Genomic DNA, 57671 nt, shown 5'->3' with positions numbered 1-57671 from the left:
CGGGCGGTACAGGGACGGCGGCCCTCTTCGCGCTGATCCGGCGGCTTCGCGAAAAGGGGGGACCGTGCGCCGCCGTACCGCTCCCCGCACCCTTGAACCATCCCCCTGAGCCGCTGCCCGGCCGGGCTGCGTTCTCGCGCCGTCCGGCCGTGCAGCGCGCAGCCGGGTCAGGCCGCGGCGATCTTCAGGTCGCGGAGCAGCTTGGCGACGTGGCCGGTGGCCTTGACGTTGTACAGGGCGTGCTCGACCTTGCCCTGCTCGTCGACGATGACGGTGGAGCGGATCACGCCGACCACGGTCCTGCCGTACATCTGCTTCTCGCCGAACGCGCCGTAGGCCTCCAGCGCCGACTTGTCCGGGTCGGAGAGCAGGGTGACCTTGAGGTCCTCGGTCTCGCGGAACTTGCCGAGCTTCTCCGGCTTGTCGGGCGAGATGCCGATGACGTCGTACCCGGCGCCGGCGAAGACCTCCAGGTTGTCGGTGAAGTCGCAGGCCTGCTTGGTGCAGCCGGGGGTGAGAGCGGCGGGGTAGAAGTAGACGATCACCTTGCGGCCGAGGTGGTCGGCGAGGGATACCTGCTTGCCGTCGGCGTCGGGCAGGGTGAAGGCGGGGGCGGTGTCGCCGGCCTTGAGGCGCTCGCTCACGATGGGGATCTCCTCGTGGATGGACTGGTGGTCGTACCACGGTCAACTTACCTCTCGATGGTGGGTGGGCCGCGCGGATGGCTGGGGCAGCTGACAGACTGGCCTTGACGGACAGGACGAGTGATCAGATAAGGGGTGGCCCGAGTGGGCAAGGCCGGCACTGAGGGCAAGGCGGCGCGGACGACCGCCCAGATCGAGGCCGACATCGAGCGGACCCGCAAGCAGCTCGCGGTGAACCTCGATGAGCTCGCGATGCGTGTTCACCCGAGCACGGTGGCCGCGCAGACCAAGGCGAAGATGCTGGCCTCGGTCGAGCAGAAGGCCGGGCGCGCGTACGTGGCGGCGAACGGTGCCGTGGAGCAGTTGAAGGGGCACTTCACGGACGCGAACGGCCGTCCGCGGCAGGAGCGGATCGTGCCGGCCGCACTGGTGGGTGTCGGGGTGCTGCTGCTGATCGCCTCCGCCCGCAGCAGGCGTAAGCAGGGCTGAGGCCCGTATTCGGGGTCGGCGTGACAGAGGGGGCCGGAGGTTCCGGCCCTTCCCCTCTGCCCGCCTGCTTACCGGGTCAGCGTCACGGTCGCGGCACGCGCCGGGTACCGTCGGGGGCGTGAGCACGAATGCAGAGCAGAGCCAGCGGCACGAGGAGCCCCGTCACGACCGGCTGGGCGAGAAGCTGCCGATCAAGATGTTGCACGACCGGGTGCTGGTGAAGACCGAGGCGGGCGAGGGCGAACGCCGTTCGACCGGCGGAATCCTCATCCCGGCGACCGCCGAGCTGAGCAAGCGGTGCGCATGGGCGGAGGCCGTCGCCGTCGGCCAGAGCGTACGCTCCGTGGAGCCCGGTGACCGGGTGCTCTACGACCCGGAGGACAAGCTGGAGGTCGAGGTGCGCGGCGCCACCTACGTGCTGCTGCGCGAGCGCGACCTGCACGCGGTCGCGGCCACCCGTTTCGGCGACACGGAGGGCTCGACCGGTCTCTACCTGTGATCGGGCGGCAGTTCGCTCGGGCCCTTCCCCGCTGATCGGGGGAGGGCCCGATCTCGTGCTGCCGACGACCGCGGCCCGACCGGGGCGCGGGAAGGCTTGCCGTGGACGGCTGTTCCGGGGCCCGCGTTGTACGGTCGACCGGTGCCGTGCGGCCGGTGTGCGGCCTTGGGCTGCGAGGAGGGAACGATCGTGATCGTCGCGTTCAGTGTCACGCCGTTGGGCATCGGCGAGGACGTCGGGGAGGCGGTTGCCGCGGCCGTCAGGGTGGTGCGGGAGAGCGGTCTGCCGAATCGGACCGACGCGATGTTCACCAGCATCGAAGGGGAGTGGGACGAGGTGATGGACGTGGTCAAGCGGGCGGTGGACGCCGTACGCGAGAGGTCGAACCGGGTCAGCGTGGTGCTCAAGGCGGACATCCGCGACGGGGTGACCGACGGCCTGACCTCCAAGGTCGACAGTCTGGAGCGGTATCTGAGTGGTGATCAGACGCCGGGCGGACGAGCGGGAGGCTGACCCGCCGGGCGGGCTGCGGCGACGGCGGGCGGGATTTCCCCGGCTCGATCGTCGGTGGGTTCGTGCTGCTGCAACCGGGTGAAACCAGGACGATTGCGTAACTTCGCGGTGGTCGGGGGGCGATGCTGGGGCGGACAGGTAAACCTCTCACGAACGAGGTGGCTTCGTGCGTTCTTCTTCGAAGGCATGGCGTGCTCTGACCGTCCTGGGCATGGCGGTCGCCGCTCTGGCGCCTTTCACCGCGGCTCAGGCCGCACCGGCCGTGGACGTCCGGCAGGGCGGTGAGTTCGAGATCCGGACGTTCGCCGACAAGTGCTTCGACGTGAAGGGGCGCAGCCCGGCGGATGCCACGCCGATCATCCAGTACGCCTGCGATGGCCAGTTCAACCAGCGGTTCAGGATCCTGCCGGTCGGGGGCGGTGAGTACGAGATCCGGACGTTCGCCAACAAGTGCTTCGACGTGAAGGGGCGCAGCCCGGCGGATGCCACGCCGATCATCCAGTACGCCTGCGATGGCCAGTTCAACCAGCGGTTCAGGATCCTGCCGGTCGGGGGCGGTGAGTACGAGATCCGGACGTTCGCCGACAAGTGCTTCGACGTGAAGGGGCGCAGCCCGGCGGATGCCACGCCGATCATCCAGTACGCCTGCGATGGCCAGTTCAACCAGCGGTTCAGGATCGTGGCGTAGCAGCCGCTCCGTGGCCGGGGACCCGCACTGCCCGCCCGGGCGGTGCGGGTCTCGGCTTGCTGTCCGGCGTTTTCCAGGACATCTCTCCGCCCGACAGCGGGTCCTGCATCCAGATCGCGCGCACCGATTCCCGGCCCGCACGCTCGTAGGCGAGCCGGCCTCCCGGGCGCGGCACGGCGGACGCGCCCGGGAGGCCGGGACTCGGGTTACCGCGCGGCGGGTGCCGGGCGGGGGCGGACGGCGAGCCGGGCCTCGGTGAGGGCGAGGCCGGTGACGGAGGCCAGCAGGACGGCGGTGCCGGCCACGGTCGCGGCGGTGAGGTGCTCGCCGAGCAGGGCGACCGCGATCACGGTGGCGCTGACCGGTTCGATCAGGGCGATCACCGAGGCGGTGGTGGCCCGGACGATCGCGGCGCCGGCGAAGTACAGCGCGTACCCGAGTGCCGTGGGTACGGCGGCGATGTACAGCAGCAGGGCGAGGGTGCGGCCGAGGCCCGCCGAGTGCGGCCACAGCCCCTCGGCGGCGGCCGGCGGGAACAGGCAGAGGGCGCAGACCGCGAAGGAGCGGACGGTGGTGGCGAAGGCGTCACGGGGCCGGCCGGCCCGGCCCTGTGCGCGGGTGTAGAGGGTGATGCAGGCGTAGCCGGCGGCGGAGAGCAGTGCCCAGGCGATCCCGTCGGGGCGGACCTGGCCGCTGCCGCCACCGAGGGCCAGGACGGCGAGGCCGGTCAGCGCACCGGTCACGGCGACGCTGCCGGTACCGCCGATCCGCTCGCCCATGGTGATCCGGGCGCCGATGGCGATCATGACGGGTGCCGCGCCGAGGGTGACCACGGTGGCCACCGCCAGGCCGGTGCCCTGGACGGCCTCGAAGTAGCCGGCCTGGAAGAGGGTCAGGCCGAGGCCGTTGACCAGGGTGTCGGTGATCCGGTGGCGGCGCGGCTGTGGGGTCGTGGCCGACAGGCGGCGGCCCGTGGTCTTGGCGGCGGCCAGCAGCAGCGCCAGGCCGCCGAGGGCCCGCCAGAAGGTGAGGGCCATCGGGCCCAGGCCGCTGCCGTCGAAGCAGAGGGCGGCGGCTGCGCCGGCCGTGCCCCAGGAGGTGGCGGCGACGGTGATGTAGAGCATGCCCCGTCCGGTGGACAGGGCGGGTACGGCAGAAGACACGGGGGTTCTCCCACGGAAGACTTGGCTGTCGGTCGTGTGCTTCCGGCTGCGGGCAGCAACGACCGTCCCGGGGGCTGTGGCGCCCGGGACGGGTCAGGTCCTCAGTGGCCTGCCGCCCGCTCAGGCGGCAGGAGGTGGCAGAACTCCGCGATGCATGGCGACCACCCTACTCCTCGGTGGATCACCGGTGTTCCCCACCGGATCACCGGCAGGCAAGCCGGCTCCGGGGACGGCCGACGGGCCGGCTCACAGGCCGGGGAGGAGCGGAACGGCGGTGGCGGTCGGCGGGCGGGACGGCCGGCCGGTCGGGAGGCGGGCCGGCGGCGCGGTGGGGCTGGGCGTGGGGGAGGACGCGGGCGCGGGCATGCGGGGGGCGGAGGGCGCGGGTACCGGGGAGCGCGGCCTGCCGGGTGCCGTCCGGGGCGGCGGGGCTTCGGCGGGCTGGTTGTCGCGGTCCAGCTGGAGGTCGAAGTGCTTGACCGGGGTGCCGCGCAGCGCGCCGCCCATGTAGGCGGTCCAGATCGCGGTGGGGAAGGCTCCGCCGTTGATCCGGGCGTAGCCGGCCGTTCCGGCCAGCGGCAGCTTGGCGTGGGTCTTCGGATCCTCGCGGAACAGGCCGACGGCGGCGGCGAGTTCGGGGGTGTAGCCGGCGAACCAGGCGGAGCGGTTGTTGTCGGTGGTGCCGGTCTTCCCGGCGGCCGGGCGGTCGAGGCCCAGGGCGAGGGCGCCGGTGCCGCTGGGGCTGACCACGTCCTCCAGGACGTCGGTGACGGCGTCGGCGGTGCCCCGGGCCACGGCGGCGCGGGCGGGGTGGCCCGGCAGCTTGGGGACCTCGCTGTCGCCGGGCCGCTCCAGCTTGAGGACCGGCCAGGGGGTGATCGCCTGGCCGTGGTTGGCGAACGTCGCGTACGCGGCGGCGAGGTCGATCGCGCTGGGGGTGGCGGTGCCCAGCGTCATCGAGGTGTTGGCCGGGTCCATGCCGGGGACGGTCTCGGGAATGCCCAGTTTCACGGCGGTCCGCCGGACTTCGGCCAGCCCGATGTCCACGCCCAACTGGGCGTAGACCGAGTTGACGGACTTCATCATGGCGTAGCGGAGGGTGACGTCACCGTAGTTGATGTCGTCCTCGTTGGACGGCGCGTAGGCGGTCGGGCCGCCGGTGATCGAGAGGCGGCTGTCGCCGTCGTACAGGGTCTCGGTGGTGATCCGGTGGCCGTACTGGGTGCTGTGGTTGCCCTCCAGTCCGGCGGCCAGGTCGATCGGCTTGAAGGTGGAGCCGACCTGGTTGTCCTGGCGGGTGGCGTCGTTGAAGGGTTGGCCGGCGTAGTCGGGGCCGCCGTAGACGGCGACGATCCGGCCGGTCGCCGGGTCGATCGAGGCTCCGGCGACCCGGACGTGGGTGTCGGCGTCGGGGCGGGCCTTCGGGTCGAGCTGGGCGGTGAGTTCGCTGCGGACGGCGGCCGCGAAGGCGTCCTGCTTGGCCTTGTCGAAGGTGGTGGTGATCTTCCAGCCGCCGGCCTTGAGGCTGGCCGCGCTCAGTACGCCGGTGTTGGTCAGGTAGTCGTCGACGACGCCGACCAGGTAACCGGCCTGGCCGCTCAGGCTCTTGGTGGGCTTCGGGTCGAGTGGCTCGGGGAAGGTGAGCGAGGCGCGTTCGGCGGGGCGCAGGAAGCCCATCGAGACCATGCCGTCCAGGACGTAGTTCCAGCGGGCGACGGCCTTCACGCGGTTGGCGGGGGTGCTGGTCTTGACGTCGTAGGAGCTCGGGGCCTGCAGCAGGGTGGCCAGGTAGGCGCCCTGGGCGAGGGTCAGTTTCGCGGCGTCCACGCCGTAGTAGGCGTGGGCGGCGGTCTGGATGCCGTAGGCGTTGCGACCGAAGTAGCTGGTGTTGAGGTAGCCGGCCAGGATGTCGTCCTTGCTCTGCTGCCGGTCGACCTTGAGCGAGATGAACAGTTCCTTCACCTTGCGGGTGATGGTCTGGTCCTGGGTCAGGTAGAAGTTCTTGACGTACTGCTGGGTGATGGTGGAGCCGCCCTGGGTGCCCTTGCCGCTGGCAGCCATGCTCTGGAGGTTGCGCCAGGCGGCGCGGAGCATGCCTTTGAGGTCGACGCCCTTGTTCCGGTAGAACGAGCGGTCCTCGGCGCAGACCACGGCGTGCTGGATGGCCGGCGGGATCTGGCCGATCGCCACGTCCTGGCGGTTCACCTTGCCGGTGCGGGCCAGCTCGGTGGTGCCGTCGGCGTAGTAGTAGACGGTGCTCTGGGCCACCGCGCGGGCGTTCGGGTCCGGTACGGGGACCAGCAGGTAGAGCGCCACGAAGGCGGCGGTGCCCAGCAGGAGCAGGGAGAGCAGGCCGCCGACGGCGATCCGCCAGGTGGGCAGCAGGCGCCGCAGACGGGGGAGCGCCCGGCGGCGGGCACTGCGGATGGCGCGCCTGGCGCGGCGGCGGTCGCGACGCGAGCCCTCGGCGCGGTCCTCGCCCTCCAGCGAGTCGTGCGGGCTCGGGGGATGTGATGGCGTGCTCCCGGCGACGGGGTGGTCCGGCGGCTCCTTGCTCATGGGTGGATTATGGGCGATTTGGCGCGTAATCAGCTGGTTTTCGGGGCGAATTGGAGTAAGGCATGGCCCTTCGCGCCCCAAAGGGCTTGCGGACGCGGAAAAGCTGCTGCACCGCCTGCGCCGCGGCGCTACGGTGAAAGGTGACAACCGCATAGCGCACCTGAAGAGCCGCCAGCTCCGCCCGCACCCCGCCACCCCCGGGGTCTGCCGGTCGGAGTCGTTCGGCGCTGCGCGCACGCCTGCGCGAGCGCGTGCGGGCAGTCGCAGAGTGCCGTGCCCAGAAAAGTCGACAAGGAGACAATATGGATACCCCGGTGGACATCTACGTACGGCCCAGAGCCGAGAGCGCGGTGCGGGGGCCGGGCCCCGGCCACCCCGAGGAGACCGGGCGGCGCGGTACCGCACGGCTCTACCTGGCCATCGCCAAGGGCGCGTTCCGCCGCTACTCCACCTACCGTGCGGCCACCGTCGCGGGCGCCGTCACCAACACCGTCTTCGGCTTCATCCTCGCCTACACCTTCCTCGCCCTCTGGCAGGCCAGGCCCGGACTCGGCGGCTACGACACCGCCCAGGCCGTCAGCTACATCTGGATCAGCCAGTCCCTGCTGGTCACCGTCGCGGTCTGGGGCGGCGGCTTCCAGGACGAGGTCCAGGAGCGCTTCCGCAGCGGGGACATCGCCGTCGACCTCTACCGCCCGGTGGACTTCCAGGGCTGGTGGCTGGCCACCGACCTCGGCCGGGCCGCCTTCCACCTGTTCGCCCGGGGCGTGCTGCCCACCCTGGCGGGCTCGCTCGCCTTCGACCTCGCGCTGCCCGCCGACCCGCTGGTCTGGGCGGTCTTCCTGCTGGCCGTCCTGCTCGCCGTGGTGGTCAGCTTCGGACTGCGCTTCCTGGTCTCGATCACCGGCTTCTGGCTGCACGACTCGGAGGGCATCCGGGCGGTGATGCTGGTGGTCGCGATGTTCTTCTCGGGCATGCTGCTGCCGATCGGCCTCTTCCCCGGCCGGCTCGGCGAACTCGCCCATGTGCTGCCCTGGGCGGCACTGATCCAGATCCCCACCGACATCCTGCTGGAACGGCGCACCGGCACCGCCCAGCTCACCGGACTCGGCTTCCAGCTGCTGTGGGCCGTCCTGCTGCTCGCCGCCGGCCGCGGAGCCCAGCTGCTGGCGACCCGCAAGGTGGTGGTCCAGGGTGGCTGAACTCCTGCCGACCGAGAGCAGGCCGGCCCGGCTGCGGTGGGCGCTGCGCTCCTGGCGGCTGGTCGCCGCCATGTGGATCCGCGCCACCATGGCCTACCGGGTCTCGTTCTGCCTGATGCTCGTCGCCAACCTCGCGACCACCTCGCTGGACTTCGTCGTCCTGCTGCTGATGTTCCGGCACACCGACCGCCTCGGCGGCTGGTCGCTGCCCGAACTCGGCTTCCTGTACGGGACTTCGGGCCTCGCGCTGGGGCTGGCCAACATGTTCGTCGGCAGTGTGGACGCCCTCGGCGAGCGGATCCGCACCGGCACCCTCGACGTCATGCTGATCCGGCCCGCCCCCGCGCTCGCCCAGCTCTGCGCCGAACGCTTCTCGCTGCGCCGCCTCGGCCGGCCCCTCCAGGCCGCCGCCGTACTCGGCTGGTCGCTCGGCGCCCTGTCGGTGCACTGGACCGCCGACCGGCTGCTGCTGGTGCCGGTACTGCTGCTCTGCGGAACGGTGATCTTCGGTGCCGTCTTCGTCGGCGGCGCCACCCTGCAGTTCTGGTGGGGCGAGGCCAGGGAACTCCAGAACTCGCTGACCTACGGCGGCGCCACCCTGATCCACTACCCGCCGACCATCTTCGCCAAGGAACTCGTCGCCGGCGTCGTCTTCGGCGTACCCCTGGCCTTCGTCAACTGGCTGCCGGCACTGCGCATCCTCGACAAGCCCGACCCGCTCGGCCTGCCCACCGCCTTCCAGTACGCCTCCCCCCTCGCCGCCGCGCTCTGCGTCCTCGCCGCCGCGCTGCTCTGGCGGGCCGGACTGCGCGCATACCGCGGCACCGGCAACTGACCCAGAACCGAAAGGAATCCAGACCATGAGCCTGATCGAACTGCGGGACGTCCGGCGCAGCTTCACCATCCGGGCCAAGGCCGGCCGGCTGCGCCGCGAGAAGCGCGAGGTGCACGCCGTGGACGGGCTCACCTTCGGCATCGGCGCCGGCGAGTGCGTCGGCTACATCGGCCCGAACGGGGCCGGCAAGTCCACCACCATCAAGATGCTCACCGGCATCCTGGTCCCCAGCAGCGGACACCTGCGGGTCGCCGGGGTCGACCCCGCCCGGGAACGCGCCAGGCTGGCCAGGCGGATCGGCGTGGTCTTCGGTCAACGCACCACGCTCTGGTGGGACCTACCGCTGCGCGACAGTTACGAACTGGCGCGCCGGATCTACCGGATCCCCGACGCCCGGTACCGGGCCAACCTCGACCGCTGCGTCGAACTGCTGGACCTGGGAAGCCTGTTGGACACGCCGGTGCGCCAGCTCTCGCTCGGGCAGCGGATGCGCGGAGACCTGGCCGCAGCGCTGCTGCACGACCCGCAGGTGCTCTACCTGGACGAGCCGACCATCGGCCTCGACGTGATCAGCAAGGCCCGGGTGCGGGAGTTCCTGCGCGAGGTCAACGCGGAGCGGGGGACCACCGTGCTGCTCACCACCCACGACCTGGTCGACATCGAGCAGCTGTGCGGCCGGGTGATGGTGATCGACCACGGACGGGTGGTCTACGACGGCGGCCTGGACGGGCTGCACGCCGCCGGACAGAGCGAGCGGACCCTGGTGGTCGACCTCGCCGAGGCCGGGCCCGTGATCGAGGTCCCCGGGGTGCGGGTGGTCAGGGTCGAGGGGCCGCGCCAGTGGCTCGCCTTCCCCGCCCAGGCCAGTGCCGCCCCGATCGTCGCCGCGGTCGCCGACCGCTACCCGCTCGTCGACCTGTCGGTGCGGGAGCCCGCGATCGAGGACGTCATCGCCCGGATGTACGCGGAGTCGGCGATCGGCTGATCCCCGCGCGGCACGGCGCGCCGGCCGTGGCGCGGGAGACCGCGCCCGGAAGGCGCCCGTGCCGCGCGGTCCCGCGCGTCCTTGAGCCGTGATGGCGGGCCGTCCGGACTGGCACGCGCGCTCCTGATGCGCCTACGCGCTCTCCTCGCGCCCGGTGAGGCGCCGGGCCGCCGTACGGATGGACTCGCGCAGGCGCATGTCGTCGGCCTCGGTCTCGCCGACCAGCATGCGGCGCAGCTGGGGCGCCGCCGACGACCAGCCGGCGAGCGCGCTGATGATGAACACCAGATCCTGCGGCGGCAACACCGGCTTGAGCGTGCCCTCGCGCTGGGCGGTCTCGAACCGGGCGGCCTTCGCCCGGTAGTGCTCCTTGCGCTGCTCCTCGAAGGGGATCTCGCCCTGGCCGTACTCCAGGCCCTCCCAGAGCAGCAGCCTGAGCAGCTCGGGGTGGGCGGCGTGGTACTCGATCAGCCGGTCGACGTAGGCGTCCGGGTCCTCGGGGTCGACGGGGACGGCGGCGGCGAGGCTGACCAGTGCCTGCTGCAGGACCTGGCCGAAGAGCTGCGCCTTGTCGCCGAAGTAGGCGTAGATGAGTTGCTTGTTGGCCTTGGCCTCGCGGGCGATGCGGTCGATCCGGGCGCCCGCGATGCCGTGGGCGGCGAATTCGGCGGTGGCCGCCGCGAAGATGCGCGCCTTGGTGGCCTCGGGGTCCCTGGTTCCTGCCATGGGAACAGGATAGTCGCCAACCAACTGGTTGGTTGACAGTTGTCGAGCGCCCCTGCCAGGGTTGTAACCAACCAGTTGGTTACAACTTCGCCGCACCTGGAGTCCCCGTGTCCGCGCCCACCGCCTCCCCCTCCCCTTCTCCTTCTCCTTCTCCTTTTCCTTTTCCTTCTGCCTCTGCCCTCGCCCCCGCCGTTGCCGCGTTCTTCGAGGGCTCCCGCTCCGGCGACCCGGACGCCTGGGCGGCGTCCTTCGCCCCGGATGCCGAGTACCACGACCCGGTCGGGACCCCCGTGCTCGCAGGCCGCGCCGCGATCCGGGACCAGTTCGCCGCCGTCCTGCCGCTGTTCGGCCGGTTCGACGGCATCCGTCCCGACCGCGTCCACGGGGGCGGGGACGAGATGGCCGTCACCTGGCGGGGGGCCGGCGAGACGCCCGACGGGCGGCCGGTCGCCTGGGAGGGCGTCAACGTCTTCGCGCTCGGTGCCGACGGCCTCATCGCGCACTGTCGCGCGTACTTCGACCTGGCGTCGGTGCTCGCGCAGCTCGCGCCGGAGGTGTCCGAATGACCACCGCCACCGGGCAGGACGTCCCCCCGCTGCGGACCGCAGGCTCCGAACCCGCCGCAGCTGATCGAGGCCCCGCCGCCGGGCGCGGGTGTCACGGGACGCCGCCCGCCGTTCTGCTGGCGGTCGTGACGCTCTGCACCACGATCACCGTCGCCAACGTCTACCTCGCCCAGCCCCTGCTCGGCCTGATCGCCCGGAGCTTCGGGGCGCCCGCCTCGGCTGCGGGATGGGTCGCCTCGGTGGCCCAACTCGGCTACGCCGCAGGCCTGTTGCTCTTCGCTCCGCTTGGTGACACGGTCCCCAGGCGCAGACTGGTCGGCGGACTGTCCGTCGTCGCCGCCGCCGCCCTGGTCGGCGCCGGAACCTCGACGGGCCTGCCGGTCCTCGCCGCCGCGGTCTTCGCGGTGTGCGCGGCGACCGTGATCCCGCAGCTGCTGGTACCGCTGATCGCCGAGCGGGCCCCGGCGGCGGACCGGGCCCGCCAGGTGGGGATCGTGGTCTCGGGCCTGTTCACCGGCGTGGTGGCCGCCCGGGTGCTCGGAGGGCTGGCTGGACAGGCGTACGGCTGGCGATCGGTCTACTTCGGCGCGGCGGTGCTGACCCTCATCGTCGGGCTGACCACCGCCGCGCTGCTGCCCCCGGAGGCCAGGGCCCCTCGGCGGAGCTCGCCGCTGCGGGCGATCGCCTCGCTGCCGCGGCTGCTCGCCGGTTCGGCCGAGCTGCGCACCGCCTGCCTGCGGCAGGCCGGGCTCTACGGCGGCTGGAGCGCGGTGTGGACGACACTGGCCCTGCTGCTGACCGGGCCGCGGTACGGGCTCTCCACCGCCGCGGCAGGCATGTTCGGCCTGTTCGGGCTGGCCTCTTCGGTGGTGGCGCCGCTGGCCGGCCGATGGACCGGACGGCTCGGGGCGGCCCGGGTGGTCGCGCTGTCGTACGGGGCCGTGGCGCTCTCCCTGCTGCTGTTCTGGTGGGGCGGGCAGCGGATCGCGGCGCTGTGCGCGGGAGCGGTCCTGGTGCACGCGGGACTGGTGGCCGGCCAGGTCGCCAACCAGACCAGGGCACTCGCGGCGACCGACACCCCGTCCACGGCCAACACCGCCTATGTGGTCGCCGCCTTCGCGGCCGGCGCCACCGCCTCCGCGCTGGCGGGTGCGGCGTTCGGGCGCTGGGGCTGGCCGGGAGTGTGTGCGGTGGCCGTCCTCTGGGTCGTCATGGGTGCGCTGGCACCGCTGGCGGGGGGCCGTCGGGCCCGCTGAGCGGCCGGGTTCGGCGGAACGATCCCGCCAAGGCCGGTCCGGCGGTTCCCGCCAGGGACGAATTGCCGGACCGCCATCGGGTTGTCAGGTGGTGGGCGGCGACCGGGCCGCCCCAAGGCCGTTGGATCCCTTGTGACTTCACGAGAGGCGACGGCCTCCCGAGGGGCGGTGCGGCCGAGCGCACCACCCGACGTCAGCGTGGTGATCGCGGTCTACAACACCATGCCGTACCTCAGCGCCTGCCTGGACCCGTCGGGCGGCCATCGCCCGTATCCCGCCCGAGCTGCCACGGGGGTCATCCCCCTGAGGGCGTCCCCGGTTTGACCCGGATATCGGCGGGGTGGACGGATCCCCTTCGGGGCCTGCGGGGCAGACTGGACGGGTGAGTGTGGATCAGAGGGTCAGGGCGGCCGCCGGGATCAGCTTCACCGCGGCCGACGAGGAGAAACGCCGGGGCGTCCGGCGGATGAAGACCATCGCGACCGGCCTGCTGGCCTTCGCGACAGCGGTGTTCGGCCTGGCGACCTGGGCCCGGGGCGTGGGCGCGGGCGCCTGGTCCGGGTACGTCGCGGCGGCCGCCGAGGCCGGCATGGTCGGCGCCCTGGCTGACTGGTTCGCGGTAACCGCGCTGTTCCGCCGCCCGTTCGGCCTGCCCATCCCGCACACCGCGATCATCCCCACCAAGAAGGACGCCTTCGGCAAGTCCCTGGGCGACTTCGTCGGCGAGAACTTCCTGTCCGGCCATGTGGTGCGCGAGCGGCTCGCCGTGATCGGGATCGCCCGGCGGCTGGGTGAGTGGCTGGCCGCCCCGGGCAGCGCCGAGCGGGTCACCAAGGAGAGCGCGGCCGCCCTGCGCGGCGTACTCGCGGTGCTGCGCGACGAGGACGTCCAGGCGGTGGTGGCCGAGGCCGTGACCAGACGGGCCGCCGCCACCTCGATCGCGGAACCGGCCGGGCGGCTGCTCGGCAAGGTGGTCTCGGACGGCGGCCACCGGGGGATGGTCGACCTGATCGCCGTCCGCGCGCACGACTGGCTGACCGTGCACCACGAGGAGGTGGTGCAGCGGGTCACCCAGCGGACGCCGCTCTGGACGCCCAAGTTCATCGACCACCAGGTCGGCGAACGGGTCTACAAGGAGCTGATGCGCTTCGTCACCGACATCAGGGACGACCCCGAGCACCCGGCCCGGGGCGCGATCGACAACTTCCTCGCCGACTTCGCCACCGAGCTCCAGCACGACCCCGCGATCATCGCCCGGGTCGAGCGGGCCAAGTCCGACCTGCTCGCCCGCCCCGAGGTGCAGGACCTGATCGCCTCCTCCTGGGCGGCCGTCCGTACCCTGGTCCTGAGCGCCGCCGAGGACGAGCGCAGCGAGCTGCGCCGCCGGATAGCGGCCGGGCTGCGCTCCTTCGGACACCGCCTCGCCACCGACGCCAGGCTCCAGGCCAAGACCGACGGCTGGCTCCAGGACGCCGCCCAGTACGTGGTGGAGACCTATCGGAGGGAGATCACCTCGCTGATCTCGGAGACCGTGGCCGGCTGGGACGCCGACGAGGCCTCGCGGAAGATCGAGGCCAACGTGGGCCGGGACCTGCAGTTCATCCGGATCAACGGCACGGTGGTCGGTGCGCTGGCCGGTCTGCTGATCCACACCGTGGCGGTGGCGCTGGGCGGTTAGCATGCAGGATCGAACCAATGCGCGAAGAGGAGTGTCCGGTGGTCGAGGGCAAGAGCGGGATCGAGGCGTTCATCGCCGGCATGCCGAAGGCGGAACTGCACGTGCACCACGTCGGTTCGGCCTCGCCCCGGGTGGTCGCGGAACTGGCCACCCGCCACGCGGGGAAGACCAAGGTGCCGACCGACCCGGCGGCGCTCGCCGAGTACTTCACCTTCACCGACTTCGCGCACTTCATCGAGGTCTACCTGAGCGTGGTCGACCTGATCAGGGACGCCGAGGACGTCCGGGCGCTGACCTACGGCGTGGCCGAGGACATGGCCCGCCAGCAGATCCGCTACGCCGAGCTGACCGTCACCCCCTACTCCTCCACCAACCGCGGCATCCCGGACGTCGCCTTCATGGAGGCGATCGAGGACGCCCGGATCACCGCCGAACGCGACCTCGGCGTGGTACTGCGCTGGTGCTTCGACATCCCCGGCGAGGCCGGACTGGCGAGCGCCGAGGAGACCGCCCGGATGGCCGTCGAGCTGGCACCCGAGGGCCTGGTCAGCTTCGGGCTCGGCGGACCGGAGATCGGCGTGCCGCGCCCGCAGTTCAAGCCCTACTTCGACCGGGCCCGGGCGGCCGGCCTGCACAGCGTCCCGCACGCCGGTGAGACCACCGGACCGCAGACGGTCTGGGACGCCATCCGGGTGCTGGGCGCCGAGCGGATCGGCCACGGCACCCAGGCGGTCAAGGACCCGGCGCTGCTGGACCACCTCGGCGAGCACCGCATCCCGCTGGAGGTCTGCCCGACCTCCAACATCGCCACCCGGGCCGTCGATCGGATGGAGGACCACCCGATCAGGCAGATGGTCGACGCGGGCCTGCTCGTCACGGTCAACAGCGACGACCCGCCGATGTTCGGCACCGACCTCAACACCGAGTACGCGGTCGCCGCCCGCCTGCTCGGCTTGGACGAGGCCGGTGTCGCCGCCCTCGCCCGGAACGCCGTCGAGGCGTCCTTCCTGGACGGGAGCGGCAAGGCCCGGCTGGCCGCCGAGATCGACGACTACCTCGCGGGCTGGACCGCCAGGGGCTGACGGGGCTGGCTGCCTCGGTGCAGCCAGGCGCGCTCGGCGACGCTCCACGCGGTGGTGGTGAGCAGGTAGATCCCCGCCGCGAGCGGGACCAGCGCGGCGAACAGCACGGTGCCGAACGAGAGATACGGCATCAGCGCCGCACCGGGCGCCGTCGGATCCGTCACCGACCGCCGGGCGCTCCGGAAGGACAGGAAGCCGACACCGGCCAGGGCCGCGTACAGCACGCCGAAGACCAGCAACTGGCCCTGGCCGTGCGCGGCGCCCACGTGCAGCCCGAGCGGAACGCCGAACACCGTGTGGTGCAGCAGGTCATCGGGTGTGGTGAACAGCCGGTACATCACCGAGAAGAAGGGGGCCTGTGCCAGGGCCGGCAGGCAGCCCGCGACCGGTGAAACCCGCTCCGCGCGGTACAGCTCGGCCAGCGCGGACTGCAGCTTCTCCGGCTGCGCGGCGTGCTTGCGCCGCAGTTCGGCGATCCTGGGGGCGAGCCGCGCCTGCGCCTTGTGGCCGCGCGCGGCGGCCCGGGCCAACGGGTGCAGCGCGAGGCGTACGCAGAGGGTGAAGACGACGACCGCGAGCGCGGTCGGCAGGAACGCGGCCAGGGCCGCGACGGCGTCGTGGGCCAGGTGTACGGCAGGGTCGAGCAACGCGAAGACGGACATGGTGGTGCGAGCCCTCCGGGGTCTCGTGGGATGAGATGTCGGCGGAGGGCGGCCGCGCGGGCCGTTGTCTGGAGCGGGAGTTACGCGGCCGCCAGGGCCGCACCCGGTGCCCTGGGGCGACGGCGGCCCCGGGCGTCCGGATCACGCTGCGGGAGGAAGGCCGTCGTGAACGCGCGCCTGCGCAGCGCGCCGGAGCGGACCAGCACCGGGGCGCTCGCCCCGAGCAGGCGGCCGGTGGCCAGCACGGCACCGGCGACACCGGCCAGCAGCACCAGAGTGGCGGCGGCCGCGACGGCCGTCAGGGGCGCGGGCCCGAGCAGCAGATCACCCGTCAACACCCGGAGCAGGCCGAGCAGTACGGCGACGAACGGCACGGCGACCTCCTTCGGGGCTGGGACGGCGTTCAGCGCGATCGTACGGGAAGGGCGGGGCGCGGGGAACCGGGTACGAGGCCGGGCACGTCCGCGGCCGTGTGATCGCCGCGGTTCCCCGCACCCGCCGCTACGGCAGCCGGACGACGTTGCCCGTGGCGGCGGAGGCGCGGGCGGCCTCCAGGACGGCCAGGGTGGTGACGGCGTCCCGGGGGTCGACCGGCGGCGGGGTGCCGTCGGCGAGGGAGGCGGCGATGCCGGCGTAGTAGGCGGGGTAGTCACCCGGGTCGGTGGGGATCGGGGCGGAGGACTCGTCGGTGCCGAGGGTGCCGTACGCGGCGGGGTCGTCCGCGCCCCAGGCCCCACCGTCGTCGGGTCGCCGGCCCGCCCGCAGATCGGTCTCCTGCGGGTCCATACCGAACTTGACGTACCCGGCCGTGTCGCCGAGCACCCGCAGCCGCGGACCGGCGAGCGGGGTCAGCGCACTGGTCCACAGGTGCGAGCGGACGCCGGATGCGTGGGTGAGGGCGAGGAAGGCGTCGTCGTCCACCACCGCGCCGTCCCGCCGGACGTCGATCTCCGCGTACACCGTGTCGATCGGGCCGAACAGGGTGAGGGCCTGGTCCACCAGGTGGCTGCCCAGGTCGTACAGGGTGCCGCCGGCCTCGGCCGGGTCGGCCAGTTCGCGCCAGCCCGCCTTGGGCTTCGGGCGGAACCGCTCGAACCGGGACTCGAAGCGGTGCACCCGGCCCAGCGCGCCCGACTCCACCAGCCGGCGGGCAGTGCGGAAGTCACCGTCCCAGCGGCGGTTCTGGAACACCGAGAGCAGCACCCCGGTCCGGTCCGACAGCTCGCAGAGTTCGCGGGCCTCGGCGGCGGTGGCGGCCAGCGGCTTGTCAACCACGGTCGGCAGGCCGGCCTCCAGCGCGGTCCGGGCCAGCGGGACATGGGTGCGGTTGGGCGAGGCGATCACCACCAGGTCGATCCGGTCCGCCTCGGCGAGCAACTGCTCGGGGGTGTCCAGCGGACGGGCACCCGGGTGCTCCTGCCGCAGCTGGTCCCGGCGCTCGGGGTCGGCGGTGACCACCGCTTCCAGCCGCAGGCCGGGGGTGGCGGCGATCAGTGGGGCGTGGAAGGCGGAGCCGGCCAGACCGTAGCCGATCAGACCGACGCGGAACGGGGGGTGCGACGTGCTGCTGCTCATGCCCCCTACTCAATCACGCGCCCCTCCTGCCGCGGTCTCAGGCAGCGCCCGCCGTCCGTCGCATGGCAGCCGGGCACGCGTCCGCCGGTCCGGGACTCGGCCGCGCCCGGGGCGGGGCAGGGTCCGCGGACCGGCGGAGCGGTCGAACCCGGGTACCGGGCGCGCCGGGGAGGGGGGATCGTGGGCGCGGGCCGGTACCCGGGGGTCGGAGGTGAACCGCCCGGTCGGCGCGGGCGGTTCAGCGGGCGCGCGCTGCCGCGGCGCGGCGACGACGGCCCAGGTGGAGGACGGTGCCGCCGGCCAGCAGGAAGGAGGCCCCGACGGCGGCCATCATGCCGGTCGCCCGGCCGGTGCCGGTCTCGGCGAGCTGCGCGCCGGCGGGCCGGGCGGGGGACTGCGCGGGTACGGCGGCCCGGGCCGGTACGGCGGCGGCCGCCGCGGGCTCGGCCGAACCGTGCTGCGCGGCGTCGTGCACGTGCCGCACACCGCTGTCCGAGGCCGGGACGGCCGCCGTGCCGGCGGTGCTGCCCGAGCCGTCGAAGACCACGTCCGAGCAGGAGTAGAAGGCCTCCGGGCTGTCCGAGCGCTGCCAGATCGCGTAGATCAGCTGACGGCCCTTCTTGCCCGCCGGGACCTTGCCGGGCAGCACGTACTGGCCGTCCGCCAGCTTCGGGTCGGTGATCGTCAGGAAGGGCTTGGACTCCAGGTCGGACCAGCTCAGTGGCCGGGACGGGTCGTAGCCGCTGTTGGTGATGAAGAGCTGGAAGGTGCCCCGGTGCGGTGCGGTGGCACGGAACCGGAAGGTGAAGTCGGCGCCCGAGGTGAGGTTGGTCGCCGGCCAGTCGGCACGCGGCAGGTCGAGACCCGCGAACTCGTTGTCGCCCGCGCTGCACAGGCGGCCGTCCGGGATCAGCTGCCGGTGCCGCCCGGCGGCGTTGCCGATCCGTACGCCGTTCCAGTCGTACATGGCCTGGGTGCCGCCGAGCGCGATGGCGGCCTTGCAGGCGTTTGACTTCGGGTGCTCGGGGCCTTCCAGGTAGCAGCCTTCGACCCGGCTGAGCGGGTTCTGCATCGAGCCGTGCGCGTACGCGGCGCCGGAGCCGAGGGCGCCGGCCAGGGTGCAGCCGGCCAGCGTGAGGGCGGCGGCGGTGGCGGTGGTGCGGCGGACGGACATGGCGGGGGACGCTCCTTCGGGTGGGACGGGACTGCGGGGCTCGGGGAGCCCGGCGTGCTTGGTCGCGACGCACCTTCGGCGGTGCACGAGCGGCGGGGGAACGCTCTGTGTCCGTACGCTATCCGTGCCGCACACGGGAGTTGACGCGGAATCAGTGCGCTTAGGGGTGGCTTAAGCCTCCGTTGAGGCAGCGGGGTGCCGGCCGGGCCGGGTGAAGGCTTCGGATACGGCGGGTGGACAGTGGGGTCCGGCAGGCGGGACGCGCTTCAGTCGGGCATGCGTGCGGATTAGGCTTGAGCCGTTGGGGCAGCCAGTAACACCCCCGATCGCCGGCTGTGCCCGGGCGGTCGGGTTCGCAGTTCCGTACGGCCGGATGACGTCCGTACCACCACGCACGACCTCTGGAGACATGCACGTGGCAGACCGCAAGCCCATCGAGTCCTGGCTGACCGACATGGACGGCGTCCTCATCCACGAAGGCACGCCGATCCCGGGCGCGGAGGAGTTCCTCCGGCGTCTGCGCGAGTCCGGCAAGCCGTTCCTGGTGCTGACCAACAACTCGATCTACACCCCTCGCGACCTCAGCGCCCGGCTCGCCGGGATGGGCCTGGAGGTGCCGGAGGAGTGCATCTGGACCTCCGCGCTGGCGACCGCGAAGTTCCTCAAGGGCCAGCGGCCCGGCGGCACCGCGTACGTCATCGGCGAGGCCGGACTGACCACCGCGCTGTACCAGGCCGGCTATGTGCTGACCGACAACAACCCCGACTACGTGGTGCTCGGCGAGACCCGCACCTACAGCTTCGAGGCGCTCACCAAGGCGATCCGGCTGATAAATGCGGGCGCCCGGTTCATCTGCACCAACCCGGACGAGACCGGCCCGTCCACCGAGGGCGTGCTGCCGGCCACCGGCTCGGTCGCGGCGCTGATCACCAAGGCGACCGGGGTGGAGCCGTACTTCGTGGGCAAGCCCAACCCGCTGATGATGCGGGAGGCGCTGAACACCGCCGGTGCGCACTCGGAGAGTACGGCGATGATCGGCGACCGGATGGACACCGACATCGTGTCGGGCATGGAGGCCGGTCTGGAGACCATTCTGGTGCTCACCGGTCTCACGGCCGCGGAGGATGTCGAGCGGTTCCCGTACCGGCCGGGCCGGGTGGTCGCCTCGGTCGCGGACCTGATCGAACTGATCTGACCGGGCGGATCCTTGTCCTTGCGCCGGCCTCCGGCCGGGGTGTTCCACCGTGAGCTCCCTCGCGCCCCGGGCGGCTTCCCGCCCGGGGCGGGCGTTGTCGGTGGGTCTGTGTAGCGTTCTCGGTGCAAGTGGACGTGCGGTCCGGGCGCGGCCCGGTGGGAGGTTGAGTCGTGACGGAGCTGGCTGAGGTGGCCGTGGGCACGGAATTCGAGGTGCCGGAGTTCTGGCACGAGGCGCTGGCGGGGGAGCTGGAGAAGCCGTACTTCGCGGAGCTGGCGAAGTTCGTGGCGCAGCAGCGGGCCGAGCACCAGGTCTTCCCGCCGAGCGGTCAGGAGTTCTCGGCGCTGGAGGCCACGCCCTACCAGGACGTCCGCGTCCTGGTGCTCGGTCAGGACCCGTACCACGACGACGGCCAGGCGCACGGCATGAGCTTCTCGGTGCTGCCCGGCACCAAGACCCCGCCCTCGTTGCGGAACATCTTCAAGGAGCTGCACGCCGACCTCGGCGTTCCGGCGCCGGACAACGGCTATCTGATGCACTGGGCCGAGCAGGGCGTGCTGCTGCTCAACGCGGTGCTGACGGTCCGCGCCCACGAGGCCAACTCGCACAAGGGCAAGGGCTGGGAGAAGTTCACCGACGCGGTGATCAAGGCGGTCAGCGACCGTGAGCAGCCCTGTGTCTTCGTGCTCTGGGGCAACTACGCCAAGAAGAAGCTGCCGCTGATCGACACCTCGCGGCACGTGGTGGTGCAGGGGGCGCACCCGTCGCCGCTGTCGGCCAAGCTGTTCTTCGGCAGCCGTCCGTTCTCGCAGATCAACGAGGCGCTGGCGGGCTTCGGTTCGGAGCCGATCGACTGGCGGGTGCCGGACCTCGCGTCCGCCTGACGCCGCCGCTCGACAACCCCGACCCCCGCTCGCCGCACACTTGTCGGCGATAGCGCCCCGGTCGGCACCGGCTGTGCGAAGCTGGTGCCGACCGCGAAGGTGGGGAGGGGCAGTCGTGGGGCGCCTGGGGTGGCGAGTGGTTGCGGCGGCCGCACTGGCGGCGCTGTCGGCGGGTGCGGTGGCCGGGTGCGGCGATGTGGCGTCGGGGGGCGCGAAGCCGGCCGCCGGTCCCGGCAGGCTGCTCGGGCAGCAGCCGGGGCAGGCCTTCTACGTCTCCGACCAGAGCTCCGCCGCAATGGAGTTGGCGAAGGTCAAGGGCTCGGACGCGAAGACCCTGACCAGGATCGCCGACCAGCCCTCCGCGCTCTGGCTCGGTGGCCAGGACGCCCGGACCGAGGCCGAGGAGCTGACGATCAAGGCCGCCGCGGCCAGCCGCACCGCCCTGATCGTCGCGTACGACATACCGCACCGCGACTGCGGGCAGTTCTCGGCCGGCGGCGCCGCCGACGCGGCCGCCTACCGGGACTGGATCGCCGCCCTCGCCGCCGGCCTGGCCGACCGGGCCGCCTGGGTGATCCTGGAGCCGGACGCCGTGGCACACACCCTGGACGGCTGCGGGGTGACGGCGGCGGCCGCCGCCGAGCGCTACGACCTGCTGGCGTACGCAGTAGGCGAGTTGAAGAAGCACTCCAAGGTCCGGGTGTACCTGGACGCGGGCAACTCGGGCTGGCTCAAGGACCAGGACCGGCTCGCCGACGCGCTGCGCCGCTCCGGGATCGCCGAGGCCGACGGCTTCTCCGTCAACGTCTCCAACTTCTACACCACCGAGCAGAGTTCGGAGTACGGCGACAAGCTGTCCGGACTGCTCGGCGGCAAGCACTACGTGATCGACACCAGCCGCAACGGCAACGGCCCGCTCGGGGACCGCGACTGGTGCAATCCGGCCGGGCGGGCACTGGGCGAGACGCCGACCACCGGGACCGGGCGGCCGGGGGTGGACGCCTACCTCTGGATCAAGAACCCGGGCGAGTCCGACGGCGACTGCGGCCGGGGCGAGCCCAGGGCAGGCGAGTTCTGGCTCCCGTACGCCCTGGGGCTGGCCCGCAGCTGACCGGGCGGCGGCCGGTCCCAGGGAAGCGGACTGCCCCCGAACCGGCCGCCGTCGAAGGTCAGTCGGTGACCTGGATCCAGCGCGCCACCGAGGGCGTCCCGTTGTGGTCGGTGGCGAAGAGCATGTACCAGCCCGGCGGCAGCAGGTCGGGGTTGCGCGGCAGCGAGAGGGTCATCCCGGTGGCGCCGCGTCCGGTGATGTCCAGGGCGACCGAGCGCTGCTCGACGTCGGTGGCGTGGGTGACCGAGCTCGGCCGGATCAGCTTGGCGGTGGCGATCTGATCCGGGGCCGGGGTGGCCACGGTGATCTCGCTGCCGAGGCTCGCCCGGCCGGGCGCGGCGGTGATCTCGGGCCGCTGCCCGTGGTACAGGTACGCCGGGGAGTAGATCTCGATCCGCTGCTCGAACTCGGCCGGCTGGGTGTCGGCCTTGTCGGCGAACAGCGGGTTGGAGCCGAGCACGACCACCCGGCCGTCGGGGAGCAGCAGGGCCTCGGAGTGGTAGTCCCGGCCGACGGTCGGCGCGGCGGCGGTGCTGAAGGTGTTGCTGTCGGGGTGGTACGTCTGCGCCTTCAGCAGGTCGCTGCGGTGCTTGCCGCGGTAGTCGCTGGAGCCGCCGGTGGTGAAGACGGTGTCGTCGGGCAGGATCACGCTGTTGAGGTAGCGGGTGCCGCCGGCGGGAAGGTCCGGGCCGGGGACGAAGCGCGGCTCGGCTGCGCCCAGGTCGGCGATGCCGGTCCGGGCGGTGGAGGCCGGGGACTCGCCGACCCCGCCGCCGCCCAGCACCATCACCTTCTGCGACTGGGCGGGCGGCAGCAGCACCGAGGAGGAGGTCTCCAGCTGGTCCGGGTCGCGCAGGCCGTCGACGGTCTGGAAGCTGTTGTTCTTCAGGTCCCACAGACCGGGGGTGCGGCCCTTGTCGGCCGGGCCGTAGCCCGCGTTGGAACCGGAGTAGAAGAGCTTGCCGGAGGCGGTAAGGAAGAGCGACGGGTAGGTCGGGAAGTACCGGTCGGGGGCCTTGGACCAGGTGCGGGTCGCCGGGTCGAACAGCTCGTTGTCGTTGCCGCTGAGGATCTGGCCGGTGTCGTCCAGGCCGGAGACCGTGACGACCTTGCCGTCGCCGAGCCCGGTGAGGGTCGGGTACCAGCGGGCGTACGCCATGTCCGGGACCTGCTCGTAGAGTTCGGTGTCCGGGTTGAACTCGTAGGCGCTGCGGATGCCCTGGAAGTCCTGCTTGTCCAGGGTCATCTTGCCGCCCATGCCGTAGAGGTTGCGGGCGTCGGCGCCGGTGAGGCCCTTGATCCGGTACTGGGTCGGGTTCTGGTCGACGTAGGAGCCGCCCTCGGCGACGGCCTCGACGAAGACCTGCCGCTCCCCGGCGGTGACGGTGACTTCGGTCCGGCCGTCCGCGGTCCTGGCGACCGTCTTGGTGGCGGCGGGGACGGTGACCGGGGCGGTGGAGGCGTAGTCGCGGCCGCCCGGGCCGGTGAAGACGGTGCCCTTGGGGAAGGTGCGCGGGGCGTCCGGGTTCTCGTTGCGCACCCGCATGGTGCCGGCGGCCTTCTTGACCGCGCCGTCCAGCTGTTCGTAGCGCAGGGTGCCGCCGGCCACCAGGACTCGGCCGTCGGGGAGCGAGGTGTGTCCGCCGCAGAACATGTCCACGGGGGTGGGTATCAGTTTGTAGGTGCTCTTCACCGGGTCCCAGAGCAGGGTCTTGAAGGTGCCGGCGTCGAAGGCCTGCTGGTCGTTGCCGGAGCCCGCGACGATCAGGATCTTCCCGGTGCGCAGCAGGGTGGCGTGGATCGCGTCGACCCGGAACCGGGTGGGCAGTTCGAGGGTCTGCCAGTGGCCGTGCTCGGCCTTGTAGCCGGGCTGGTTGATGACGTACTGGTGGTACTGGTCCCCGGCGAAGCCGAGGACGGCCGGCGCGTTCATGCCGGCGACGACGAGCGCGACGGTGCTGCCCAGCGCGTAGCGCCTGGTCCGGCCGCCGGTGTGGCGGATCTTCATGACGGGTCCCCCCAGGGGAGCTGGTGCGGGTGGTGTGAACGGGCGGAAGGCGCCGGATCAGGCGCGGTCGCGGCGGCGCAGCCGGCCGTACGCCCGGATGAGCATCGGCAGCAGGCTGAAGAACAGCGCGATGCAGGCCCACGTCCGCATGGCGACGTGGTCGTGGCCGGTGAAGAAGGAGGCGGCCACCGAGCCGCCGAAGACCAGCACCCAGAACAGGTGGATGCGGAAGGTGGCCGCCCGGTCGGGGCTGGCGGAGTCGCCCTTCGGGGTGACCACGAAGCGGCTTCTGCGGCGCAGCGCGGCCTGCAGCAGCGAGGCGGCGTAGACGGGCCCGCAGAGCGCGGACATCACCATCCCGGCGACCCCGGAGGACCCGGCCGGTTCGTGCGGGCTGACGTTGTGCTTGCGGTTCCAGGTGTAGAGCAGCACCTGGAGGGCGGCGGCGTCGCTGTAGAGCATCATCCAGATCTCGGAGGAGACGTGCACACCCGAGGCCCCGAAGCCGAGGTAGAGCACGCTGGAGAGGCCGCCGAGCAGCCAGGTGAGCGCCGCCATCGGGTAGAAGCACACCATCAGCGTGTAGTTGAGCAGCCGGCCGGGCGACAGCCGCCAGGCGGCCCGCCAGTACTGGGTGAGGATGGTCTCGTAGGTGCCGCGGCTCCAGCGCAGCTGTTGCGAGAAGAAGTCCGTCCAGGAGGACGGCCCCTCGCCGACGGCCAGCACGTCCGGGGTGTAGACCGACTTCCACCGCGCGCCGGTCGCGGGGTTGCGCCGGCGGTGGAACTCCAGGCCGGTCGCCATGTCCTCGGTGATCGAGTCGTAGAGCCCGCCGATGGACCGCAGGGCCTTGAGCCGTACGGCGTTGTTGGTGCCGACGAACATCGGTGCGCCGTAACGGTTCCCGGCCCGCTGGATCAGCGCGTGGAAGAGGAACTGCTGGCTCTCGGAGAACCTGGTGACGGCCGACGGCGAGCTGCCGTAGTTCCCGTACACCTGCGGGCCGACCACGAACGCGACGTCCGGGTCGCGGAAGTAGCCGAGCATCCGCTCGCAGAAGTCGGGCAGCGGGACGTGGTCGGTGTCCACCGAGACCCAGAAGTCGTAGTCCTCGCCGTGCTCGTCGAGCCAGCTGTTGTAGTTGCCGTGCTTGGTGCGGGCGCGGAAGCGCCCCTTAGGCTGGTTCCACCGCCCGATGCCGTGGCGGCTGAAGTGGTGCACCCCCAACTCGGCGCACAGACTTCGCATTTCGGCATCGTCGCCCTCGTCCAGCAGCCAGACGTCGTAGGGGCCGTCGTGCCGGACGGCGAGTGCGGCGGTCAGGGTCGCCCGGACCGTCTCCGGCGGCTCCTTGCCCGGCACACAGGTGGTGAGGAACGCGACCCGGGTGCCGGTCTGCGCAGCCACCGGGACCGGATCGCGGGCGACGAGGGTGGCGTGCGCGTTGGAGACCACGTTGACCAGCCGGAAGGCCTCGATCAGGGCGATGATCACGATCATCACCTTGTCGGCGGCCGGCAGCCACGGCTGGGTCTCGCCCGGCCGCAGCGGCCAGTGCCCCGGCAGCAGCAGCCAGACCAGCAGGACCGCCTCGACCACGGGCGCGGCGATCAGCAGCAGGGCGGCGCGGATCCGGTGCGGCTCCTCGCTCAGCAGACTGCGGTACTGGACCCGGTACGGCGTCCCGGCGGGCGGCTCGGTCAGCGGGCCGGCGAGGCGGCTGAAGCGCTCGTAGTCGTACGGCGGTTCGATGCGGCCGATCGACCCGGATGAACGGTGGTGTTCCTGGAGTGTCTGGTGAGGCGTGTGGGTCCGGGTGTGCTCCGGTATCGGTGGTTGCGGGTATGCCTCGGTCGTCGGCATGGCGGTGACTCCCCCCGAGGGCCGTGCTGTCGCGGCCCTGTTGCTGCCCCTGAACTAGGTGCCGGCGAGTCCCCCCGGACTCGCCGTCTGGAGCTGCGGTCTCCAGATCGAAGCACGTCTGGCGAACCGCCGAGGCCGCGACGGCTGAAGGGCCGTCACCGCTTCGGCTCGGAACGAGCGCGCCACCCCGCCGGAGGCATGGCCCCGGTGGCCGGTGCTGATTCGGAGTTGTGGCGAATCGGCTTGTCGCCGCAGCCGAGGAGTGGATGTGGTTCGGCGGCTCGTGACTACCTGTCAACTCTCCTCAGCGCCAAGAGTGATCGCAACCAATCCTGGAAGCGACCTTGCCCTGGGAGTGAAGATCTGGCGGAATCGGTACGCTTCGCGGCTGATCGGTGCTAGTGGCGGGCAACCGGGACCGGCCGTGACGCATCGGGGCGGCGGCCGGTGGCACCGGGGGCACGGGAGGCGTCGGGAGCGTCGTGGGGACGACCGGGGGCAGTACGCGCCCGGCGAGGGCTCGGGACCTCGTCCGGTGTGTGCCCGGCGGCCACCTCGACGGTCCAACGGACCGCAACGCCGTACGGGCCACCGGGTATGGCTGACGAACACACAGCCGCTGTCGCCGAAGCGGTGTCCTGCCACATACTGCGGCAGACCGGCCCCGCCTACGGTTCCGGCCAGACCCGCAGCACTCCAGGACCCCGACCGACCCCCGGAAGGTGTGTACCGCGTGAGCCCCGAGACCCCCGCACCCGAAGAACTGACCGTCGCCGTGCCCGGCGGAGACCTGGCCGTGGTCCGGTGGCCGGCCACCGTGCCCGGCGCGCCGACCGTGGTGGCGGCCCACGGCACCACCGCCAACGCCCTGGCCTGGGGGCAGGTGGCCCGTCAGCTCGCCGGCCGGGCCACTCTGATCGCCCCCGACCTGCGCGGCCGGGCCGCCAGCCGGACGGTCCGCGCGCCCTACGGTATCGCCCGGCACGCCGACGACCTGTCCGAGCTGATCGGCGCCCTGGGCTTGGGCCGGGTCAGGCTGGCGGGGCACTCGATGGGCGCCTGGGTGGCCGCGCTGACCGCCCTCCGGCACCCGGCGCTGGTGGAACGGCTGCTCCTGGTGGACGGCGCGGTCAGCTTCCCGCTGCCCGTCGGCGCCGACCCGGACGAGGTGATGGCCGCCGTGCTCGGCCCGTCCCTCGCCCGGCTGTCGACGACCTTCCCCGACCGGGAGGCCTACCGCGGCTTCTGGCGCGGCCTGCCGGCCTTCGCCGCCGAGTGGACGGCCGAGAGCGACGCCTTCGCTCAGCGGGACCTGGTCGGTGCGGAGCCCGAACTGCGTTCCTCATGCGTGCCGGAAGCCATCCGGGAGGACAGCCGCCAGGTCATGCTCGACGCCGATGTGACCACCGCGATCCACCGGGTCTCCTGCCCCGTCCGGCTGCTCTGGGCGGAACGCGGGCTGCAGGACGAGCCCCAGGGCCTCTACGACCAGACCCGGCTCGAAGCCGCGGCACTCGATCTGGCCGAGGTCTCGGTCTCGCCGGTCCCGGGGACCAACCACTACACGATCCTGATGGGCCAGGACGGGGCGGCGGTGGTGGCCGAGCATTTGCTGGCGGAGGACGAACCGCGCGGCTGACGCGCGGACCGTACGCGCGGGTTCCGCTTCGCCTGCGCCCGGCGGGCTCAGCCCGCGCCGCTCACCCGGCCGAGCCCAGGAAACTCTCCCAGCCGCCCGCGGGCTCCTTCCCGACGCCCAGCGTCCGCAGCTTGCGCAGGGTGGACTCGTCCTGGACCTCCAGCCACTCCACCAGCTGGCGGAAGGAGACCAGCCGGACCTCGGGCTTGCCCGCGATCGCCTTCAGGGTCTCCTCGACGGCGTCCATGTAGATGCCGCCGTTCCACTGCTCGAAGTGGTTGCCGATGAAGAACGGCGCCCGGTTGGTGGTGTAGGCGCGGTTGAAGCCGGCCAGGTACGCGCCCTTGGCCTGGTCGCGCCACTCGTCGTACTTGCCCGGGTCGCCCTTGGTGCTGCCGCTGGACTGGTTGGCCAGGATGTTGTAGTCCATCGACAACACCTGGAAGCCGTGCCCGGGGAAGGGTATGCCCTGCAGGGGGAAGTCCCATATCTTCCCGCCCTGGACCTTCTGCGGCCAGATCTGCTGGCCGCCGGGCGAACTGGCGTCGTACTTCCAGCCCAGCTTGGCGGCGGTCGGCAGCAGCGCCTGCTGACCCTCCAGGCACGGGGTGCGGCCGCCGATCAGCTCCTTGCGGTAGTCGAAGGGCAGCGGATCGACGTCGGTGAAGCCGGTGTTGGTGCGCCACTGGGTCACGAACGAGACGGCCTGCTCGATCTCGCTCTCCCAGTCCTCCGGGCTCCACTTGTTGACCCCGTTGCCGTCCGGCCGGCTGGAACAGAAGTGCCCGTTGAAGTGGGTGCCTATCTCGTGCCCGGCCAGCCATGCCTGGGTGACCAGCTTCAGCGTGTTCTTCACCGCCCCGTCCGACAGGTACGGGATGTCGGAGGCGCCGACCGAGTGCTTCGGCGGGTGGTAGAGGCTCGACTTGCCCTTCGGCAGCGCGTAGATGCCGGAGAGGAAGAAGGTCATGGAGGCCTTGTGCTCCTCGGCCAGCTTGAGGAACCGGGGGAACTGCCCGTCGTCGGTGCCGCCGGCGCCGTCCCAGGAGAACACCACGAACTGCGGCGGACGCTCACCCGGCCCCAGCTTCTCCGGCTTCGGCTGGCCCGGCTGGGCCCCGGTGTCGGAGGTCGAACCATCCCCGATCGGCGTGGCCTTGACCGCGGGAGCGCTCGGCTTGCCGCTTCCACCACCGCTCCCGCCGTCCCCGGAGCCCTTCGCGTCCGAGGCGGGGCCGCTGCCACTCGAACAGGCTGTCACGGCTCCCAGCGCCGCGGTGGCGGCCGCGGCGCTCAGCATGGCCCTGCGCGAGATGGTGCTCATGGTCTCCCCTGCCGGTTGGCGTCCGAGCCCAGAACAAAGTCCGGAGGCCCCGGCGAGGGCATCCGGACGTCCAGGAGAAAACGGACATAGCTGACTATTACCTCTTCAGGATGTCATAGGTACAGACCACCATCCAAGGGGCTCTACCTACTACCGGTCATTACGCAGCGGCGGCCCGGGCGGATCCGGCCACGGGGTCACTGTTGCCGTCCTGAGACACTTCGCCCGCCCCGCCGGGCGGGCATCGGTGCAGGTGGAGGCTGGTGAGGATGATGTGAAGCGGGAGGTGGCGGCGGGTGTCAGACCGACTGCCGGCGGTGCCGGCGGATCATCCGGGCCACGGTGGAGCTGATCGCGGTCGCCGCGCAGCAGGAGACGGCCAGGCTGAGCCAGGCGGTGTCGAACCAGTGACTGTTGAGCCAGCCCAGTGTGACGATGTACCCGGCCCAGACCACCGCGGCCAGCGCCGACCAGCGCAGGAAGCCGCGGGACTGGCCGGGGGAGTGTCCCACGGCGAGATCGAGGACCGTGCGTCCGGCCGGCACGAAACGGGCGATGATCACCATGGCGGCCGCGGCGCGCCTGCTCCGGCCGGACAGGTTCTGCCGGACGCGCTCGACACTGGCCGCCAGCTGCGGCTTGCCCGCCAGTCGGCGGTCCACCAGCGGTGCGCCCCGGCGGGCCAGCGACAGCAGCAGAAGATCACCGAGGAAGGATGCCAGCGCCACGCCGAGCGCCAGGAGCACCGGGGCGCCGGCGACCTGCGAAGTCCTGAGTACGGCCAGGATCACCAGCGTGCCGCTCGGCAGGAAGGGGAGCAGTGCGTCGCCGAGGACGGCGCAGAGTGCCAGGACGCATATCCAGGCAGGGCCGATCAGCGCTATGGCACCCAAGGTCGTTCTCCCTCCAGACCGCCCGGAGGAACAGGTGGCTGCGAGGGACAACGCTAACGCTTCGACACTTCATGCCTTGAAGCGCCCCGGCGTGGGCGGGATCACAGGCGGGCGGGGCGTCCTGGGTCGGAACTTCCGTGGCCGGACATTGGGAGAGCCCCCGGAGCGGGGTGCCGCTCCGGGGGCTCGTCGGGGTCAGGCGGAACTGGTCCAGCCCGCCTGCCTTGCCGATGGGTGAGACCCGACTGCTCGAACCTCACTGACCAGTAGGTTGCCCGAACCCGGACCGCTCGCGCGACCCGTTCGCCTGGCGAGTTCCTGCGTTGGCGAAAAGCCGCCATCTGGACCCGCGGCCCTCCGGCCCGAGGGGCTGGTCCGAGCTCCGCGCCTCGAGGTGGCGAGGTTCGCCGGAGCAACGGGAAGGCGGTGCGGTGAACGGATGTTGACGATGCCTCATGCCACGCGCCCCCGCGAGTCGGGCGCAGCGCCGACAGAAGCGGTTCCCGTGGCCGGGACGGTCGCGGGAACAGCCGGAGCCGCACCCGGGTTGACCCCGCAGGCGGGAGCGGAGCCCCGCAGCCGATCAGGTCGAGCAGGAGGAGCGAGGCATGGCCATCGAGGACGAGCAGGCGACCGGCGCGGCACAAGGCGGCGGGCAAGCACGCCCCGACCTGATCCGCGGCGTGGCCCGCGGCGCCGCACCCGCACCGCTGTCCATCCTCGACCTGGCGACGGTCGGGGAGGGCTACACACCCGGTGAGGCGCTGGCGGCCACCACCGAACTCGCCCGCACCGCCGAGAGCCTGGGCTACCACCGCTTCTGGGTGGCCGAGCACCACGGCATGCCGGGGGTCGCCAGCTCCACACCGGCCGTCCTGCTCGCCCACCTGGGCGCGCACACCCGTACGCTGCGGCTCGGCTCGGGCGGCGTCATGCTCCCCAACCACGCCCCGCTCGCCATCGCCGAGCAGTTCGGCCTGCTGGAGGCCCTCCACCCGGGCCGGGTGGACCTCGGCCTCGGCCGGGCCCCCGGCACCGATCCGGCCACGGTCCGCGCGCTGCGCCGCGGCATCACCGAGGACCCCGAGGACTTCCCCCGCCAGCTGTCCGAGCTCACCCACTTCCTGGACGGCGACTTCCCGGACGGCCACCCCTACGCGCGGCTGACCGCGGTGCCCAGGAGCCAGACCCGCCCGCCGGTCTGGCTGCTGGGCTCGTCCGGCTTCAGCGCCCGGCTGGCGGGCCGGCTCGGCCTGCCCTTCGCCTTCGCCCACCACTTCAGTGCCGCCAACACCGTCCCCGCGCTGGACCTCTACCGCTCCACCTTCCGGCCGTCCGCCGTACTGGACGAGCCCTACGCGCTGATCGGCGTCGGCGCGGTGGCCGCCGACAGCACGGCCGAGGCCCGGAGCCTGGCGATGTCGGGGGCGCTGGCCATGCTGCGGCTGCGGCGCGGCACACCGGGTCTCGTCCCGACCCCCGAGCAGGCGGCCTCCCACCCCTACAGCCAGGCCGAGGCGGACTTCCTCGACAGCTGGCTCGGCAACGTCGTCCTCGGCTCGCCCGGCGAGGTGGCCGACGGCCTGGAGGCCCTGCGCAAGCGGACCGGCGCGGACGAACTCATGGTCACCTCGAACATCCACGGCCACGAGACCCGGATCCGCTCGTACGCCCTGATCGCGGAGGCGTACGGCCTCGGCTGATCGGCGCCGCCCCGGCCGGGACGCTCAACCGGCCTTCCTGGCGCGGAGCATGGCGGCGACCCGTTCCGCCTCACCGGGCTTGGCGAAGTACCAGCCCTGGGCCGTGTCACAGCCGGTGAGGCGGAGCCGTTCGGCCTGCGAGGCGTTCTCGATGCCCTCCGCCGTCACCGTCAGCCCGAGGGCGTGGGCGAGCTGCACCATCGCGCCGACGATCTGCTCGTCCGCGTCGGCGCGCCGGAACCGGTTGTCCGGGCGCCCGCCCGGGGCCGGGTCGCGGAAGCCCTCGATGAAGCTGCCGTCCAGCTTCAGCACGTGGACCGGGAGCCGGGAGAGGTAGGCGAGGTTGGAGTAGCCCGTCCCGAAGTCGTCGATGGCGATCCGGACGCCCATGTCGGCCAGCGCCTGGAGCGCCTGCACCGGGCGGCCCCCCGGCCCGAGCACGGCGCTCTCGGTGATCTCCAGCTGCAGCAGCCGGGGCGGCAGCCCGGTGCGCTCCAGCACCTGGGCGACATCGGCCACCACATCGGAGTCCCAGATCTGGCGGGCCGCCAGATTGACGCTCACGAAGGTCTCGGTGTCCGGGAACTCCGCCATCCACTGCCGGGCCTGCCGGCAGGACTCCTCCAGCACCCACTTGCCCAGCGGCACGATCGCGCCGGACTCCTCGGCCAGCGGGATGAACCGGTCCGGCGAGAGCGTCCCGTACCGGGGGTGGCGCCAGCGGACCAGCGCCTCCGCGCCGTGCACCGCACCGTCCGCCAGCCCGACCAGGGGCTGGTACTCGACGGTGAACTCGCCGCGCTCCAGGGCCGGGCGCAGCGCGGTGGCCAGGCGCTGCCGGGTGAGCTGGTGGGCGCCGCGGTCGGGGTCGTAGAGGGTCCACCTGGCCCGGCCGTCCGCCTTGGACCAGTACAGGGTGGCGTCGGCGTCCTTCAGCAGGTCGGCCGGGGTGGTCTCCTGCACGGGCCGCTCCACCACGCCCACACTGGCGGTGACCACCAGCTGCTGCCCGGCGATGTCGAAGGGCTGCTCGAGCGCGGCGATCAGTTCGCCGGCCAGCCTGGTCAGCTGCTCACTGCTGGAGCTGTCGGCGACCAGGAGGGCGAACTCGTCACCGCCGAGCCGGGCCACCAGGCTGTCGTTGTCCCGGGAGAAGCCGCGTTCCAGGCGGGCGGCGACCGCGACCAGCAGCTGGTCGCCGACGTGGTGCCCCAGGGTCTCGTTGATGGCCGCGAAGCCGTCCAGGTCCACGTAGCACAGCCCGACCCGGCGGGTGGGGCGGCCGCCGCCCGGCGTGGCCGCCGGCGTCGTGGCGGCGGGCACGGTCACCGTCGCGGTGGCCGCCCCGGCGGCGGGGCCCCCGAGCGCGAGCGCCTCGGTGCTGAGGGTCGCCGGTGCGGACCCGGCCGGCTTTCCGGTCTCGGCGCCGGCCGCCGGGGCGCCCGTCGACGTCTCGTCACCGGCAGGCATGAAGGCGGCGTTGAGGCGCTCGAAGAACAGGGTCCGGTTCGGGAGCCTGGTGAGCGGGTCGTGCAGGGCCTGGTACGCCAGGCGGTCGCCGAGCAGGCGCTGCTCGGTGACGTCCTCGACCATGGCCAGCGTGTAGAGCGGGCGGCCCGATCCGTCGCGGATCAGTGAGATCGTCACATTGCTCCACACGGCCCGGCCGTCGCGGTGCTTGAGCCGCTTCTCCACCCGCAGCCGGTCGCGTTCGCCGCGCACCAGCTCCAGGTAGTGCTGACGGTCGGTCTCCTCCGGGTCGATGATGTCGTGGATGTGGGTGCGGACGAGGTCCGGCAGCTCGCGGCCGATCATCGCCGCGAACGCGGGGTTCGCCTCGATGATCCGGTCCTCGGCGTCGATCAGCGCCATGCCGATTCCGGCGTCGGCGAACGCGGCCCGGAACCGGGACTCGCTGGCCCGCAGGGCGGCGAGCAGCTCCCTCGTGGTGCCGCCCAGCGGGGCCGAGCAGGTGGGGCAGTACACGCACGACTGCTCGTCGGAGCGGGTGGGGAGGCGGTGGGCCTCGTGCCGCTGGTACCTGGTGTCGGTGCCCTCGGCGGTGGCGGTCTGGGCGGGGTGGCACAGTTCCGCGTGCCGCACGCGCTGGCGGTATGCGTCGGCCCCCTCGTTCCGGCCCGGCACGGCTTGCTCCCGTCCGCTGCTGACGCTGATTCCGGCCGGCTCTCCGCACCCGCGGTGGCCGGCATCCCGCACTGTCGAGGCCCCCGGAACTCGGTTCAAGAGCGCTTGCTTGTGGCGCTCGGCGGAGAACGGGGCACTGCCGCTGATCATAGGCCGCGCACGGATCCGGCGGCGACCGCCGGCAGGGTGATTCGTCGGACGCGCCCCGGCCCGGGAACAGGCGGCGGCACCCGTTCGGACACGTGCCGCGCCCCCGGGACACGTCACGGGACGCGGACCGGGGGCGCCTGACGCGCTGTCGCGCGGAAGGGAAGGAAAGGAGGTGTCAGCCCGCCAGCTTGGCGGTCAGGGTGATGGTGGTGCCGGCCAGGGCCTTGCTGACCGGGCAGTTGGCCTTGGCGTCCTCGGCGGCCTTGACGAAGTCCGCCTCGTCGAGCCCGGGTACGTGCCCGGTCACGGTGAGGTGGATGCCGGTGATGCCGGTGCCGGGCTGGAAGGTCACGTCGGCCTGGGTGTCGAGCTTGACGGGCGGCGTACCGGCGCCGGTCAGGCCGTGCGAGAGCGCCATCGAGAAGCAGGAGGAGTGCGCGGCGGCGATGAGCTCCTCGGGGCTGGTCTTGCCGTTCGCCTGCTCCGCACGGGACGCCCAGGAGACCGGGTACTCGCCGATGCCGGAGGAGGCGAGGGTCACCAGCCCCTTGCCGTCGAGCAGGTTGCCTTCCCAAGCGGTGCGTGCGGTGCGGATGGTTGCCACGATCAGGTACCTCCTGTGCTGGGGGAACTGCTGGGTCGTCACGTCCGGCCGTGCGGTGCGGTGGTGGTGCGGCGTGGTGCGCCGTCAAGCCTACGGGGCCGCGGGCGGCGCAGGGCCGAAGGAGCGGAGCGCGTCCTCGGACCGCCCGGCAACAGGGAGCGCGGCGTGCTGTCCGGATGGTGGACGGATGTCCGGAATACCACGGATGGGCCAGTCCTCTCCTGTTAGATTTGCGAAGGCTCGGGGAGGTCCAGCAGGAACGTGGGCCGCCCGGGCGCCGTTCACGCAGCCAGCCTCCGGAGCCGCCCCGATGACTGATCAGCCCACCCAGCCCGCGAACTCTGCCGCCGCGTCCCTCGAAGCGATCGACGAGGCCGTGCGGGCGGAACTGACCAGTCTGCGCGAGAGCATCGACAACATCGACGCGGCCGTGGTCCACATGCTGGCCGAGCGGTTCAAGGCGACCCAGCGGGTCGGGCGGCTCAAGGCCGAGCACAAGCTTCCGCCGGCCGACCCGGAGCGTGAGCGGGACCAGATCACCCGGCTGCGCGCCCTGGCGGCGGGCGCCCACCTGGACCCGGTGTTCGCCGAGAAGTTCCTGAACTTCATCATCGCCGAGGTCATCCGCCACCACGAGGCGATCGCCCGCGCCTGAGCCCTGCAGGGCCGGTCGGACGGGTCCGGCCGGGAGGGCCGCGGGCCCGTCCAGGGCCGGCCGCGTGAGCGCTGGCTAAAGGCCTGATTTCCCGCCGCTTCCCGGACGGCGTTAGCGTGCTGTCTTCCCCCACTCCCCTGGAGGTGGTCCGGCGGTGGCACGCACACCACGGCAGAGCAAGGCCTGGAGTACCGGGCGGCGGCACGGGCGCGAGGACGCGCGGTGCCGTGCGCGCGGCGGCGGTGTGCCGCCGGTGCGATCGCGGTCGGCTTGCGGGCGGTCCGGCCGGTGAGCGCGGGAGCACAGGCGGCCGCTGCTGCCCCGCAGGACGGCCGGTCCGCCGAGGAGGGCCGTCGGCTCCGCCCGGTGCGCCGTACCCGCCCGCCGCGCCGGCGCTGGCCGTGGTGGGTGGAGCTGCCGGTGATGGTGGTGGTGGGCCTGCTGGTGGCGCTGCTGGTGAAGACCTGCCTGTTCCAGGTGTTCACCATCCCTTCGGGTTCGATGGAGAACACGCTGCGGATCGGCGACCGGGTGGCCGTCAACAAGGCGGTGTCCCTCTTCGGGTGGAAACCGAAGCCGGGTGAGCCGGTGGTGTTCAAGGACCCGGGCGGCTGGCTGCCCGCGCAGACCACTGACACCGGCCTGACCTCCGGCGCGGTCGGGGACGCTCTCAGCTTCGTCGGCCTGCTGCCGCCCAAGGGCGACAAGTACCTGGTCAAGCGCGTGATCGCGACCGGCGGGCAGACCGTCCAGTGCAACGGCTCGACGCTGCGGGTGGACGGCAGGCCGGTGTCGGAGCCCTACCTGCACCCCGGCAACGACTCCTGTGAGGGGCTGGACTTCGGTCCGGTGACGGTGCCCAGCGGCTACGTCTGGGTCGAGGGCGACCACCGCAGCGACTCCTCCGACTCCCGGTACCACCAGGAGGGGCCGGGCGGCGGTGCGGTGCCGGTGGCCGACGTGGTCGGCCCGGCGTCAGCGGTGATCTGGCCGCTCGGCCACGCCGACTGGTTCGGCTGGACCGGCAACTGACGCTGACACCAGCGGGGCGCCGCCGAATGCCGCCGTCTCGCCCGTGCGGTCCCCGGCCGGAGCGACGGCGGGGCTGTCGGCCTCGACGGCCTCGACGGCCTCGACGGCCTCGACGGCCTCGACGGCCTCGGCGGTCTCCAGAGAGGCCGGCTTGCTGGTCTGCGCGGCGAAGGCGCCGACCAGTACCAGCAGCCCGCCCACCAGCTGCGGGGTGCCGAGCCGCTCGCCGAGCAGCACCCACGCGGCCACCGTCGCGACCACGGCCTCCAGATTGGCCACCACCCCGGCGACCGGCGGGGACAGGTGCTGCACCGAGGCGACCCCGGTCAGGTAGGCGATCACGGTCGCGACCAGGATCATCCAGGCCGCGGGCAGCAGGGCGGGCAGGCTGAACCCGTTCATGACCACCCGTCCGCCCAGGACGCCCCAGTCGGCCTCCCAGGGCCGGGTGACCGCGGTCAGCACGATGGCGCCGATCAGCAGTCCGTACGCGCTGACCGCCATCGGGTCGACCGGGCGGTCGCCCTCGCGGCCGGCGTCCGCGAGCACGAAGTAGCCGACCTGGCAGCAGGCCGCGGCCAGGCCGAACAGCACGCCGAGCGCGTCGAAGGCCAGGCCGTTCCAGACCTGCACCACGCAGGCCAGGCCGGCCACCGCGACTCCGGCACCGATCATGGCGGCCCGGGTGACCGGCCGGCGCTGGACGTACTTGACGTACCCGAGCAGCAGCAGCGGCCCCAGGTACTCGATCAGCAGGGCCACCCCGACCGGGATCCGGGATATCGCGGCGAAGTAGCACGCCTGCACGCCGGCCACGGCGAGCAGGCCGAAGCCCACCAGCAGGCCGGGGCGCTCCCGGAGGGCGCGCCGGTGCCGGTAGGCGAGCGGGAGCAGGACGAGTGCGGCGCCGGTGACCCGGAGCCAGACCACGTGCACCGGTGACAGGCCCGCCTCGATCAGCGGCTTGGCGGCCGTGCCGGAGCCGCCGAAGGAGAGCGCGGAGACCAGTGCGAGCGGGAGCCCGAGCCTTCTGGCTGTGGCACCGCCGGCGGACGTAGAGCTGTACACCGGGGCATTGTGTCAGCTCGTGGCGACCTTTGTAAGGTGCCATCTCGCCTTTTGGTCCTGCTCTCGGGTGGTTCCTGTACCGGTTGTCGCTTGCCGGTTCAGGGGCCGTCGCCCGGGGCTATCCGGCGCTCTGCGCCCGGCCGCCCGGCTGTCCGGTCGGGCCCGGCGCCGGCTGGGTGGGCGCGGTGGTCGGCTGGGTCGTCGGGTTCGGCCCGGGAGTCGCCGTGCGGGTCGGCGCGGGCCGGGTGGCCGTCGGCCGGGAGGTCGGCGACGAGTCCGTGGAGGGAGTGCCGTCGCCGCCCGGGCCGGTCGGGGTCGCGGTGGGGGAGGCGGTGGCCGAGGGCACGGTCGCGGAGGGCGAGGGCGTCCCCGGGGCGGTGCCGCCCGACGGCGTCGCCGTGGCGGCCGAGTCGCCGGAGGGGCCGGAGAGCAGCGGGTTGTCCGCCGAGGACCCGTCGAAGTCGCTGATCGGCTTCCCGGCCAGGGCGGACTTCATGTAGGCGGTCCACACCTGGGTCGGGAACTTGCCGCCGGCCGCGGCCGAGACGCCGCCGACCCCGTCCAGGGTGACTTGGGCGCCGGTGGCGGGGTCCTGGCCGAACAGGGCGACGGAGGTGACGAGTTCGGGCGTGTAGCCGACGAACCAGACCGACCTGGAGTTGTCGGTGGTACCGGTCTTGCCCGCCACCGGTCGGCCGAGCGCCTGGGCGCGGTAGCCGGTGCCGCCCGGGTCGCTCACCACGCCCTGCAGCATCGTGGTGACCGCCTGCGCGGTCTGCTTGCCGACCGCCTGGGCCGTCTCGGGCGCGGGTAGCTTGACCTGCTCGCCCTCGTGTTCGAGTGACTTCACGATCCAGGGGGTGATCTGCTGGCCGTCGTTGTCCAGGGTTGCGTACACGCCGGCCATGTCGAGCACGCTGGGCGTGGCGGTGCCGAGCGGGATCGACGGGTGGGCCGCCAGCCCGGGGGTGTCGGCGGGCAGCCCCAGCGCGACGGCGGTCTGCCGGACCTTCTCCAGCCCGGTGTCCTGGGCGAGCTGGGCGAAGACCGAGTTCACCGACCAGTCGGTGGCCTGCTGCAGGGTGATCCGGCCGTAGTCCGTGCCGCCCTCGTTCGGCGGGGCGTACGGCGTGCCGGTTCCGCCTGCCACCGGGCGGCCGCTGGTGCCGTCGTAGAGCGTGTCCGGGCTGATCCGGACGCCGTTCTGGGTGCGGGCGCCGCTGTCCAGGGCGGCGGCCAGCGCGATCGCCTTGAAGGTCGAACCGGCCTGGTAGTCCTGCCGGGTGGCGTTGTCCACCCAGTGCCTGGTGGCGTCGCTGCCGCCGTACAGCGCCACCACCGCGCCGGTCTTCGGGTCCACCGAGGCGGCACCGGCCTGGGCGTCCGCGTCCTTCTTCCGCCTGTCGGGGGAGAGGTTGTCGGTGAGCTGCTGCTGGACGGCGTCCTGCAGGTCCTGCTCGCGCTCGGCGTCGACGGTCAGGGTGATGGTGTAGCCGCCCCGGGCGAGTTCGGCGTCGGTGACGATGCCGTGCGAGGTCAGGTAGTCGGTGGCCGCGCCGACCAGGTACCCGGCCTGGCCGGAGAGACCGGGAGCGCTCTTCGGCTCCCGCACCTGGGGGAAGGTGACGGCGGCGCGCTGGTCGGCGGTGAGCCAGTTCTGCTGGACCATGCCGTCCAGCACGTAGTTCCAGCGGTCGATGGCGGCCTGCTTGCCCTTGGGCGTCGCGGTCGAGACGTCGTACGCGCTCGGCGCGTTCAGCAGGGTGGCGAGGTACGCGCCCTGGGCCGCGTCGAGCCGGCCGGCGTCGACGCCGAAGTACGCCTGGGCCGCGGCCTGGATGCCGTAGGCGCCCCGGCCGTAGTACGAGGTGTTGAGGTACCCGGCGAGGATCTCGTCCTTGCTCTGGGTGGCGTCCACCTTGAGCGAGATGAAGAGCTCCTTCACCTTGCGGCTGATGGTCTGCTTCTGGGTCAGGTAGGTGTTCTTGACGTACTGCTGGGTGATCGTCGACCCGCCCTGGGTGGTGCTGCCGGTGGCGGTGTTGAACGCGGCCCTGGTCAGGCCCTTCAGGTTGACCGCGCCCTCGTGGTAGAAGTTCCGGTCCTCGGCGGCGAGGGCGGCGTGCTGGGCGGCGGGGGAGACCTTGTCGAGGCCGACGTTCTGGCGGTTGGTCTGGCCGGTGCGGGCGATCGGGGTGCCGTCCTGGTAGACCCAGGTGTTGCTCTGCGCGGTCGCGGCGGCGTGCGCGTCCGGGACCTTGACCACGATCATGCCGAGCGCGAACAGGCCCACCCCGAGCAGGAGGGAGGTCACCAGGCCGAGCAGGGTCAGCCGCCAGGTGGGTACCAGCCGGCGCCATCCGGTCCGGCGGGGGCGCCGGGGCAGGCGGCCGGTGCGACGGGCGAGCGGAAGCGGGCGGAGGCCGGTGGGCGATATGCGCGGCAACGTGGCGCCTTTCCGGCGAGCCCGGTGACGGTTACTCACACGATCTGGGACGGACGGCAGACCGATTCAGCCTGCCTGATGCCGATGTGTGCCGTTAGGGACCTTTGTCCTGTTTTGTTTCACGATCCTGTAACCGGGGGTTCCGGGGCGGCGGGAGGAACGGAAAAGCCTCAGGGCCTCCTCACCGTAGTGAGGAGGCCCTGAGGCTTGTCTGTGCGCCGCCAGGGACTCGAACCCCGGACCCGCTGATTAAGAGTCAGCTGCTCTAACCAACTGAGCTAGCGGCGCCTGCTGACAGGGAAAACAATACACGTCTCGTGCGGGCGTTCCGAATCGGTCCGCTCGGGCACATGGCGGCGAATGTCCGGCTTGTCCCTGATTGGGACGGCTATCGGTCCGGCTGTCCCGGGTTCGGGCGTCCGAATGTGGCGCGGCTCACCGTCATCCTGGTCGGCCGGGGCGAGGAAGGCCGGAGGGGGAGCCGAACCGCGGGTCGACCCAGAAGGGTGAAGCGATGGGCCGGCGCGCGGAGGCGTGATCGGAACGCCGAAACGCCCGAGGGCCTCCCCGTCGAAACGGGGAGGCCCTCGGGCTGTCTGTGCGCCGCCAGGGACTCGAACCCCGGACCCGCTGATTAAGAGTCAGCTGCTCTAACCAACTGAGCTAGCGGCGCCTGCTGACGTGGAAGACTCTACGCGACTTCGCCCGAATCTCCGAATCGTGATCGGCCGATCACGGCCGGTCGAACGTCAGATGTCCGGGAAGTGGCAGGCGGCGGCGTGGTCCCGGCCCCCGGCGGCGGTCGCGAGAGCGGGGGGCTCGGTCTCGCAGCGCCCGCGGCGGTCAGCCGGGACGGCGGCGTAGACGGGGCAGCGCGCCCGGAAGGGGCAGCCGGCGTGCCGCTCGGTGGGAGAGGGCGGGTCGCCGGCCAACAGGATGCGCTCACGACCGCGTTCGGCGGCGGGGTCGGGCAGCGGGACGGCCGAGAGCAGGGCCCGGGTGTACGGATGCCGGGGCCGCTCGAAGACCTCCCGGGCCGCGCCGGACTCCACCGTCCGCCCGAGGTACATCACGCTGACCCGGTCGGAGAGGTGCCGGATCACCGACAGGTCGTGCGAGACGAAGAGGTAGGCGAGTTGCAGCTCTGCCTTGAGCCGCTGGAGCAGGTTGAGCACGCCGGCCTGCACCGACACGTCCAGCGCCGACACCGGTTCGTCCAGCACCAGCAGCTGCGGCCGGACCGCGAGCGCCCGGGCGATGGAGATCCGCTGCCGCTGCCCACCGGAGAACTGGTGCGGGTAGCGGGTGGCGTGCGCCGGCTCCAGTCCGACCTGGCGGAGCAGTTCGGGCACCCGCCGTCCGATCAGTTCGCGGGAGGCCCCCTGGGCCAGCAGCGGCTCGGCGACGATGTCGGAGACCGGCATCCGCGGGTCCAGGCTGGCCATCGGGTCCTGGAAGACGATCTGGATGTCGGAGCGCAGCCGGTGCGCGGCCGCGCGGTCGAGCCGTGCGGTGTCCTGGCCGAGGAGTTCGATGGTGCCGGCCTCCGGCCTGGCCAGGCGCAGCAGTTCGAAGAGCGTGGTGGACTTGCCCGATCCGGACTCGCCGACCAGGCCCAGGGTCTCGCCGCGCCGGATGTCCAGCTCGACGCCGTCCACGGCGTAGACCTCGCCGACCTTCCGCTTGAAGACGCTGCCCCCCAGTACCGGGAAGGTCTTGGCGAGTCCGGTCACCCGCAGGACCGGCTCGCGTTCGTCCCGGGCCGTCTGGTCCGCCGGTCCGGCCGGCAGCTCCGGCACCGGGTAGACCTCGCTCGGTGCGGGGGCGCGTTCGGCCAGCTCCGCGGCCTTGACGCAGGCCGCGAGGTGGCCGTCGGCGCCGGTCAGCGGTGGTTCGGTGGCGCGGCAGCGGTCCTCGGCGAGCGGGCAGCGGGCCGCGAACGGGCAGCCGGGCGGCAGGGCGGCGAGCGAGGGCGGGCTGCCGGGGATCGGGACCAGCGGGCCGCCGCCGCCGTCCAGCCGGGGCACCGCGCCGATCAGTCCGAGCGTGTACGGGTGCCTGGGGCGGGCGAACAACTCGTCCACGCCTGCCGTTTCGACCACGCGCCCGGCGTACATCACCGCGACCCGGTCGGCCATCCCGGCGATCACGCCGAGGTCGTGGCTGACCAGGACCAGTGCTGCGCCGGTCTCGCGCTGCGCGGTGCGCAGCACGTCGAGCACCTGGGCCTGGATGGTGACGTCCAGGGCGGTGGTGGGCTCGTCGGCGAGCAGGACGTCGGGGTCGTTGGCGATCGCCATCGCGATCATCGCGCGTTGGCGCATGCCGCCGGAGAACTCGTGCGGAAAGCTGTCCAGCGCGCGGTCGGGGGAGGGGATGCCGACCAGGTCGAGCAGTTCGGCGGCCCGTCCGCGGGCCGTCGGCTTGTCCAGGTCCTGGTGGATGCGCAGGGCTTCGACGATCTGGTCGCCGATCCGGTAGACCGGGGTGAAGGCGGAGAGCGGGTCCTGGAAGACCATGGCCACCCGGCGGCCCCGGATCGCGGCCAGTTCCCTGGCGGGCAGGCCGACCAGCTCGCGCCCGTCCAGCCGGACCGAGCCGCCGACGGTCGCGGTGGACGGCAGCAGGCCGAGGACCGCCAGCGAGGTGACGGACTTGCCGGACCCGGACTCGCCGACGATGCCGAGGGTCTCGCCGCGCCGCAGCCGCAGGTCCACCCCGCGTACCGCCGGGGTGCCGTTGAACTCGACGGTCAGGCCGTCGACCGTCAGCAGGTCCGTTTCCACGGCCGCCTTCACTTGCTGCTCCGGGGGGTGCGACGGGACTTGCGGGGCTCGCGGGCCCCTTCCGAGGTCGGGTCCAGGGCATCGCGCAGCCCGTCCCCGATCAGGTTGATCGCCAGGACGAAGAGCACCAGCAGCCCGGCGGCGAAGTAGAACAGCCAGGGGTAGACGGGTGCCTGGTCGGTTCCGGCGGCGAGCAGGGTGCCGAGCGAGACGTCCGGGGCGCGGACGCCGAAGCCGAAGTAGGAGAGCGCGGTCTCGCTCATCACTGCGCCGCCGACCGCGATGGTGGCGTCGGTGATCAGGAAGGAGGCGACGTTCGGCAGGATGTGCCGCAGGATGATCCGCAGCGGCTTGACCCCCATGAACTGGGCCGCCCGGACGAACTCCCGCTCGCCCAGCGAGCGGGTCATCGAGCGGACCACCCGGGCGGTGATCATCCAGTTGAAGGCGGCCAGCAGCGCGACGAAGGCGATCCAGCCGGCTCCGCGAAGCTTTGGCGAGACGATGGTGATGATCAGGAAGCTGGGGAAGACCAGCATCAGGTCGACCACGAAGGTGAGCGCGCGGTCGGTCCAGCCGCCGAAGTAGCCGGCGCAGGCGCCGACCAGCGAGGCCAGCCCGGTGGAGCAGAGCGCCACCAGCAGGCCGATGATCAGTGACTTCTGCAGGCCGCGCACGGTCTGCGCGAAGACGTCCTGGCCGAGGCCGTTGGTGCCGAACCAGTGCTGTCCGGACGGCGGTTGGCGGATCGCCAGGTAGTCGGGGGTGGCGTAGTTCCAGGGCGTCAGGTACGGGCCGCCGAAGGCGAGCAGGAAGAGCAGCAGCACGATGGCGCAGCCGACCAGCACCCCGCGTGCGGCCAGCATCCGGCCCAGGACGAGTCTGAGCCGGCCGGCGGGAGCGGCCTCCTCGGGTACCTGGAGGGGAGGGTTGTCGGCGAAGACGGCGGTCATGTCGATCGGCTCCTCAGGGCCGTACGCGCGGGTCGAGCGCGGCGTGCAGCAGGTCCGCGAGGAAGCCCGAGGCCAGCACCACCACGGCGGCGAACAGGTTGACCGCGACCACCGAGTTGACGTCCTGCTCGTTGATCGCCTGGATGAACCACTCGCCCATGCCGTGCCAGCCGAAGATGGTCTCGGTGAAGGTCGCGCCGGTGAAGATGCCCAGGAAGCTGTAGGCGAACATGGTCGACATCGGGATGATCGCGGTGCGCAGCCCGTGCTTGAGCAGTGCCCGGCTGCGGGTCAGGCCCTTGGCCTCGGCGGTGCGCAGGTAGTCGGAGCCGAGCACGTCGAGCATGGTGCCGCGCTGGTAGCGGCTGTACATCGCCAGCCCGCCGAGGGCCAGCGAGAGCGTGGGTAGCAGCAGGTGCAGCGCCCAGTCGCCGAGATGGGCCCCGATCCCGCCGGCCAGCCCGGGGGTCTCGTACCCGGTGAACGGGACGACCTCGTGGCCGAGTGCGTCCTTGGCGGCGATGGCGCCGTTCTTCAGCAGCAGGGCCACCAGGAAGACCGGGGTGGAGAGCAGCACGAAGGAGAACAGGGTCAGTGCCCGGTCGGAGATCCGGTACTGGCGGATCGCGCTCCAGGCGCCGCCCGCCACGCCGAGCAGCATCCCGAGCAGGCTGCCGATCAGCAGCAGCCGCAGCGACACCAGGATCCGGCGCCCGAACTCGGCGTTGACCGAGGTGTTGTGGATGGTCCGGCCGAGGTCGGCGCGCAGCACCAGATCGCCCGCCCAGGTGCTGAAACGTTCCACCACCGGGGTGTGGTCGTTGATGTTCAGCTCCGTCAACTGCCGGTCCACCGAGGCGGTGGACGGGCGGGGCTGCTTGGCCTCGAAGTACGCCCTGGGGCCGAGCGCGGTGCTGGAGAGCGCGTACGCCAGGAAGACCGCGACGACCAGCAGGACGACGTAGTACCCCAGGCGCTTGACCAGGTAGCGGATCACCGCCCACCACCGGGGGAGCTGTTCGGGAGCCTGCTGGACATGATCAATGGCCTTCGGTGAGCGGGTACTTGACGCACGTTCGCGCAGCAGTTGTACGACAGATGCGGTCGGTCGTCCAGGGGGTGCGGCGCCCGCGGCTTCGGCCCGGCGGGGGAAGTCGCAGGTCAGAGTCTTGCAGGCCGGTGCTTACGGAGTATTGCGGCAGTGTTTCGGCCCGTTGCGATTCGATCAGTCGCCAACGCGCGCCTCTGGTGGCCGAGTTGATCGCCTGTTACGTTCCTCCTCACTGGACGCCCGAGTTGGCTGCTCACCTTCAAGGCTTGCCATGCCCGGCCGCGCCCAATCATTCGAAGACTCTCCGGGGGAGCCCCTCATGGACGCATCCACCACTGCCCGCGGCCTCGGTCGGGCCGCCGTCGCCGCGATCGCCCTGGCGCTGACCGTCACCGGCTGCAGCTCCGGTGGCTCGGGCTCCACCGGTGATGTGGCCAAGACGGTCGCCCCCGTCCAGGACGCCGACGACATCAACGCCCAGCCGCTGGACAAGATCAAGGACGGTGGCGAGCTGCGGGTGGCCCTGCCGCAGTGGATCACCCAGTGGAACCCGTACCAGGTGGACGGCCGCTACGGCGACGCGGTCGACATCATGGGCTACGTCGAGGCGAAGATCTTCCGCACCGACGCCAAGGGCGTCTTCCACCCGGTGCCGGAGTACCTGGCCTCGGCCGAACTCACCTCCACCTCACCGCAGGTGGTGACGTACAAGATCAACCCCAAGGCCAAGTGGTCCGACGGAAAGCCGATCTCCTACCAGGACTTCAAGGCGGTCTGGCAGTCCACCAACGGCAAAGCCCAGGGCTACAACATCGCGGACTCCTCCGGCTACGACCAGATCTCCGGTGTGGAGAGGGGTGCGGACGACCAGGAGGTCAAGGTCACCTTCAGCACCCCGTACGCGGACTGGCAGAACCTGTTCAACCCGCTGGTGCCGGCCTCCATGCTGGCCACCGCGGACGTGTTCAACACCGGCTCGGTCGAGAAGGTCGCCGTGTTCGGCGGGCCGATGAAGATCGGCAGCATCGACAAGAGCGCCCAGACCGTCACCCTGGTGCGCAACCCCGACTGGTGGGGCACCCCGGCCAAGCTGGACAAGATCACCTATCGGGCGATGGACTACCCCGCGATGACCCAGGCCTACCTCAACAACGAGATCGACGAGGCCCCGGCGAGCACCTCGACCGCGTACAACCAGCTCAAGGACGCCAAGGGCACCCGGATCAGCACCGGCACCCCGTGGGACGAGGTGCACATCTCCTTCGGCGGCAACGGCGCGCTGGCCGACCAGACGGTCCGTCAGGCGATCGGCCGGGCGATCGACCGCGACGCGCTGATCAAGGTGGTCAACCAGGGCATGCCGATCCAGTTCAAGAAACTGGACAACCACCTCTACATGCTCAACCAGGCCGGCTACCGGAACAACTCGGGCGACTGGGCCGCGTACTCGCCGGACGTCGCCAAGCAGCTGCTGGACAAGGCGGGTTGGAAGGAGGGCGCGGCCGGAGCGCCGCGCACCAAGGACGGCCAGTCGCTGGAGCTGCACTTCGTGGTCAGCGACGGCAGCACCCAGCAGCAGTCGGACATGGTCTCCGCGGTGCAGAACATGCTGCAGCAGGTGGGGATCAAGATGGACATCGACAAGGTGTCCAGCAAGGAGTACTTCGCCAAGTACGTCGACCAGGGCAAGTTCGACCTGGCCAGCTGGCGGAACACCGACTCCTTCCCGCTCTCCCAGGGTGTCACCAACTTCCGGGCGCCCGAGGGCGACAACGTGTTCGGCAACTACTCCAAGCTCAGCACCCCCGAGATCGACTCGCTGCTGAAGAAGGCCGCCGCCACCCTGGACAAGGCCGAGGCCGACAAGCTCTACAACGAGGCCGACGCCAAGATCTGGGAGCTCGGGCACACCATCGAGATCTACCAGCGGCCCAGCATCCTGGCCGTCCGCAAGGACCTGGCCAACGAAGGGGCCAGCAGCCTCGCCAACTCCGACATCACCAAGATCGGCTGGTTGAAGTGATCCGGAGCCGCCGGGCCGGTCGAGGGCATGACGAACGGCAGGCGGAGCTGGCGAGCAGCGCGGTGATCACGAGGCCGATGGTACGGACACGGGAGGGCGGTGGCTCCGCCTCCAAGTCCCGCCATCGGCCTTGACCTTCCGCGTTGCTCGCAGACCGCCCGTGTCGTCTTCTCGTTCCAACGTTGGGAGGGAATCTATCCGGCGGCCCGGAGTCGACCGGGCAGCTTCCACAGGGCACGCCCGGGAGCCGGCGGGCTGTCACCCGGTTCGCGCACTGCGCCGTCAACTGTCGCTGACACCAGGGCAAAACGGCTGGAAGTAGCCCGTACGGCGTGCCGCAGCGGTGCGTCCGCCGCCCGTTCCGGGGTGCCCGCCGCCGCGCCGGCCACGCTGCTGTGCACCCTCGCGGGCAGCAGCGGGGTCCTCGCGGCCGGGCTGGTCACCGCCGCCGCGGTGGCCGCGGGGATCACCCTCAGTGCACGGCGGGGCCGCTGAGGCCTGCGCGCCGCGCTTCGGGTGCTTTGTCGGCGGGTCGTGCGAGCATGGCCCGTTCCGTCGTCCCGAGGAGAAGAGAAGCCATGCCCTCCGCCTACGAACAGCTCTCCGACCTGCCGTACGGTCACCTGCTCCGCCCGCACACGGGTCCGCTCCGCGGGGACGAGCGCTACGACACCGTCCACTTCGACGGCGGCTGCTACCAGGACCAGGCCGCGGGCGGCGCGAGCTTCCTGGAGTGCGCCTTCACCGGCGTCGAGTTCAGTGGCGTCAAGTTCCGCCAGGCCGGCTTCAACGAGGTCTGGGTGCAGGGAAGCCGCTGGGTCGCGGTCGCGGTGCCCGAGAGCGAGTGGCAGGACAGCGAATTGCTCGGCACGGTGCTCGCGGGCGTTTCGGCGTACGGCTCCGCGCTGCGCCGGGTGGTCTTCCGCCGCTGCAAGCTGGAGTCGGTCAACCTGCGTGGTGCCGTGCTGCGCGACGTCCTCTTCGAGGACTGCCTGCTGCGCGACGTGGACTTCGGCGAGGCCAGGCTGACCGACGTCTCGTTCCCCGGCAGCACCCTGGAGGAGGTCCGGTTCGGCAGCGCGCAGCTGCGCCAGGTGGACCTGCGCGGCGCCGTCCGGCTCGGCCTCGCGGACGGACCGGACGGGCTGCGCGGAGCGCTCATCTCCACGACCCAGCTCTTCGAACTGGCTCCGCAGTTCGCTCAGGCGCTGGGCATCACCGTCAAGGACCGCTGACAACCCGTTCACTTCTGCTCAGCCGGGCGAAGCGAGGCTGAACAGTCCGACAATCCTTGCTGCACGGCCATGGGCCCCCGGACCTGCGCAGATATGCTGCACGATCGGTGGCGTGGACACAACGTGTGTGCACAACATCGAGACTGAAGGGACGGTCGGCCCCAGATGGCTGAGCTGAGTCGTAGGAAGTTCATGTCGCTGTCCGCCAGTGCGGCGGCGAGTGCGGCGGTCGCCGGAACGGTGGCCGGTGCCGACGCGCCGTCCGCTGCGGCGGCCACCGGTGCCGGCCTGAGCACCACCGGCACGATCACCGACGCCCGGCACATCGTGATCCTGATGCAGGAGAACCGCAGCTTCGACCACTACTTCGGCACACTCAAGGGCGTCCGCGGCTTCGCCGACCGCAGCGCCATCCAGATCGCCGGCGGCTACAGCGTCTTCAACCAGCCCAACGGCCTGTTCTCCCGCCAGTACCCGTGGGCCTTCAACGCCGCCGACTCCGGTGCCACCTCCGGCGCGGAGATCAAGGCCCAGTGCAACGGCGACCTCGCGCACTCCTGGTCCGACCAGCACAAGGCGTGGAACGGCGGCAAGATGGACTCCTGGGTGTCCGCCAAGTGGACCGACCGCACCCTGGGCCACCTGCAGCGCTCCGACATACCCTTCCACTACGCGCTGGCCGACAACTGGACCGTCTGCGACGCCTACCACTGCTCGATCCTCAGCGCCACCGGTCCCAACCGCACCTACCACTGGAGCGGCATGATCGACCCGGCGGGCACCGCCGGCGGCCCGGCGTACGACGGCGGCGACGAGAAGGGGCTCCACTGGCAGACCTACGCCGAGGCGCTGGAGAACGCCGGGGTGAGCTGGAAGGTCTACCAGAACGCCGCCGACAACTTCGGTGACAACGCCCTCGCGTACTTCAACCAGTTCGCGAGCGCCCCGGCCGGCAGCGCGCTGGCGGTCAAGGGCATGGGCTCCGTTCCCAAGGTCACCGGCAGGACCCCGGACGACATCGCCGCCGCGATCAGGGCCGACGTGCTGGCCGGCGCCCTCCCGCAGGTCTCCTGGATCGTCGCCGACCAGCAGTCCTCCGAGCACCCGTACGCCACCCCCGAGGACGGCGCGCACTTCGTGCACATGGTGATGGACGCGCTGAACGCGGACCCGGACGTCTTCAACTCCACCATCCTGCTGCTCAACTACGACGAGAACGACGGCTTCTTCGACCACGTCCCGCCGCCGGTCGCCCCGGCCGGCACCCCCGGCGAGTTCTACAACGGCACCAACATCGGCCTCGGCTTCCGGGTCCCACTGATAGCCATCTCGCCCTGGAGCCGCGGCGGCTGGGTCAACTCCGAGATCTTCGACCACACCTCGGTGCTGCGCTTCCTGGAGGTCTGGACGGCTGCCATCGGCTCGCCCGCCGGCTGCGTCAACATCAGCGACTGGCGCCGCAAGGTCTGCGGCGACCTCACCGGCGTCTTCGACTTCGCCAACCCGGTGTACGGGATGCCCTCGCTGCCGGACACCTCGCAGACCATCGGCCTGGCCACCTGCGGCCCGCAGTTCAACCCCTCGCCGAGCAACAACGCGCTCCCCGCCCAGGAGCCCGGCACCCGCCCGGCCCGCGCCCTGCCCTACCAGCCGGGTGCCAACCTCGACCACCTGGAGTTCGGCTCCGGCGGTGTGATGAAGGTCTGGCTGAAGATGGCCAACGAGGGCGCCCCGGGCGCCACCTCGGCGCACTTCGCGGCCTACGCCAACGCCTACCGCAGCGGCGGCCCGTGGCAGTACACCGTCGACCCGGGCGGCAACACCAGCGACTTCTTCAACTGCGGCACCAACTTCGGCAACGGCGCGTACGACCTCAGCGTCATCGGCCCCAACCGCTTCCTGCGCCGCTTCCAGGGCGACGCCACCAAGCCCGGCAAGTCGGTCACCGTCACCGCCTCGTACGCGCCCGCCCCCGACACCGGCCGGCTCGCCGTCTGGTTCAGGCTCGACAACGCGGACAGCGCCCCGGTCACCTTCACCATCGCTTCCAACGCCTACCGCACCGACGGCCCCTGGACCTACACCGTCCAGCCCGGCGGCAGCACCAGCGACTACTTCAACGCCGTCGCCTACACCAACGGCTGGTACGACTTCACCGTCACCGTCAGCTCCGACTCCACCTGGTCCCAGCGCTTCACGGGCCACCTGGAGACCGGCGGCCCGAGCGTCTCCGGCTGAGCCGACCACTGCCCGACTCCGGCCCCTGTCCCGCGAACTCGCGGGGCGGGGGCCGGAGTCGGTGCGGCTGCCGGTCGCGGGCGCGGGGGGCGAAGCGGCGGGTGGATGCGACGGTCAGGGCCTGCAGCGGCGCAGCATGGCGATCAGCGGCGGCGCGTCCGGGCTCGGCTGCGTCCGGTTGATGGCCCGGTAGCCCCACGACTCGTACAGGGCGAGCCCTCGCAGTCTGACGCGCCATACGGGTGGTTCCTGAAGTCACAAGCCTCGGAGGCCGTCGGGCCTGCCGCCGCCGTTCACTCGCTGCTGCGCCGCCCGGCGGCGAGGCGGGCCTCGAAGCCGTCGAGGATGGCCTGGAGGCCGAACTCGAAGCTGCTGTCGGGTGCTGCGGAGTAGTCGGTGGCGGCGGTGGTGTCGAGGCGCTCGCGCAGCCGCGGGAACCGCATGGCGATCTCGGTGGCCCGCGTCATGGTGTCGGTCAGCAGTTGTTCGACGTCGCCGCCGTTCTTGCCCAGCCGCCGGGTCAGTGAGACCTGCGCGGCGGGGGCGAGGGCGCTGCCGAGCACGTAGATGAACACCGTGGCGGCCGCCCGGTCCGCGTCGGCGGCGGTGAATCCCGCCTTCTCGTAGACGGCGAGGCTGTGGTCGTCGTGGCGGGCCTTGCCGGGGCCGTAGTGCAGATGGCTGCCGAACGCCTGCCCGAGCCACGGGTGCCGGGTGAGCATCGCGTGCATGCCGGTGGCCATGGCCGTGGCCGCCGTCCGCCAGTCGGTGGTGGCGAGATCCGGCAGTTCCACCTCGTCCCAGATCGCGTCGCCGGCCAGCCGGACCAGGTCGTCCTTGGTCTTGATGTGCCAGTAGATCGCCGTGGCGGCCGAGCCGAGCCGTTTGCCCAGGCTGCGCATGTTGAGGCCGTCCAGTCCCTCGTCGTCCAGCAACTCGATGGCGGCACGGACGATCTGGTCTGCGGTCAGGGTGTCTCGTGGCATGACCGCCAGCTTAGTTGAACTAAGTTCAGCCAGATACTTGCACTTAGTTCAATAGTGCCCCTAAGGTCGGAGCTGTACTTAGTTCAAGTCTCCGAGGGGGAAACGATGTCGCAGGAGAAGCTGTCGGAGTTCGTCGAAGCGACGGCCGGGGAGTTCGGCATCCCGGGCGTGTCCGTCGGGGTGCTGGTGGGCGGCCGGGAGATCCGTGCGTCCCACGGCGTGACGAGCCTCGACAATCCGCTGCCGGTCGACGAGGGGACGCTGTTCCACATCGCCTCGACGACGAAGACCTTCACCGCGACCGCGCTGATGCGCCTGGTCGAAGAAGGAAGGGTGGAGCTGGACGCGCCGGTGCGCCGGTACGTTCCCGAGCTCGAACTCGCCGACGAGCGGGCCGCGGCGGAGATCACCGTGTTGAACCTGCTCAACCACACCGCAGGGCTGGACTGGAACCTGGTCGACGCCGACGAGGGGGACGGGTCCCTGGCCGCCTTCGTGGCGAAGCTGGCCGAGCTGGACATGATCGCGCAGCCCGGTGCCCGGGCCTCGTACAGCCAGGCCGGCTACAACCTGGCCGGGCGGATCATCGAGAAGGTCACCGGCCTGACCTACGAGAAGGCCGTGGCCGCGCTGGTCCTGGAGCCGTTGGGGCTGTCCAACACCTTCTTCGACCTGGACGAGGTCATGGTCCGGCGGTTCGCCGTGGGGTACAACCGCGGCGAGGACGGGACAATGCGACCCGCGCAGCCGTGGAAGTCGTGGCGCGCCGGCGAACGCGGCAACAACCCCGGCGGGGGCATCGTCTCCTCGGTGAGCGACCTGCTGAGCTGGGCCCGGTTCCATCTCGGCAGCGGGGACGGCGTCCTCTCCGCCGAGGCGCTGCGCCGCATGCGGGACCGGACGGTCGAGCTGCGTGCCAGTTCGCTCGGTGACGGTTTCGGCATCTGCTGGTTCCTGCGCGAGGTGGACGGTGTCCACACGATCGGGCACGGCGGCTCGGGCAACGGCCAGTTCGCCGAGCTGCTCATCGTGCCCGAACGGGACTTCGCGGTGGTCTCCCTGGCCAACGCCGGCCCGGACGGCTACCTCTTCAACCAGGCCGTGGCTCGCTGGGCGCTCGAGCACTACCTCGGCGTGGTCGAACAGGAGCCGGAGCCGGTTCCCCACGACGAGGCGCGGGCGCGGGAGGTCGTCGGGCGCTACGAGATCGACGCCATGAACCTCGACATCGCCGCCGACGGCCACCGGCTCACGCTGGCGGTCGGGATCAAGCCGGAGATCCGCGAGGCGTCGGACGCCGACATGCCCCCGGACTACCCGGCGGCCGCCATGGGCTTCCTGCCCGGTGACGGCGACGAGTACATCCTCACCGGGGGCGGTCTGAAGGGACAGCGCGGCTTCTTCACCCGCGACGAGAGCGGCGCCGTCGTGGGCGTCGACCTCGCAGGCCGGCTCTTCGGCCGGGTCCCGGACGCATCCTGACGAGACGGGTGGAGGGCGGTCCGGAGCGGGCCGCCCCTGACGCCTCGCCGGCTTGCCGTGGCGGCCTGACGCGCCGCACGGGTGGTCGCGCGGAGAGCGAGTGCTTTCGGGGCCTCGCCCGTTCCGCGGGGTCGGAGGGCGATCGCCGCCTCGGCGGGCCGGTCTGCGGGTTTTTTGGTCCCGAGCTGATCGGATCCGTGGGATCGTCGACCAGCGCGAGGTCGCGTCGTCATCGTCCGCTCCTGTGGGCTCCGGCCGATCTCGTGGGTTTGCGGCGCTGCAACCTTGGGGGAACGTTGCTCGGCTCTTTCATCGGCGGAATAGTCATCGGCCTGCTCCTTGCGGCCGGTTCCGTGGCGGGGTTCGTGGTCGGCACGAAACGTGTCTCCCGGCCAGAAGGGCATGCGGCGGCGGATGGCGACTTCGCCACCGCGGTGCAGCCGTCGGCACCAGATCCTGTGAAGGCGCCGGCTCCGGTGAGACAGGGCCGACGCGCCACGAGCGGCCTCGCCGAGGAGTTGCGGCTGGAGATCGACGCGCTGAGCGTGGACCTGGACCTCGTGCTGGCCAACCCGCTCACGGCCGATGCCGACCCGGCCGAACTCGCCGCGCGTCGCAAGGCCGAGGCGGCGCTCAAAGCCGCCGTGCGGGTCCGGGATGATGCCGGTGCGTCCGGTCGGCAGCAGTCCATCGCCTCGATCCTGCAACAAGGCCGTTCCTCGCTCGACGAGTTGATGGTCCGTCGCCAGGAACTCCGCGACGCGGAAGCCGTGATCGGCGAGTTCCGCGACCAACTGGCCGCACTTCCGGTCGACACGGGGGCGGCGACGCCCGACCCCGCCGTACTCGCCGAGTACCGCAAGGCGGAGGCCGCGCTTGAGCGGGCGGTGGAGGCGGCCCGGGGGCTGGAGCGGGAGAGGCTCAAGCGGGTGCTGGGCGCCGTCGGGACCGGCCGGGTGGCAGTGCTGCGCCTCGAAGCCCTCCTCGCCGGTCGGCCGGTGCCGTTGGAGCTGATCACGCCGGAGGAACTCGCGAAGTCCGAGTGGGACCTGCGGCCGGGGCTCACCCCCGATCGCTTCTACTACGAGGGGCGGGGACCGGCCGAGATCGTGATCGACCGGCCGGTGCCGGGGAAGGCCGCCCTGCTAGACCTGGTGTGCGAGGGCGCCGACTACAAGAAGCTGGCCCTGATCACGCGGTCCGGGGCGAAGACCACGGAGGAGCGATTCTTCAGCGATTCGGACCCCTACCGGGGTCGGGAGCTGGTGCCGGCTGAGCGGACGCACGTCCGGATCGAGACCGAGCCCAAGTGCCAGTGGTCGCTGCGATTCCGCCCGCTCCGCGACGCTCGCCCGCTGACCGGGAGCCTGCGCGGCCAGGGCCCTGAGGTGCTGCTGTGCCCCGAGTCCGGCAGCCTGCGCCTCACCGCGCACCTGAGGCAGCCCGGGGAGAACGGAGAGGTCCGGTTCGTCGACGAGTCCGATGTCGAGGGCGGTGTGGAGATCGACTGGTCCGGGGACGCGGGCCGCATGGTTGCCCACGGCCTGGGGACCTTCCGTCGTACGGAGTCCGTGGACGGGCCGGGTCTGCTGGTGGTGAGGACCCCGGGGACCTGGGAGCTCAAGCTCGCACGATCCTGAGCAGTCACCAGTCATGGGAGGCGCGCCGAGCACCGCGCGGTGGGCCGCCCGCCCGGGTGGCGCCATCGAATCCCGTCCCCGGCTGCCATCGGCCCTGCCGTCGGTGCGATCGACCCTGGCGAGGGCGGCCCGATCCCCCGTACCTTCGGCACCCTGCTGACACCCCGGACGGCCGCCCGCCCGAGTGCCCCGCCCCGCGCCCCTGCGGCCGTGGCGCCGCAGTGGCCGGATCCCTTGCCACCGCCCGGAGCGGCGCGGAGCCGGGGCCGCACCGGTGGCATACCCGGCGGCGTAGTGTGACAGTGAGGGAGGCCCATCGTCCGATCAGGACCCGAGGAGGAGACATGGGCATCTTGGACAGGCTGCGTGGCAAGGCCCACCAGCACCACGAGAGCCAGCAGGAGCGCGCCGCCCTCGCCCACGAGCGTGAGGCTCTCGCCCACGACGAGGCCTCCGATGCCTACAGCGCCGAGACCGAGCGGGCCCGCGAGGAGGCCCAGCGGGCGGCGGAGCTCAAGGAGCAGGACGAGAGGCGCGCCTCGGACATGACCTCCGAGGGCGACCCCTGGGACTGATCGACCCAGGACCGACCGGTGGGACCGATCTGTCCCATCGGCCAACCAGCGCACAGCGGGGCGCACCCGACCGGACAGGGCGCGCCCCGCTGTGCCATGCCCCTTCTGGCGCCAAGCCCTCGGCCCGGTCGGGGCTCAGCGCGGCGGCAGCGGCGGGCGCCGCAGGTCCGGTCGCGGTACGTCGGGCGGCGGCGGCACGGTGGCGGGGTGGTCCTCCAGCAGGTCCATCGCCATCCGGACCGCGGTGACCAGCTCGGTGTGCTCGCCCCTGGCCCAGTCGTGCGGGGAGCGCAGCACCTGGACGTCCGGGTCGACCCCGTAGTTCTCCACCGAGAAGCCGATGCCCCCGAGGAAGTAGGACGCGTTCTTGGGCACCGAGATCGCGGTCCCGTCGCCGAGCACATGCCGGCCGGTCATCCCGACCACCCCGCCCCAGGTGCGGGTGCCGACCACCGCGCCCAGCCCGAGCAGCTTGATGGCGGTGATGATGACGTCCCCGTCCGAGCTGGTGGCGTGGTCCGCGAGTGCCACCATCGGGCCGCGCATCGCGTCCCTGGGCCAGCGGACCGGCTCCCTGCCCCGGCTGAAGTCCCAGGCCATCACCCGGCGCCTGAGCTTCTCCAGGACGAGCTCGGAGACGTTCCCGCCGGCGTTCCCCCGGACGTCCAACACGACCGCCGGGCGGTCGAGTTCACGGCGCAGGTCGCGGTTGAACTGGGCCCAGCCGGAGCCGCCGAGGTCCGGGATGTGCAGATAGCCGCACCGGCCGTCGCTGAACTCCCGCACCAGGTAACGGCGTTTGATCACCCAGTCCTGGTAGCGGATCGGCCGCTCGTCCGTCAGCGGGGTCACCGCGATCCGCCGTACCCGCTTCTGCGGCCCGCTGCGGAAGGTGAGTTCGACGCTGCTGCCTCCGGTGCCGGCCAGCAGCGGCCCCACCCCGCGCACCGGGTCGGGCGGCCGCCCGTCGACGGCCAGCAGCTCGTCGCCGTCGCGCAGACCGAACCCGGCCAGCGGGGCGCGCGCCCGGGGATCGGAGGACTCGCCGGGCAGGATCCGGTCCACCACCCACCGCCCGTCCGGTGTCCGATGGACGTTGGCGCCCAGCAGGCCGAACGGCTGTTGGACCGGCGCCGGACCCTCGCCGCGCCGGGACGGGGTGACGTACGCGTGCGAGGTGCCCAGCTCGCCGAGGAGCTCGCGGAGCACGTCGGCGAAGTCGTCCGGACTGGCGATGCGTTCGAGTAGCGGCTCGTACTGGGCGATCAGTTCGGGCCAGTCCAGGCCGCACATGTCGGCGTCCCAGAACTGGTCGCGGACGATCCTGGCCGCCTCCCGGTACGACTGCCGCCACTCGGCGGCGGGGTGCACGGTGTGCGTGATGCGGCGCAGGTCGACGGAGAGCGGCGGCGCGGCCGAACCGAGCTGGTGGAGGGTGAGCGAACCGCCCGAGTACACCAGGACGGCGCTCCCGTCGCCGGAGACCGAGAAGCCGTCCAGCCGGTCCACCACGGTGCTGCGGACGCCGTGCGCCAGGTCGAAGTACTCCAGCGACGGGCGGCCCGAGATGTCGGCGGGGTTGGCGAAGGTCTGCCCCAGCGCACCGGAGATCGGCCAGCGCAGCCAGAGCACGCCGCCGCGCACCGGCGCCGTGGCCGAGTACTTGGAGGCGATCACCGGGAAGGCCACCAGCCGGGAGGCGAGTCCGGCCGGATCCACCCGAACCGTGCCGTCGCCCCGCGCCATGCCGGGGTCGAGGCCGACCGGGGGCCGTCCCTCCGCGGCCGCGGCGAACGGTGACGGGGTGTCGTCCGCCAACGGCACCAGATAGGGGCGGCAGCCGAGCGGGAAGGACATGTCCCCGGTGTGCACGTCGTGCACCGGGTCGAAGCCGCGCCAGGACAGGAAGACCAGGAACCGCCCGTCCCGGGTGAACACCGGATGCTCGTCCTCGAACCGTCCGCCGGTCACCTCGACGACGTGCTCGGGCGCATCCACCCGGGCCAGCTTGATGCTCCGCAGCGAGCGCCCGGCCACCGGTTGCGACCAGGTCAGCCAGAGCGAGTCCGGCGAGAAGGCCGGGCTGCTCACCGGCCCGTAGGAGGAGGCGGCCACCTGGCGGACAGCGCCGTCGACGGCCGAGACCAGCAGCAGGCGCCCGTCCGAGGCGGACACCGCCAGGGTGTGGCCGTCGGGGGTGGCGGCCAGTTCGAGCGCCCGGCCGATCCGGCCGGCGGCGATCCGGCGGGGCGCGGCGGCCCACGGGCCGTCCGGGCCGTCCTCGGACCGGCCGGGCGCGGGCAGTACGGCGATCTCGATAGCGTCCTCGCCCTCGGCGTCGGTCACCCAGGCCACCTGGCCGGTGTGGCCGAGCATCACCGGAAGCCTGGTCCGCACCCCGGGTCTGTCGGCGAGTGCCCTGGCGGGGCCGTCCCGGTGGCTCAGCCAGTACTGGCTGCCGCGCACGGTGACCACCGCGGCCCGGCCCGTGGCGTCGCAGACCAGGTCCTTGACCTGCAGGGCGGCGCTGACCTGGTACGACCGGCGCCCGGCCCGCGAGCCGCCGAGCGGGACGTCGAGCCGGTGCGGATGCGGGGCGTCCAGGCTCTCCAGCAGCCAGAGATCGCCCGCGTGCTGGTAGATGATCCGGGTTCCATCGGTGGTGGCCTCGCGGGCGTAGTACGAGGCGTGGTCGGTGTGGCGGCGCAGGTCGGTGCCGTCCGGACGGACGGAGTAGACGTTGCCGACGCCCTCGTGGTCCGACAGGAAGGCGATCCGGTCGCCGACCGGCATCGGGGAGGCGAGGTGCCCCTCGTGGTCGGGCAGCAGCTGGGTGCGGTCCAGCCAGAGCCGGCCGGTGGCGCCGCCCCGGTAGCGCTTCCACGAGGCGGGTTCGTGCGGGGCGGCCGCGGTCAGCAGCACCGTGTGCTCGGCCCCGACCTGGGCGTCGTTGACCGGCCCCCAGGGCATCCGGCGGCCCGGCGAACCGTCCGGCGGCAGCGCGTACGCCCAGGTGTAGTGGCTGAACGGCTGGTGGTACGAGGTGACCGCGAGAACCTCGCCGTCCGGCAGCCAGCCGCGCACCCGGGTGTCCTGGCTGCCCCAGTAGGTGAGCCGGACGGCCTCGCCGCCGGCGGTCGGCGCGGTCCACACCTCGGGGGTGAGGGTCTGCCAACTAGTCCAGGCGATGGTGGAGCCGTCGGGGGAGAGCCGGGGGTGGCTGACCCTGGTCCGGTCGCAGCTGACCCGCCACGCCCGGCCGACCGTACCGTCGGTGGCGAGCGGGGCGGCCCAGACGTCGTCCTCGGCGGTGCAGGTGAGCAGGCCGCCGCGCAGATGGGGAAACCTCAGATAGCCGGGCGCGGTCACCACTCCATGCTTCGGTGGGCTGCTGCGGGCCGCAACCGGGACTGCTCCCCGTGCTCCGGTCGGCCGACGGCGTGGACGGTGCGCCAGGAGACCGCCGCGGTCAGGTCGTTGGAAGCAGGCGGGACGGCCCGTCCCGGGCGCGTCGGGGCGGGAGTCCCGGCCTCATGACAAGCGGCACCGGAACCCGCCGCCGAGAACGCCGGAAGGCCCCTCGCTGCTGCGAGGGGCCTTCCGGCTGTCTGTGCGCCGCCAGGGACTCGAACCCCGGACCCGCTGATTAAGAGTCAGCTGCTCAGATCGGGAGAGCGGCGGGTAGG

The 57671-nt window shown here is 72.1% G+C and carries 46 protein-coding genes and 2 tRNA genes; 25 read left to right on the top strand and 23 right to left on the bottom strand.

The features are described 5' to 3' along the window. Positions 1 to 167 precede the first annotated feature (167 nt). Positions 168 to 644, bottom strand: coding sequence for a thioredoxin-dependent thiol peroxidase (gene bcp / locus ACWDAK_RS09350; RefSeq protein ID WP_344636261.1), 477 nt, complete (start codon positions 642 to 644; stop codon positions 168 to 170). Positions 645 to 788: 144 nt separating this feature from the next. On the opposite strand from bcp, the gene ACWDAK_RS09345 reads away from it, so the two are divergent. The 4 genes from ACWDAK_RS09345 (at position 789) to ACWDAK_RS09330 (ending at position 2833) form a co-directional block, all read left to right on the top strand. Continuing rightward, positions 789 to 1133 (top strand): DUF3618 domain-containing protein, encoded by a 345-nt coding sequence (locus ACWDAK_RS09345; RefSeq protein ID WP_344636260.1) that lies wholly within the window; start codon positions 789 to 791, stop codon positions 1131 to 1133. Between the two features lie 196 nt (positions 1134 to 1329). Beyond that, entirely contained in the window at positions 1330 to 1632 is a 303-nt protein-coding gene (locus tag ACWDAK_RS09340; RefSeq protein WP_145797298.1) for a GroES family chaperonin, read from the top strand. 189 nt (positions 1633 to 1821) lie between these two features. Continuing rightward, on the top strand, positions 1822 to 2145 hold the full coding sequence (locus ACWDAK_RS09335) for an MTH1187 family thiamine-binding protein (RefSeq protein WP_344636259.1): 324 nt from the start codon (positions 1822 to 1824) through the stop codon (positions 2143 to 2145). A 166-nt stretch (positions 2146 to 2311) separates the two neighbouring features. Then, positions 2312 to 2833: an RICIN domain-containing protein gene (locus ACWDAK_RS09330; protein ID WP_449806451.1), complete on the top strand. Its 522-nt coding sequence runs from the start codon at positions 2312 to 2314 to the stop codon at positions 2831 to 2833. A 206-nt stretch (positions 2834 to 3039) separates the two neighbouring features. On the opposite strand, the gene ACWDAK_RS09325 is transcribed toward ACWDAK_RS09330, so the two are convergent. Together ACWDAK_RS09325 and ACWDAK_RS09320 are read right to left on the bottom strand one after the other, a co-directional pair. Further along, positions 3040 to 3957: a DMT family transporter gene (locus tag ACWDAK_RS09325; protein ID WP_344636367.1), complete on the bottom strand. Its 918-nt coding sequence runs from the start codon at positions 3955 to 3957 to the stop codon at positions 3040 to 3042. Between the two features lie 285 nt (positions 3958 to 4242). Further along, positions 4243 to 6555 carry a transglycosylase domain-containing protein gene (locus ACWDAK_RS09320; RefSeq protein WP_427394310.1) on the bottom strand — a complete coding sequence of 771 codons (2313 nt, stop codon included), beginning with the start codon at positions 6553 to 6555 and terminating at the stop codon, positions 4243 to 4245. Positions 6556 to 6857: 302 nt separating this feature from the next. Here ACWDAK_RS09320 and ACWDAK_RS09315 point away from each other — a divergent pair, with 302 nt between their 5' ends. From ACWDAK_RS09315 to ACWDAK_RS09305, 3 genes are read left to right on the top strand one after another with little or no spacing between them, the layout of a single operon-like run. Beyond that, the gene (locus ACWDAK_RS09315; protein ID WP_427394309.1) at positions 6858 to 7757 is read left to right on the top strand and encodes an ABC transporter permease; all 900 of its coding nucleotides are present in this window, start codon (positions 6858 to 6860) and stop codon (positions 7755 to 7757) included. After that, positions 7750 to 8592, top strand: a complete 843-nt coding sequence (locus tag ACWDAK_RS09310) for an ABC transporter permease (protein WP_427394308.1) — start codon at positions 7750 to 7752, stop codon at positions 8590 to 8592. Before ACWDAK_RS09315 ends, ACWDAK_RS09310 begins: the two co-directional genes overlap by 8 nt. 25 nt (positions 8593 to 8617) lie before the next feature. Continuing rightward, positions 8618 to 9577: an ABC transporter ATP-binding protein gene (locus ACWDAK_RS09305; RefSeq protein WP_344636254.1), complete on the top strand. Its 960-nt coding sequence runs from the start codon at positions 8618 to 8620 to the stop codon at positions 9575 to 9577. A 132-nt stretch (positions 9578 to 9709) separates the two neighbouring features. On the opposite strand, the gene ACWDAK_RS09300 is transcribed toward ACWDAK_RS09305, so the two are convergent. Further along, positions 9710 to 10303, bottom strand: a complete 594-nt coding sequence (locus tag ACWDAK_RS09300; RefSeq protein WP_344636253.1) for a TetR family transcriptional regulator — start codon at positions 10301 to 10303, stop codon at positions 9710 to 9712. Between the two features lie 107 nt (positions 10304 to 10410). Between ACWDAK_RS09300 and ACWDAK_RS09295 the strand changes: the two genes are divergently transcribed. From ACWDAK_RS09295 to ACWDAK_RS09280, 4 genes are all read left to right on the top strand, one after another. Next, on the top strand, positions 10411 to 10869 hold the full coding sequence (locus ACWDAK_RS09295; protein WP_427394307.1) for a nuclear transport factor 2 family protein: 459 nt from the start codon (positions 10411 to 10413) through the stop codon (positions 10867 to 10869). Further along, positions 10866 to 12125, top strand: a complete 1260-nt coding sequence (locus ACWDAK_RS09290) for an MFS transporter (protein ID WP_427394306.1) — start codon at positions 10866 to 10868, stop codon at positions 12123 to 12125. The genes ACWDAK_RS09295 and ACWDAK_RS09290 overlap by 4 nt, the downstream gene beginning before the upstream one ends. Before the next feature lie 382 nt (positions 12126 to 12507). Continuing rightward, positions 12508 to 13803, top strand: a complete 1296-nt coding sequence (locus tag ACWDAK_RS09285) for a DUF445 domain-containing protein (RefSeq protein ID WP_427394305.1) — start codon at positions 12508 to 12510, stop codon at positions 13801 to 13803. Positions 13804 to 13820: 17 nt separating this feature from the next. After that, positions 13821 to 14885, top strand: a complete 1065-nt coding sequence (locus ACWDAK_RS09280; protein ID WP_344636249.1) for an adenosine deaminase — start codon at positions 13821 to 13823, stop codon at positions 14883 to 14885. On the opposite strand, the gene ACWDAK_RS09275 is transcribed toward ACWDAK_RS09280, so the two are convergent. The 4 genes from ACWDAK_RS09275 to ACWDAK_RS09260 form a co-directional block, all read right to left on the bottom strand. Beyond that, positions 14855 to 15547 carry a YidC/Oxa1 family membrane protein insertase gene (locus tag ACWDAK_RS09275; protein ID WP_427394304.1) on the bottom strand — a complete coding sequence of 231 codons (693 nt, stop codon included), beginning with the start codon at positions 15545 to 15547 and terminating at the stop codon, positions 14855 to 14857. The two genes, ACWDAK_RS09280 and ACWDAK_RS09275, sit on opposite strands and share 31 nt — an antisense overlap. An 80-nt stretch (positions 15548 to 15627) precedes the next feature. Next, positions 15628 to 15921: a DUF6412 domain-containing protein gene (locus ACWDAK_RS09270; RefSeq protein WP_344636247.1), complete on the bottom strand. Its 294-nt coding sequence runs from the start codon at positions 15919 to 15921 to the stop codon at positions 15628 to 15630. A gap of 127 nt (positions 15922 to 16048) precedes the next feature. Beyond that, complete coding sequence (locus tag ACWDAK_RS09265) at positions 16049 to 17122, bottom strand: Gfo/Idh/MocA family oxidoreductase (RefSeq protein WP_427394303.1); 1074 nt, start codon at positions 17120 to 17122, stop codon at positions 16049 to 16051. 238 nt (positions 17123 to 17360) lie between these two features. Further along, complete coding sequence (locus ACWDAK_RS09260; protein WP_344636245.1) at positions 17361 to 18296, bottom strand: lytic polysaccharide monooxygenase auxiliary activity family 9 protein; 936 nt, start codon at positions 18294 to 18296, stop codon at positions 17361 to 17363. Between the two features lie 415 nt (positions 18297 to 18711). Here ACWDAK_RS09260 and ACWDAK_RS09255 point away from each other — a divergent pair, with 415 nt between their 5' ends. The 3 genes from ACWDAK_RS09255 to ACWDAK_RS09245 all read left to right on the top strand — a co-directional run bounded on the left by ACWDAK_RS09255 (position 18712) and on the right by ACWDAK_RS09245 (position 21486). Further along, positions 18712 to 19491, top strand: coding sequence for an HAD-IIA family hydrolase (locus ACWDAK_RS09255; RefSeq protein ID WP_344636244.1), 780 nt, complete (start codon positions 18712 to 18714; stop codon positions 19489 to 19491). A gap of 170 nt (positions 19492 to 19661) precedes the next feature. Then, complete coding sequence (locus tag ACWDAK_RS09250) at positions 19662 to 20375, top strand: uracil-DNA glycosylase (RefSeq protein WP_427394302.1); 714 nt, start codon at positions 19662 to 19664, stop codon at positions 20373 to 20375. Between the two features lie 115 nt (positions 20376 to 20490). Then, positions 20491 to 21486 (top strand): glycoside hydrolase family 6 protein, encoded by a 996-nt coding sequence (locus tag ACWDAK_RS09245; protein WP_427394301.1) that lies wholly within the window; start codon positions 20491 to 20493, stop codon positions 21484 to 21486. A 58-nt stretch (positions 21487 to 21544) separates the two neighbouring features. Here the strand turns inward: ACWDAK_RS09245 and ACWDAK_RS09240 are convergent, their stop codons facing one another. Continuing rightward, positions 21545 to 23494, bottom strand: a complete 1950-nt coding sequence (locus tag ACWDAK_RS09240) for a radical copper oxidase GlxA (protein ID WP_427394300.1) — start codon at positions 23492 to 23494, stop codon at positions 21545 to 21547. Positions 23495 to 23551: 57 nt separating this feature from the next. Continuing rightward, entirely contained in the window at positions 23552 to 25357 is a 1806-nt protein-coding gene (locus tag ACWDAK_RS09235) for a glycosyltransferase family 2 protein (RefSeq protein ID WP_427394299.1), read from the bottom strand. A gap of 733 nt (positions 25358 to 26090) precedes the next feature. Here ACWDAK_RS09235 and ACWDAK_RS09230 point away from each other — a divergent pair. Further along, a complete protein-coding gene (locus tag ACWDAK_RS09230; RefSeq protein ID WP_344636239.1) occupies positions 26091 to 26996 on the top strand; it encodes an alpha/beta fold hydrolase in 906 nt (301 codons plus the stop codon). A 61-nt stretch (positions 26997 to 27057) separates the two neighbouring features. Here the strand turns inward: ACWDAK_RS09230 and ACWDAK_RS09225 are convergent, their stop codons facing one another. Together ACWDAK_RS09225 and ACWDAK_RS09220 are read right to left on the bottom strand one after the other, a co-directional pair. Further along, the gene (locus tag ACWDAK_RS09225) at positions 27058 to 28320 is read right to left on the bottom strand and encodes a polysaccharide deacetylase family protein (protein ID WP_344636238.1); all 1263 of its coding nucleotides are present in this window, start codon (positions 28318 to 28320) and stop codon (positions 27058 to 27060) included. A gap of 299 nt (positions 28321 to 28619) precedes the next feature. Then, positions 28620 to 29213, bottom strand: a complete 594-nt coding sequence (locus ACWDAK_RS09220) for a DedA family protein (RefSeq protein WP_344636237.1) — start codon at positions 29211 to 29213, stop codon at positions 28620 to 28622. 608 nt (positions 29214 to 29821) lie between these two features. On the opposite strand from ACWDAK_RS09220, the gene ACWDAK_RS09215 reads away from it, so the two are divergent. After that, positions 29822 to 30916, top strand: coding sequence for an LLM class flavin-dependent oxidoreductase (locus tag ACWDAK_RS09215; protein ID WP_427394298.1), 1095 nt, complete (start codon positions 29822 to 29824; stop codon positions 30914 to 30916). Between the two features lie 24 nt (positions 30917 to 30940). Here the strand turns inward: ACWDAK_RS09215 and ACWDAK_RS09210 are convergent, their stop codons facing one another. Both ACWDAK_RS09210 and ACWDAK_RS09205 read right to left on the bottom strand, forming a co-directional pair. Next, a complete protein-coding gene (locus tag ACWDAK_RS09210; protein WP_427394297.1) occupies positions 30941 to 33019 on the bottom strand; it encodes a putative bifunctional diguanylate cyclase/phosphodiesterase in 2079 nt (692 codons plus the stop codon). 367 nt (positions 33020 to 33386) lie between these two features. Continuing rightward, entirely contained in the window at positions 33387 to 33815 is a 429-nt protein-coding gene (locus ACWDAK_RS09205; RefSeq protein WP_427394296.1) for an OsmC family protein, read from the bottom strand. Positions 33816 to 34125: 310 nt separating this feature from the next. Here ACWDAK_RS09205 and ACWDAK_RS09200 point away from each other — a divergent pair, with 310 nt between their 5' ends. Next, entirely contained in the window at positions 34126 to 34470 is a 345-nt protein-coding gene (locus ACWDAK_RS09200; RefSeq protein ID WP_344636233.1) for a chorismate mutase, read from the top strand. Between the two features lie 288 nt (positions 34471 to 34758). Next, positions 34759 to 35502 (top strand): signal peptidase I, encoded by a 744-nt coding sequence (lepB, locus tag ACWDAK_RS09195; RefSeq protein WP_344636232.1) that lies wholly within the window; start codon positions 34759 to 34761, stop codon positions 35500 to 35502. On the opposite strand, the gene ACWDAK_RS09190 is transcribed toward lepB, so the two are convergent. The 7 genes from ACWDAK_RS09190 to ACWDAK_RS09160 all read right to left on the bottom strand — a co-directional run bounded on the left by ACWDAK_RS09190 (position 35446) and on the right by ACWDAK_RS09160 (position 43752). Then, positions 35446 to 36570 carry an EamA family transporter gene (locus ACWDAK_RS09190; RefSeq protein WP_427394295.1) on the bottom strand — a complete coding sequence of 375 codons (1125 nt, stop codon included), beginning with the start codon at positions 36568 to 36570 and terminating at the stop codon, positions 35446 to 35448. The genes lepB and ACWDAK_RS09190 overlap by 57 nt on opposite strands. 118 nt (positions 36571 to 36688) lie before the next feature. Beyond that, positions 36689 to 39016, bottom strand: a complete 2328-nt coding sequence (locus tag ACWDAK_RS09185; RefSeq protein ID WP_427394294.1) for a transglycosylase domain-containing protein — start codon at positions 39014 to 39016, stop codon at positions 36689 to 36691. Positions 39017 to 39230: 214 nt separating this feature from the next. After that, positions 39231 to 39304: transfer RNA gene (locus ACWDAK_RS09180), tRNA-Lys, on the bottom strand. A gap of 311 nt (positions 39305 to 39615) precedes the next feature. Continuing rightward, positions 39616 to 39689: transfer RNA gene (locus tag ACWDAK_RS09175), tRNA-Lys, on the bottom strand. Positions 39690 to 39765: 76 nt separating this feature from the next. Then, positions 39766 to 41802 carry an ABC transporter ATP-binding protein gene (locus ACWDAK_RS09170; protein WP_427394293.1) on the bottom strand — a complete coding sequence of 679 codons (2037 nt, stop codon included), beginning with the start codon at positions 41800 to 41802 and terminating at the stop codon, positions 39766 to 39768. An 8-nt stretch (positions 41803 to 41810) separates the two neighbouring features. After that, on the bottom strand, positions 41811 to 42755 hold the full coding sequence (locus ACWDAK_RS09165) for an ABC transporter permease (RefSeq protein ID WP_344636228.1): 945 nt from the start codon (positions 42753 to 42755) through the stop codon (positions 41811 to 41813). A gap of 13 nt (positions 42756 to 42768) precedes the next feature. Then, complete coding sequence (locus tag ACWDAK_RS09160; RefSeq protein WP_344636227.1) at positions 42769 to 43752, bottom strand: ABC transporter permease; 984 nt, start codon at positions 43750 to 43752, stop codon at positions 42769 to 42771. A gap of 373 nt (positions 43753 to 44125) precedes the next feature. On the opposite strand from ACWDAK_RS09160, the gene ACWDAK_RS09155 reads away from it, so the two are divergent. The 4 genes from ACWDAK_RS09155 (at position 44126) to ACWDAK_RS09140 (ending at position 49302) form a co-directional block, all read left to right on the top strand. Continuing rightward, positions 44126 to 45829: an ABC transporter family substrate-binding protein gene (locus ACWDAK_RS09155; protein WP_344636226.1), complete on the top strand. Its 1704-nt coding sequence runs from the start codon at positions 44126 to 44128 to the stop codon at positions 45827 to 45829. Positions 45830 to 46195: 366 nt separating this feature from the next. Then, on the top strand, positions 46196 to 46324 hold the full coding sequence (locus ACWDAK_RS09150; protein ID WP_344636225.1) for a hypothetical protein: 129 nt from the start codon (positions 46196 to 46198) through the stop codon (positions 46322 to 46324). Between the two features lie 83 nt (positions 46325 to 46407). Further along, a complete protein-coding gene (locus ACWDAK_RS09145; protein WP_344636224.1) occupies positions 46408 to 47064 on the top strand; it encodes a pentapeptide repeat-containing protein in 657 nt (218 codons plus the stop codon). Positions 47065 to 47229: 165 nt separating this feature from the next. Beyond that, complete coding sequence (locus ACWDAK_RS09140; protein ID WP_427394292.1) at positions 47230 to 49302, top strand: phosphocholine-specific phospholipase C; 2073 nt, start codon at positions 47230 to 47232, stop codon at positions 49300 to 49302. A gap of 293 nt (positions 49303 to 49595) precedes the next feature. Here ACWDAK_RS09140 and ACWDAK_RS09135 read toward each other — a convergent pair whose 3' ends face one another. Then, positions 49596 to 50288 carry a TetR/AcrR family transcriptional regulator C-terminal domain-containing protein gene (locus tag ACWDAK_RS09135; RefSeq protein WP_427394291.1) on the bottom strand — a complete coding sequence of 231 codons (693 nt, stop codon included), beginning with the start codon at positions 50286 to 50288 and terminating at the stop codon, positions 49596 to 49598. 105 nt (positions 50289 to 50393) lie between these two features. Between ACWDAK_RS09135 and ACWDAK_RS09130 the strand changes: the two genes are divergently transcribed. The 3 genes from ACWDAK_RS09130 to ACWDAK_RS09120 all read left to right on the top strand — a co-directional run bounded on the left by ACWDAK_RS09130 (position 50394) and on the right by ACWDAK_RS09120 (position 53985). Next, positions 50394 to 51770: a serine hydrolase domain-containing protein gene (locus ACWDAK_RS09130; protein ID WP_427394290.1), complete on the top strand. Its 1377-nt coding sequence runs from the start codon at positions 50394 to 50396 to the stop codon at positions 51768 to 51770. Between the two features lie 476 nt (positions 51771 to 52246). Beyond that, positions 52247 to 53410, top strand: a complete 1164-nt coding sequence (locus ACWDAK_RS09125; protein WP_344636220.1) for a hypothetical protein — start codon at positions 52247 to 52249, stop codon at positions 53408 to 53410. A 344-nt stretch (positions 53411 to 53754) separates the two neighbouring features. Further along, a complete protein-coding gene (locus ACWDAK_RS09120) occupies positions 53755 to 53985 on the top strand; it encodes a hypothetical protein (protein WP_344636219.1) in 231 nt (76 codons plus the stop codon). A 135-nt stretch (positions 53986 to 54120) separates the two neighbouring features. Here ACWDAK_RS09120 and ACWDAK_RS09115 read toward each other — a convergent pair whose 3' ends face one another. Next, complete coding sequence (locus ACWDAK_RS09115; RefSeq protein ID WP_427394289.1) at positions 54121 to 57354, bottom strand: S41 family peptidase; 3234 nt, start codon at positions 57352 to 57354, stop codon at positions 54121 to 54123. Positions 57355 to 57671 lie beyond the last annotated feature (317 nt).

This window comes from Kitasatospora sp. NPDC001175, assembly GCF_053598215.1.
Note: the sequence above shows the minus strand (reverse complement) of the source record. Positions and strands in the feature narration are given on the sequence as shown.

What these genes read in the sequence shown, in the direction of transcription:
- ACWDAK_RS09260 (WP_344636245.1), bottom strand. Translation starts at nt 18,296, where the DNA reads ATGTCCGTCCGCCGCACCACCGCCACCGCCGCCGCCCTCACGCTGGCC.
- ACWDAK_RS09135 (WP_427394291.1), bottom strand. Translation starts at nt 50,288, where the DNA reads ATGCCACGAGACACCCTGACCGCAGACCAGATCGTCCGTGCCGCCATC.
- ACWDAK_RS09155 (WP_344636226.1), top strand. Translation starts at nt 44,126, where the DNA reads ATGGACGCATCCACCACTGCCCGCGGCCTCGGTCGGGCCGCCGTCGCC.
- ACWDAK_RS09325 (WP_344636367.1), bottom strand. Translation starts at nt 3,957, where the DNA reads ATGCTCTACATCACCGTCGCCGCCACCTCCTGGGGCACGGCCGGCGCA.
- ACWDAK_RS09120 (WP_344636219.1), top strand. Translation starts at nt 53,755, where the DNA reads ATGGGCATCTTGGACAGGCTGCGTGGCAAGGCCCACCAGCACCACGAG.
- ACWDAK_RS09130 (WP_427394290.1), top strand. Translation starts at nt 50,394, where the DNA reads ATGTCGCAGGAGAAGCTGTCGGAGTTCGTCGAAGCGACGGCCGGGGAG.
- ACWDAK_RS09240 (WP_427394300.1), bottom strand. Translation starts at nt 23,494, where the DNA reads ATGAAGATCCGCCACACCGGCGGCCGGACCAGGCGCTACGCGCTGGGC.
- ACWDAK_RS09225 (WP_344636238.1), bottom strand. Translation starts at nt 28,320, where the DNA reads ATGAGCACCATCTCGCGCAGGGCCATGCTGAGCGCCGCGGCCGCCACC.
- ACWDAK_RS09235 (WP_427394299.1), bottom strand. Translation starts at nt 25,357, where the DNA reads ATGCCGACGACCGAGGCATACCCGCAACCACCGATACCGGAGCACACC.
- ACWDAK_RS09300 (WP_344636253.1), bottom strand. Translation starts at nt 10,303, where the DNA reads ATGGCAGGAACCAGGGACCCCGAGGCCACCAAGGCGCGCATCTTCGCG.
- ACWDAK_RS09200 (WP_344636233.1), top strand. Translation starts at nt 34,126, where the DNA reads ATGACTGATCAGCCCACCCAGCCCGCGAACTCTGCCGCCGCGTCCCTC.
- ACWDAK_RS09140 (WP_427394292.1), top strand. Translation starts at nt 47,230, where the DNA reads ATGGCTGAGCTGAGTCGTAGGAAGTTCATGTCGCTGTCCGCCAGTGCG.
- ACWDAK_RS09215 (WP_427394298.1), top strand. Translation starts at nt 29,822, where the DNA reads ATGGCCATCGAGGACGAGCAGGCGACCGGCGCGGCACAAGGCGGCGGG.
- ACWDAK_RS09320 (WP_427394310.1), bottom strand. Translation starts at nt 6,555, where the DNA reads ATGAGCAAGGAGCCGCCGGACCACCCCGTCGCCGGGAGCACGCCATCA.
- ACWDAK_RS09305 (WP_344636254.1), top strand. Translation starts at nt 8,618, where the DNA reads ATGAGCCTGATCGAACTGCGGGACGTCCGGCGCAGCTTCACCATCCGG.
- ACWDAK_RS09315 (WP_427394309.1), top strand. Translation starts at nt 6,858, where the DNA reads ATGGATACCCCGGTGGACATCTACGTACGGCCCAGAGCCGAGAGCGCG.
- ACWDAK_RS09280 (WP_344636249.1), top strand. Translation starts at nt 13,821, where the DNA reads ATGCGCGAAGAGGAGTGTCCGGTGGTCGAGGGCAAGAGCGGGATCGAG.
- ACWDAK_RS09290 (WP_427394306.1), top strand. Translation starts at nt 10,866, where the DNA reads ATGACCACCGCCACCGGGCAGGACGTCCCCCCGCTGCGGACCGCAGGC.
- ACWDAK_RS09340 (WP_145797298.1), top strand. Translation starts at nt 1,330, where the DNA reads ATGTTGCACGACCGGGTGCTGGTGAAGACCGAGGCGGGCGAGGGCGAA.
- ACWDAK_RS09145 (WP_344636224.1), top strand. Translation starts at nt 46,408, where the DNA reads ATGCCCTCCGCCTACGAACAGCTCTCCGACCTGCCGTACGGTCACCTG.
- ACWDAK_RS09265 (WP_427394303.1), bottom strand. Translation starts at nt 17,122, where the DNA reads ATGAGCAGCAGCACGTCGCACCCCCCGTTCCGCGTCGGTCTGATCGGC.
- ACWDAK_RS09275 (WP_427394304.1), bottom strand. Translation starts at nt 15,547, where the DNA reads ATGTCCGTCTTCGCGTTGCTCGACCCTGCCGTACACCTGGCCCACGAC.
- ACWDAK_RS09165 (WP_344636228.1), bottom strand. Translation starts at nt 42,755, where the DNA reads ATGACCGCCGTCTTCGCCGACAACCCTCCCCTCCAGGTACCCGAGGAG.